Source organism: Rhodococcus sp. C26F, from assembly GCF_053345925.1.
The window spans coordinates 1-57,671 of record NZ_JBKFBA010000003.1; the positions used below are offsets into that span (position 1 = coordinate 1).

Consider the following 57,671-nt stretch of genomic DNA (forward strand, 5'->3'; position numbering starts at 1 on the left):
CCCGTGGTCGTCGTGGTGTGTTGTTGCCGCAGTTGTTGGTGTCGGCGGTGGAGTCGGCCGGTGATGCGGTGGCGGTGGTGGAGGGTTCTCGGTCGTTGTCGTATCGGGAGCTCGATGCGGTGTCGTCGCGGTGGGCGCGGTGGTTGATCGGTCGTGGGGTGGGGCCGGGGGATGCGGTGGTGGTGGCGGTGCCGCGGTCGCTCGAGTCGGTGGTGGTGTTGTGGGCGGTGGCGAAGTCGGGGGCGACTTTCGTGCCGGTGGATCCGGGTTATCCGGCCGAGCGGGTGCAGTTCATGGTGGCCGATTCGGGTGCGGTGTTGGCGTTGACGGTGGCGTCGGTGGCGCAGGTGGTGGCCGAGGCGGCGGGGTCGGTGCCGGTGGTGGCGGTCGACGAGGTGTCGGTGGCCGCGCAGGTGGGGCAGTTGTCGTCGCGTCCGGTCTCGTATGCGGATCGGGTGCGTTCGCTCGAGCCGTCGGATGCGGCGTGGATGATCTATACCTCGGGGTCGACGGGGCGGCCGAAGGGTGTGGTGGTCTCGCATGCCGGTGTCGGTGGGGTGATTTCGGCCGAGCGTGAGCATTTCGGGGTCGATGGCTCGTCGCGGGTGTTGCATGTGTGTTCGCCGAGTTTCGATGTGTCGTTGCTCGAGTTGGGGGTGGGGTTCTCGGCGGGTGCGACGGTGGTGGTGGCGCCGGCGGGGGTCGGTGGTGGTCCGGATCTGGCGGATGTGATTGCGTCGCAGTCGGTGTCGCATGTGTTCATGACGCCGGGTGCGTTGGGGTCGATGGATCCTGCCGGGTTGGACGATCTGCGTGTGGTGGTCGTGGCGGGCGAGTCGTTCACCCCGGATCTGGTGCGGCGGTGGTCGGTGCCGGGTCGGCGGCGGTTCTTCAATGCCTATGGTCCGACGGAGACGACGATTCTGGCGACCTCGTCGGCGGAGTTGGTGCCCGATGCGCCGGTGGTGATCGGGTCGGCGATCGCGGGGGTGGGGGCGTTCGTGCTCGATGAGCGGTTGCGTCCGGTGCCCGAGGGTGTGGTCGGTGAGTTGTATGTGGCCGGGGCGCAGGTGGCGCGGGGTTATCACGGTCGGTTCGGGTTGACCGCGGCGCGGTTCGTGGCCGATCCGTTCACCCCGGGTGGCCGGATGTACCGGACGGGGGATCTGGTGCGTCGCAGCGGCGATGGGGTGTTCGAGTATGTGGGACGCAGTGATTTCCAGGTCAAGATCCGGGGTTTCCGGATCGAGCTGGGGGAGATCGATGCGGTGTTGTCGTCGGTGCCGGGGGTCGGTTTCGCGGTGACGGTGGGGGCGGCGTTGGCGTCGGGGGAGTCGGCGTTGGTGTCGTATGTGGTGCCCGAGGTGGGGGTGGTGCTCGATCCGGCGCAGGTGCGCGCGTCGGTGGGGGAGGTGTTGCCCGGTTATATGGTGCCGTCGTCGGTGACGGTGCTCGACGAGGTGCCGCTGACGCCGGTGGGGAAGGTCGATCGGGCGGCGTTGCCGGCGCCGGTGTTCGAGGTGGCCGAGTATCGGGCGCCGCGGACACCGGTGGAGATCGCGGTGGCCGAGGAGGTCGCGCAGGTTCTGGGGGTCGAGCGGGTCGGGTTGGACGATTCGTTCGTCGATCTCGGTGGTAATTCGTTGGCGGCGACGCGGTTGGTGGCGCGGTTGTCGGCGCGGTTGGGGTATCGGGTGGCGGTGCCGGTGGTGTTCGAGGCGTCGTCGGTGCAGGAGTTGGCGGCCCGTGTCGATATCGACACCGTCGGTGCCGGGGCCGGGAGTGTGGTGTTGGCGGCGCGGCGGCGTCCGGAGCGGGTGCCGTTGTCGTTGGCGCAGCAACGCATGTGGTTCCTCGGACGATTCGACTCCTCTGCGGCATACAACATTCCGATCGTCGTCCGGCTGACCGGAGATCTCGATGCCGCGGCGATGCAGGCGGCGGTCCGCGATCTCGTCGTTCGGCACGAATCGCTCCGCACCGTCTATCCCGAGATCGACGGTGTCCCGGTGCAGGAGGTCCTCCCGGTCGAGGCGTTCCTGCCGGATCTCCTGCCGGTCGAAGTCGATCCCGACGCCGTGAGGTCCGAGGTCGACGCCGTCCTCTCGACCCGGTTCGACGTCACCCGTGAGGTTCCGGTCCTGGCCCGACTGTTGCGTTGCGGTAGCAGTATCGAAAATGGCCGGGATGCAACGGAACACGTGCTCGTCGTGGTCGTGCACCACATCGCCGCCGACGGAGCGTCGCTCGCGCCGCTGACCCGCGACCTCGCCGCTTTCTACGCCGCACGCGCGACCGGGACCACGGCGGAGTTGCCGCCGCTGGCCGTCCAGTATGCGGATTACGCACTGTGGCAACGGGATGCGCTCGGTGAGGCATCCGACCCGGAATCGGTCGCCGCGCGGCAACTCGACTACTGGCGGCGCGCCCTCGACGGGTTGCCCGACCAGCTCGATCTGCCCACCGACCGTCCCCGGCCGACCGTGCAGTCGCACCGCGGGGGCAGTGTCGACGTCGAGGTCGACGCCCACGTCCACGAGCAGTTGCGCGAACTCGCCGCGCGTCACGGTGCGACCCCGTTCATGGTCGCCCAGGCCGCCTTCGCGGTGATGCTCACCCGGTTGGCGGCGACGCGCGACATCGCGATCGGCACCCCCGTCGCCGGGCGCACCGATCCGCTGCTCGACGACCTCATCGGCATGTTCGTCAACACCCTCGTCTTCCGGACCGTCGTGGACCCCGCCGAATCCTTCGACGAACTCCTCGACCGCAGTCGCGCGACGGTGCTGGAGGCCTTCGACCACGCCGACCTGCCGTTCGAGCGGCTCGTCGAAGCGCTCGATCCGGCCCGATCCCTGGCACGGCACCCGCTTTTCCAGGTGGGCCTGTCGTTCCAGAACCTCGCACCGTCCCGGCTCGACCTTCCCGGTCTGTCCGTCGAGAGTCTGGTCCCCGACACCCGTATCTCGCAGTTCGACCTGCATCTGCTCGTCGGCGAGCGCGTCGACCAGGACGGGCGGTGCGGCGGGCTGGCGGGTCGGCTCACGTATGCGGCCGACCTGTTCGACGAGGAGACCGCCCGCTCGTTCTCGTCCATGTTCACGCGCGTGCTCGCCGCACTCGTGGACTGCCCGTCACGTCCCGTCGGCGATGCCGACATGATCGGAGAGGACGAGCGGGCCCGGCTGCTCGACATCGGCAGGGGAGAGTACCGCCGGTCGGACGCATCCGTCCTTCCCGATCCGTTCCGGGCGCACGCCGATCGTCGCCCGGATGCGATCGCCCTCGTTCACGAGGAAACGTCGGTGTCCTACAGGGAATTCGACGAGCGCGTGAACCGGTGTGCGCGTGCGCTGATCGCGGCCGGTGTCGGCCCCGAGACCCGGGTCGGCCTCATGATCGGACAATCCGTCGAGCTGGTCGTCGCGATGTACGCGGTGTCCGTCGCCGGCGGAGCCTACGTTCCGCTCGACCCCTCTCTGCCGCCCGGACGCATCGCGCAGATCGTCGCGGCCGCCGAACCCGCCGTCGTCGTACGTGCGGGTGGGGCGTCCGCGGCCGTCGATCTCGGCGGTGCCGCGGTGATCGACGTCGATGATCCCGCCCACGCGGGACTGTCCGCAGCGCCGGTGACCGATGCCGAGCGGCTCGCCCCGCTGCGACCGGAGAACATCGCGTACGTCCTGTTCACCTCCGGTTCGACGGGGGTCCCCAAGGGTGTTGCTGTCACCCATCGTGCGATCACCAATCAGATGCGTTGGCTGCGGGAGCGGTTCGACCTCGGACCCGACGACGTGTCGGTGCTGCACACCCCGGCGACCTTCGACCTGTCGGTCTGGGAGTTCTGGGGCTGGTCGACGTGCGGTGGCCGGCTGGTGATCGCCGACCGTGGACGCCACCCCGACCCCCGCGCCATGATCGCCCTGCTCGAACGCGAACGGGTCACCACCTTCCACGGGGTTCCGACGATGCTCGGCATGCTCCTGTCGGGCGTCGAGGATCGACTTCCGCCGACGTTGCGGCGTGTGCTGTCCATCGGCGAGTCCCTGCCCGCCGCGACCGCGCAGGAGTTCGCGGCCCGCAGCGACGCCGAACTGGTCAATCTCTACGGACCGACGGAAGCGGCCGTCTCGGTGACCGATCACCCGGTGACCGACGCCGACGTCCACGGCGTGCCGATCGGGACACCGGTGTGGAACACGGGCGTCCACGTGCTCGACGACCGCCTCGGTGCGGTCCCGCTCGGCGCGGTCGGGGAGTTGTACCTGTCCGGCGAGCAACTCGCGCGCGGCTACGTCGCGCGGGCAGGTGAGACCGCCGGCCGGTTCGTCGCCGACCCCACTGGCAGCGGAGGGCGTCTCTACCGGACCGGGGACCTGGTGCGCTGGGTGACGACCGCACGCGGACCCGAACTCGACTACGTCGGTCGCCGGGATCTCCAGGTGAAGATCCGCGGGTTCCGGATCGAGCTCGGTGAGATCGAGGACGCACTCCGGGCATGCCCCGGCGTCGCTGCCGCGGCGGCAACGGTGCAGCAGGACGCACATCGTGGCGACCGCGTGGTGGCCTTCGTGGTCACCTCGGACGGCACCGCACCGGACACCGCCGCCCTGCGGACCTCGCTCGGCGAACGGTTACCGAACTACATGGTCCCGGCCGACATCCGCGCGATCGACTGCCTGCCGAAGGGGAGCACCGGCAAACTCGACCGGAACGCCCTCCCACTCGTCCCGGCCGCGCCGGCCGAGCACCGTCCGCCCGCCACCACCGTCGAATCCGCCGTTGCGAAGGTGTTCGGGAAGGTCCTCGGCATCGAGTCGGTCGGACGGGACGACGACTTCTTCCGCTCGGGCGGTACCTCGCTGGTCGCGGTCCGGGCGGTCAGCGAACTCGCGGAGGCGCTGGAGCGTCCCGTGCCTCTCGAGTGGCTGTTCGCCCACCCCGTCGTCGCCGAGCTGGCGGAGCGGATCGAACGCAGCGAGCGCGACGGTGAGGAGTCGGCGTCCACGGCGTTCGACGTCGTGTTCCCCCTGCGCACGGGACCCGCCTCCGGTGAGCCGGTCTTCTTCGTCCACCCCGTCGTCGGCCTCGCCTGGGGATTCTCGCGGCTTGCGGAGTTCGTCGACGCCGGTCGTCCGGTCTACGGACTGCAGTCGCCCGCGCTGTCGGGCACCGAGGAGCTTCCCGGATCGATCCGGGAGTGGGCGGCCCTGTACGTGGACGAGATCCGGCGCGCACATCCCGACGGTCCCTACCACCTCGTCGGGTGGTCGATGGGCGGAGTGATCGCGCACGAGATGGCCGTGCAACTGCAACGACACGGGAGCTCCGTCGGCTCCCTCGTCCTGCTCGACGCGCACGTCCCGGCCCCGCTGCCGGAGTCCGTCGATCCGCAGTCGGTGGCCCTCGCGGCGCTGAGCGGTCTCGACAACGGCGACCGCGCGACGCCGCATGTCGGGGATATCACATCGATTCTCGAACGTGTCGAACACGGTGGCGACGTCTTCCCGTCCGTCGAGTCGTTGCTCGCCGGTATCGGCCACTCGTTCGACGTCCTCGAACGGCATCTGCCGGAACGCTTCGAGGGCGACCTGCTCTTCGTGGGGTCGCGGAGTTCGTCGTCGCCGGAAGACGATTCCCGGCGGGACTGGACCGAGTTCGTCACCGGACGGGTGCACCGCCACGACATCGACGTGTCCCACTGGGCGATGACGGGCGAGCACGCGTGTCGCACCGTCGGCCCACTCCTCGCCGCCTGGTGCAACCGCCGCGTATGTCCGAATTGTGAAGCCTACGAGCGCGACTCGACACTCCGTGTCGGCGAGTGAAGTGGCAGCGTCTGTACTACTGTGCAAAACTCGTGTAGTTCGGCGAACGTGATTCGGCAGTCGGGGGCCTGATCACGTCGATGCGCTAGGACGCGTGCCTGTTTCGGCGTGCGTTCATCAGCCGTACCGTCCCCCGGCGCGATCGGGGAGTGGTATGACGACGAATGCGATGGACTTCGACTCGGCCCACTCGGACGAGGGATCCGTTTCCGGGATCCGTACGTCGGGCAGGCCTCGGAGATTGCGCCGCAGCGCACCGACCGCATCGTTGCCCCATCTGCTCGCCGTTGCCGTCGAACGGAATCCGGACGGTATCGCCGTCGTCTCCGAATCCGGCGCTCTCACCTACCGCGAACTCGACGCGGCATCGTCACGCCTTGCACGTCTTCTGATCTCGCGCGGGATCGGTCCCGAGGACCGCGTGGCGCCGTTCCTCACGCGCTCCCTCGAATCCGTCCTCGCGACCTGGGCGGTGGCGAAGACCGGCGCGGCGTTCGTGCCCGTCGACCCCACCTATCCCGCCGATCGCATCGCCTACATGCTGGACGATTCGGCGGTCGGGCTCGTCCTGACCACCGAGGAACACGCCGGCGCTCTGCCCGGTGAGGTACCCGCACTCGTGCTCGATTCGGCCGAGGTGTGCGACGAATCGGCCGGGATGTCCTCGGAGCCCGTCTTCTTCGACGAGCGACGCGGTGTCGTCCGCGCGGAGAACGCGGCGTACGTCATCTACACCTCCGGCTCCACCGGTCGCCCGAAGGGCGTCGTGGTGACGCATTCGGGGCTCGCCAATTTCTGCGCCGAACAGGTGGAGCGCTACGGACTCTCGCCGCAGTCGCGCACATTGCATTTCGCGTCACCGAGTTTCGACGCCTCCGTGCTGGAACTCCTGCTGGCGGTGGGTGCGTCGTCGACGATGGTCGTCGCCCCGCTGACCGTCTTCGGCGGGTCGGAGTTCGCGGATGTCGTGCGGAAGCACGGGGTCACACACGCATTCGTCACACCCGCTGCGCTGGCCTCGGTGGACCCGGCCGGTCTCGAGGTACTCGGCACCGTCGCGGTGGGCGGCGAGGCGTGCCCGCCCGAACTCGTGACGCGATGGGCGCCGGGCCGCCGCTTCCACAACGTCTACGGACCCACCGAGACGACCATCGTCTCGAACATCTCCGAACCCCTCACCCCGGGCGACCGGGTGACGATCGGACCTCCCATCGGCAATGTCGCGGAGACCGTGCTCGATTCGCGACTCCACCCCGTCCCCGTCGGTGTCGCGGGCGAACTCTACACAGCAGGGCCGGGGGTGGCCCGCGGGTATCTCGGTCGCCCCGGGCTGACCGCCGCGCGATTCGTCGCAGCGCCGGGAGGTGCGCGGATGTACCGCACCGGCGACGTCGTGCGCGGACCCGAGACGCCCTCGTCGGGCATCGTCTACGTGGGCCGTAACGACTTCCAGGTCAAGGTCCGAGGATTCCGCATCGAACTCGGGGAGATCGACGCCGCACTCGCGTCGCACCCGGGGGTCGACTTCGCCTTCACCGTCGGCCGCGAGACCCCTGCCGGGGAGACACAACTCGTCTCCTACGTGCACGGCGCCGACGGCCCGCTCGATCCGGGCAGCCTCGTCGAACACGTCGCCGGCGTGCTTCCGACGTACATGGTCCCCGCCGCGGTCGTGCCCCTCGACCGCATCCCGCTGACCCCCTCCGGCAAGGTCGACCGCGCGGCGCTTCCCGGGGTGGGAGCGACCGTCGCCGAATTCCGCGCTCCCGTCACCGCTTCCGAGAAGGCCGTCGCGGACGTCTTCGCCGACGTCCTCGGTGTGGACCGGGTCGGACTCGACGACGACTTCTTCGATCTCGGCGGCAACTCGCTCCTCGCGACGTCCGTCGTCGGCCGCATCCGGGCGCGTCTCGGCGTCACCGTCCGCGCGGCCGCGTTGTTCGACGAGCCGACCGTCGCGGCACTCGCCCGGCACCTCGACGCGGCCGGCTCCGACCGCGCGGTACCGCTCGTCGCCGGCCCGCGACCCGCACACCTGCCGCTGTCCTACGCGCAGCAGCGCATGTGGTTCCTCAACCGCCTCGATCCCGAATCCGCCCTGTACAACATCCCTCTCGCGGTGCGTCTGACCGGTGGACTCGACGTCGACGCGATGCGCGCGGCGTTCGCCGACCTCGTCGAGCGTCACGAGACCCTCCGTACCGTCTACCCCGAGATCGACGGTGTGGGTGAGCAGCGCATCCTCGAACCGGGAGCACGTGTCGTCGACGTTCCGGTCGAGCAGGTGCCCGCCGGTGAGTTGCCGGAGCATCTCGGGCGCGTCGCGGGCCGCGGATTCGACGTCACGGCCGAGGTTCCGGTCCGTGCGCACCTGTTCGCGACCGCACCCGACGAGCACGTGCTCGTCCTCGTCCTGCACCACATCGCCGGCGACGGCACCTCGCTCGCGCCGCTCGTGCGCGACCTCGTCACCGCGTACACCGCACGTGTCGGTGGGCACGCGCCCGACTGGGCGCCCCTGCCGGTGCAGTACGCCGACTACACGCTGTGGCAACGGGAGGTCCTCGGCACCGACGACGACCCCGAATCGATCGCGGGCCGTCAGCTCGCGTACTGGACGGACGCGCTCGCCGGTGTCCCCGAGCATCTCGATCTCGCCACCGACCACGTGCGACCTGCGATCCTCGGCGCGGGCGGCGGTGCCGTGCGCGTCGAACTCGAGGACGACGTCCACGAGGCGATCACCGGCCTCGCCCGCCGAGCGGGAACCACCCCGTTCATGGTCGTGCACGCCGCACTCGCCGCACTCCTCGCGCGCCTGTCGAACACCCACGACGTCGTGATCGGGACCCCCGTCGCCGGACGCTCGGCGCCCGAACTCGACGATGTCGTGGGCATGTTCGTCAACATGCTCGCGCTGCGCACCGAGGTCGATCTCGGCGGCACCTTCGCCGATCTGCTCGAGCAGGCCCGCACCGTCGACATCGAGGCCTTCGACCACGCCGACATCCCGTTCGAGCGGCTCGTCGAGGTGCTCGACCCCGTTCGGTCGCCGTCCCGGCACCCCCTCTTCCAGGTCGGGCTGTCGTACCACAACTTCACCATCGACGCGCTCGAGCTGCCGGGCCTGCGTGTGGAGGCGCTCGACGCGTCGTCCTCGTCGGTCCGCTTCGACCTGCACGTGACGATCGTCGACAAGGGCATCGACGGCGGACCGGGGGGATTCGACATCGAATTCGGCTACGCCACCGACCTGTTCGAGGAAGCCTCGATCCGGCGCATGGTCGACCGCTACCTGCGTATCCTGCGCTCCGTCGCCGAGGACGCCGACGTCGTGGTCGGCGACATCGACCTGCACGAGCCCGACCAGCTCGCCGCGATGCTCGAAGCCTGGGAGGCCGAGCAGCTCGCGGTGGGTCCCGGCCGGACCCTCGCCGACCTGTTCGACGACCAGGCCCGCACGACGCCCACGGCGTGCGCGCTCGTCGACGCGAACGGCGAACTCACCTACGGGGACTTCGCCGACCGGGTCCGACGCCTCGCACGGATGCTGATCGAGCACGGCGTCGGTCCCGAGACGGTCGTCGCGCTCCCGATCCGACGTTCGATCGACCTCGTCGTCGCGATGTACGCGGTCGTCGAGGCCGGCGGCGCGTATCTGCCGCTCGACCCCGACCACCCGCGTGAACGCGTCGAGTACATCCTCGGATCCGCCGACCCCGCCTGCGTTCTCACGACGAGCCGCGACCGCCTCGACCTGCCCGGCGACCGGCCGACCATCGAGGTCGACACCGTCGACCTCGCCGCCTACAGCGGCAAGGAGATCCGCAACGCCGACCGCCTCGCTCCGCTGCGCGCGAGCAACGCCGCCTACGTGATCTACACGTCCGGGTCGACGGGGCGGCCGAAGGGCGTGGTCGTCCCGCACGAGGCGATCGTCAACCAGCTCGTCTGGAAGCGGAAGGAATACCGCCTCGGCGTGGGCGACGCCGTGCTGCTCAAGACCGCAGCGACCTTCGACCTGTCGGTGTGGGAGTTCTGGTCGTCGCTGACCTCCGGCGCGAAACTCGTCGTCGCCGCACCCGACGGCCACCGCGACCCGGCCTACCTCAACGACCTGATCCGTCGTGAGCACGTGACGACCCTGCACGTCGTGCCCTCGATGCTCGATGCGCTGCTCGACGACGCCGACGGGGAACTGCCCGACTCGCTGCGACGGGTGCTCGCGATCGGTGAGGTGCTTCCCGTCGACACGGCCGAACGCACCCTCGAGCGGTCGCACACCGATCTCGTCAACCTGTACGGGCCGACGGAAGCGGCGGTCTCGGTGACCGCGCACCGCGTCACCGAGACGGGGGAGAGCTCGGTTCCGATCGGCGGCCCGATCCCCAACACGCAGGTCTTCGTCCTCGACGAGCGGCTGCATCCGGTGCCCCCGGGAGTGGCCGGAGAGCTCTACCTCGCCGGAACCCAGCTCGCGCGCGGCTACTCCGGCCGTCCGGAGCTGACCGCCGAGCGGTTCGTCGCCAACCCGTTCGGCGACCCCGGCACACGCCTGTACCGCACCGGCGATCTCGTGCGTTGGCGGTTCGACGACGATCAGCTGTCGGGCACGCTCGAGTACCTCGATCGGGCCGACTTCCAGGTGAAGGTGCGTGGTTTCCGCATCGAGCTCGGGGAGATCGAGTCCGCGTTGCGGGCGCTGCCGCAGATCCGCGACGCGGTGGTGACGGTGCAGCACGGCGACCGGATCGTCGCGTTCGTCGTCCCCACCGGCGGAGTCCCCGACATCACGGCGATCCGCGGCGCGCTGGCGCGCACGCTGCCGTCCTACATGGTCCCGCAGGGCTTCGTGACCCTCGACGCGCTGCCGCTCAACGTCAACGGCAAGGTCGACCGCAAGGCACTCCCGGAGGCGGAGGTCGTCACGGCGCCCTACCGCGCACCGCGCACCGGCACGGAGGAGACGGTCGCGGCGGTCTACGCCGAAGTGCTCGGCAGCGACGACCCGGTCGGTCTCGACGACGATTTCTTCGGTATCGGCGGCAACTCGCTCAGCGCGGTCAAGGTCGCCGCGCGCCTGCGCGACCGGCTCGACGCCCACGTGGAGCTGCCGTGGCTGTTCCTGCACCCGGGTGTGGAGGAACTCGCCGCCCGGATCGACTCGCACAGCACGTCCGAGACGGACACGCTCGGCACTGCCGGGCTCGACCCGCTGCTGCCGCTGCGTTCCGGTGGGGACGGTGCACCGGTGTTCTGCATCCACCCCATCACCGGCCTCGCGTGGGGCTTCGCCGGCCTCGTGCCGTACCTCGGCGACCGTCCCGTCTACGGTCTGCAGTCGCCCGCGCTCGGCGAGGCGGGCGACCTGCCCGGCGACATCGACGCCTGGGCGGACGAGTACGTCCGGCTCATCCGGCAGGCGCACCCGCACGGCCCCTACCATCTCGTCGGATGGTCCATGGGCGGCATCCTGGCCCACGCCGTCGCGGTCCGGCTGCGACGGGCGGGGGAGCAGGTCCCGACCCTGGCGATCCTCGACGCCTACCCCGAGACCGGGGCCGCGCGGGCCGACGCGCAGCCCACCGCGGCCACCGCCCCGACGGTCGCGAACGTGCTCGGCATCCCGGCCGAGGGCCCGGCTGCGGAGATCCCCCTCACCGAGCTCACCGCCGAGAGCGCGCAGCAGGTGGTGCAGGCTCTGCCGGCTCCGTTCGACAGCCTGTCCCCGGAACGGATCACCCGGATCGTCGAGGGCGTCCGGCACTCGTACTCGGTCCTCGCGGCGCATCGTCCCGAGGTCTACGACGGTGACCTGACGGTCTTCGTCGCCGAGACCGATCGTCCGATGTCCTCCACCGAGGCCTGGTATCCCTACGTGAACGGGCTGGTGACCACACGTGAGGTGCCGGTCTCCCATTGGGACATGGCCACCAGGAAGGCGTGGGCGGTCATCGGACCCGCCATCGGTCGCCGTCTCGACGAGAGGCGCTGACCGGCCACAACTCGACATCCCGCCACGGTGGGGCGGCCCGCACCGGGTCGTCCCACCGTGGCGTGCGCGTCCACGGCCGTAACATGGCTCCCCGGCCGCCGATGCTCTAATGGGCACATGACTGCCCGGTAACAACCGGGTGGCCGCGGCCGGAACGGGACGTACGAGGGATCGGGACCAGTGGTGAGTGAAGCCTTGCGTAAGGTCGGCGAGCAGGGGGCCGAGGGGAACGGTGGAGCCTCCGGCGACCCCCGATCCGCGGCAGCCGAGCGGCGACGGCCACGCAGACGTCCCGAGCGTCGCGGAGCCAGGGGCGCGCTGCTTCCCCAGCTGATCACCGCGGCCGTCGAACGCGACCCCTCCGCGACCGCAGTGGTCGAGGACGACCGTTCGCTCACCTACGCCCAGCTCGACGAAGCATCGTCGCGACTCGCGCGGTATCTGATCGGCCTCGGTGTCGGTCCCGAGGACGTCGTCGCACTCGCGATCGCCCGGTCGATCGAATCGGTGCTCGCCACCTGGGCGGTCGCGAAGACCGGTGCCGCCTTCGTGCCCGTCGACCCGAACTATCCCGCCGACCGGGTCGAGCACATGACGGTCGACTCCGGCGCGGCACTCGGCCTCACCCTCGCCGAGAACGCACCCGCCCTGCCCTCCGCGACCCGATGGATCGCACTCGACGACCCCGCGATCGCGCAGCAGCTCGCGGATCTTCCGTCCGAGCCCGTCTCGTTCGACGAACGGGTACGGACGCTGCGGGTCGAGAACACGGCCTACATCATCTACACCTCGGGGTCGACGGGACGTCCGAAGGGCGTCGTCGTGACCCATTCGGGTCTGGGGAACTTCTGCACCGAGCAGGTGGAGCGGTACGCCCTGACCTCCGATTCGCGCACGCTGCACTTCGCGTCCCCGAGCTTCGATGCCTCGATCCTCGAACTGTTGCTGGCGATCGGCGTCTCGTCGACTATGGTGATCGCCCCGACCTCCGTGTACGGCGGCGTGGAGTTCGCCGAACTCGTTGTGCGACAGCAGGTCACGCACGCCTTCGTCACCCCGGCCGCGTTGGCCTCGGTCGACCCGACGGGTCTGGACGTGCTCGACTGCATCGTCGTCGGCGGTGAGGCGTGCCCTCCGGACCTGGTGGAGCGGTGGGCGCCGGGACGGCGGTTCTTCAACGGCTACGGTCCGACCGAGACGACCATCATGACCAACATCTCGGACCCGCTGGTTCCGGGTGAGCAGATCACGATCGGTGCGCCCATCCGGAACACCACCGCGCACGTGCTGGACACACGACTGCACGCCGTTCCGGCCGGGGTGACGGGCGAGCTCTACCTGTCGGGTCCGGGCGTGGCCCGCGGATACCACCGCCGGCCGGAGCTGACCGCCGCCCGGTTCGTTGCGGCCCCCGGCGGCACGCGGATGTACCGTTCCGGCGACCTCGTCCGCGGACCCCGGGATGCCGCATCGCCCATCGTCTACATCGGCCGGAACGACTTCCAGGTCAAGGTTCGCGGCTTCCGCATCGAGCTCGGCGAGATCGACGCCGTGCTGGCCTCCTCGCCGGCAGTGGACTTCGCGGCGACGCTCGCGCGGACGGGCCAGTCCGGGCAGGCACAGCTGGTCGCGTACGTGCACGCGGCCCCCGGCGCAACCGTCGACCCGCAGGAACTGTCGGCCCTGGCCGCCGAGCGGCTCCCTGCCCACATGGTGCCCTCGGCGATCGTGCCGATCGACGAGATCCCGCTCTCGCCCACCGGCAAGCTCGACCGCGACGCACTGCCCGATCCGGGGCCGATCGTCACCGAGTTCCGGACCCCGGAAACCGGCACCGAGATCGCCATCGCCGCGGTGTTCGCCGACGTGCTGGGACTCGACTCCACGCGGGTCGGCCTCGACGACGACTTCTTCGATCTCGGCGGCAACTCGCTGGTCGCCACGCGGGTGGCGGCACGGCTGAGCGAGCGCCTCGGCGTGCGGGTGCCCGCCCGTCTGCTCTTCGAGGGTTCGACGGTCGCGCAGCTCGCGGCGCTGGTCGAACCCCTCACCGGTGACGACCGGATCCCCCTCGTGGCCGGGCCGCGCCCCGAGACGATCCCCCTCTCCCTCGCGCAGCAGCGCATGTGGTTCCTGAGCCGGTTCGACACCGCCTCGGCCGCGAACAACATCCCCGTCGCGCTGCGGCTGCGCGGGACACTCGACACCGATGCGCTCGGCGCCGCGGTCGCCGACCTCGTCGAACGCCACGAGACGCTCCGGACCGTCTACCCGGACCACGACGGTGTGGGCAGCCAGCTGATCCTGCCCGCCTCGCAGGCGACACCGGCGCTGCGCGCCGAGGGCGTCACGGAGACCGAGGTGCACGACCGCGTGGTGCGCGCGGTGACGACCGGATTCGACGTCACCGCCGAGGTCCCGCTGCGCCTCGAACTGCTGCGCATCTCGCGCGACGGCGTCGAGGCCGCGTCCGTGGAGGACGAACACGTCCTGATCATCGTCGTCCACCACATCGCCGCCGACGGCACCTCCATCGGGCCGTTCGTGCGCGACCTGGTCACCGCCTACCTCGCACGCACGTCGGGCACAGCGCCCGGTTGGGAACCGCTGGCCGTGCAGTACGCGGACTACACGCTGTGGCAGCGGGCCGTCCTCGGCGACGAGGACGATCCGGAATCGACGGTCTCGAAGGAGATCGCCTACTGGACTTCCGTTCTCGCCGATCTGCCGGATCGTCTCGAACTGCCCACCGACCGGCCCCGCCCGGTCGAGGCGTCGGGTCGCGGTGCCACCGTCGAGTTCGAGATCGAGCCGGCTCTGCACGAGGCCGTCGTCGAACTCGGCCGGGCCGCGGGATGTTCGCCGTTCATGGTCGTCCACGCCGCTTTCGCCGTTCTGCTGTCCCGGATCTCGGGTGCGAGCGACATCGCGATCGGCACTCCCGTCGCGGGCCGCGGCGAGCAGGCGCTCGACGATCTGATCGGCATGTTCGTCAACACGCTCGTGCTGCGGACCACCGTCACTGCCGAGCGGACGTTCGCCGACGTCCTGCGCGAGGTCCGCGCCTCGGACATCGACGCGTTCGCCCACGCCGACCTGCCCTTCGAGCGGCTCGTGGAGGTCCTCGACCCCGTTCGTTCCGCCGGTCACCACCCGCTCTTCCAGGTTGCCCTGTTCTTCCAGAACATGGAGCAACCCGAACTCGCCCTGCCCGGACTGGACGTCGAGCCGGTGGATCTGGGCGGCAGCATCGCCAAGTTCGACCTGCAGCTCACCGTCGGACCGCGGGAGGTCGAGGGACGTCCCGTCGGTATGGGCGCCCAGTTCACCTACGCCACGGACCTTTTCGACGAAACGACGGTGCGGTCGCTCGCCGTCCGCCTCGTGACCGTCCTCGAAGCGCTCACCGGCGACGTCGACACGGTCGTCGGCGACGTCGACCTGCTGGCCGCGCCGGAGCAGCAGACGCTCACCGTCGAGGTGAACGCCACCGAGCGTCCGGTCGCCGCGCAGACCCTGCTCTCGCGCTACCGCACGCAGGTCGCCTCGACTCCGGACGCCACGGCGGTCGTCTTCGGCGACGACGCGCTCACCTATGCGGAGTTCGACGCGCGGGTCAACCGCCTCGCCCGTCACCTGATCTCGGTCGGCGTCGGACCCGAATCGCTCGTCGCGCTGGGCATCCGGCGCTCGATCGACCTGGTCGTCGCCATGTACGCGGTCGTCACGGCGGGTGGCGCCTACGTGCCGCTCGACCCCGATCACCCGGCCGACCGGATCGGCCACATCCTCGACACCGCAGGACCGGTGTGCGTGCTCAGCACCACCGCGGACGCAGAGGATCTCCCGGCCGGTGTCGACACGATCGTCGTCGACGACCCGGCTCTGCCCGATCATCCGGCCGAGCCCGTACGCGAGGACGAACTGCGGGGCACCGTCCAGGCCGCCTCGCCGGCCTACGTGATCTTCACGTCCGGATCCACCGGGCGCCCGAAGGGTGTGTCCGTCCCGCACGAGGCGATCGTCAACCAACTCGAGTGGATGGCCGCGGAGTACGACCTCTCGGCCGACGACGTGTACCTGCAGAAGACCGCCACGACCTTCGACGTGTCGCTGTGGGGCTACTTCCTGCCGCTGCGCACCGGCGGAACGCTCGTCGTCGCGACCCACGACGGTCACCGCGACCCGGCGTACGTGGCCGACGCGATCGTCCGCTACGGCGTCACGCTCACCGACTTCGTCCCGTCCATGCTCACCGTCTTCGCCGCCCACGCCCCGGCGGGCAGCTGCGCCGGCCTGCGCCACGTCTTCGTCATCGGCGAGGCCCTGCCGCCGGAGACCGTGACGGCCTTCCGGCGTCTCGGTGACGCGGCGGTCCACAACCTCTACGGCCCCACCGAGGCCGCGGTCTCGGCGACCTACTGGCCCGCCGAGGACGGCGACCATTCTGTGCCGATCGGCGTTCCCGAAGCGAACGTGCAGGTGTACGTGCTGGATTCGCGTCTGCGTCCCACCCCCGTGGGAACGCCGGGCGAACTGTATCTCGGCGGCGTGCAACTCGCGCGCGGCTACGAGAAGCGCCCCGACCTCACGTCCGACCGGTTCGTCGCGAGCCCCCTCGGGGCGCGGGGGAGCAGGATGTACCGCACCGGCGATCTCGTGCGGTGGCGCCGCACCGCCGACGGTGCCCTCGTCCTGGACTATCTCGGCCGCACCGACTTCCAGGTCAAGTTCCGCGGTCAGCGCATCGAACTCGGCGAGATCGAGACGGCGTTGCTCGGCCGGGCCGAGGTGAGCCAGGCCGTCGCGCTCGTCGTGCCGACACCGACCGGTGAGCAGCTGGTCGCCTACGTCGTGCCGGCACCCGGGCACACCGTCGACAAGGCGGTGCTGCTCGACGCCGTGCGCAGCGTCCTGCCGTCGTACATGGTGCCGTCGGCGGTCGTCGTGCTCGACGCGTTCCCGCTCAACACCAGCGGCAAGCTCGATCGCAAGGCCCTGCCGGAACCCGTCTTCGAGGTCCGCGAATTCCGCGCTCCCCGCACCCCGATCGAGGAGATCGTCGCGAACGTCTACGCCGACGTCCTCGGCGTCGAGCGGGTCGGACGCGACGACCACTTCTTCGACCTCGGCGGCAACTCGCTCGTCGCCACGCAGGTCGCCGCGCGGCTCGGTGCCGCCCTCGGCACGCGCGTCGCGGTTCGGTCGCTCTTCGAACATCCCGTGGTCGAATCCCTCGCGGCCCACATCGAGTCGTCGGCGGCCGGTACCGCAGCCGTCCCGCTCACGGCACGCCCCCGGCCCGACCACGTGCCGCTCTCGCTGGCACAGCAGCGGATGTGGTTCCTCAACCGGTTCGAACCGGACTCGGCGGTGAACAACCTGCCGCTCGTGATCCGGCTGCGCGGATCGCTGGATCTCGACGCCCTGCGCGGCGCGGTCGGCGACGTGGTGCTGCGGCACGAATCCCTGCGGACCGTCTACCCGGAGACCGACGGCATCGCCCACCAGGTCGTCCTCCCGGCGACGTCCGTCGTTTCCGACATCGAACCGTCCGAGGTCGATCCCGCCGACATCCTGGACGAGGTCGCCGCGATCCTCGACGCCGGTTTCGACGTCACCGCGGAGGTTCCGCTCCGGATCCGGCTGCTGCGGGTCGCCGCCGACGACCACGTGCTCGTCGTGGTGCTCCACCACATCAGCGGCGACGGCTTCTCGATGGGCCCCCTCGCCCGCGACGTCATGGTCGCCTATAGCGCCAGAACCGAAGGGCTGCAGCCGAACTGGTCGCCGCTTCCGGTCCAGTACGTCGACTACACCCTGTGGCAGCGGGAGGTGCTCGGCTCCGAGGACGATCCGGAGTCGCCCATCGCCCGCCAGCTCGCCTACTGGCGCGACGCCCTGAAGGGCATCCCGGAGCAGATCGACCTGCCCGCCGATCGTCCGCGGCCGGCGGTCGCCTCGGGCCGGGGTGCGAACACCGCAGTGGAGATCGACGCGCGGACGCACGCGGCACTCGACCGTCTCGCGCGGGAGCGCGGCGCGTCGCTGTTCATGGTCTTCCACAGCGCCCTGGCGGCCGTCCTCGCTCGGCTGTCGGGCACCGAGGACGTCGTGATCGGCGCCCCCATCGCCGGACGCGGTGAGCAACTGCTCGACGACATGATCGGCATGTTCGTCAACACGCTCGTACTGCGGAGCGAGGTGCGCCCCGCCGACACCTTCGCCGATCTCCTCGGACGGGTGCGCGAGAGCGACCTCGGCGCGTTCGGGCACGCCGACCTGCCGTTCGAACGGCTCGTAGAGGTCCTCGACCCGGAACGATCGCAGGCACGCCACCCGTTGTTCCAGGTCGCCCTGACCTTCCAGAATCTCGGGCAGTCCCGCTTCGAACTGCCGGGCCTGGCCGTCGAAGGCTTCGACGTCCCGGTCGCCCACGCCAAGTTCGACCTGCAGGTCACCGTCGTCGAGAGATTCGACGCGGACGGCACTCCCGGCGGCCTCGACGTCGTACTGACCTACGCCGTCGACCTGTTCGACGAGGCGACCATGCGCCTCTTCGGCGACCGTCTCGGCCGGATGCTCGCCGCGGTGGCGACGGATCCCGAGTCCGTGATCGGCGACGTCCCGCTGCTCGACCCGGCCGAGCGCACCGAGGTGCTCGAGGCGTGGAACGAGCCCGGCACCCGCGTCCCCGACGTCACGCTCGTGGACCGATTCCGCGAGGCCGCCGAGGCGCATCCGGATTCGGTCGCCGTGACCTTCGGCGACCGGCAGCTCACCTACGCCGAACTGTCCGCGCGGGTCAACCGCCTCGCGCGCGAACTCGTCGACCGCGGTGTCCGTCCCGACACACTCGTCGGAGTCGCGTTGCCGCGCACGGAGGAACTCGTCGTCGCGCTGCTCGCGGTGCAACAGGCCGGCGGTGGCTATCTGCCGATCGACCTCACCTACCCGGCCGAGCGTCTGACCTTCATGCTCGAGGACGCGGCGCCGGTGTGTGTGCTCGTGGCGGGGGAGCCGGACGCGCTGCCCGCCACCGATGTCCCGGTGATCGACCTCGAACGGCTCGACCTGTCGACGCGGTCGGCCGATCCGCTCTCCGACGACGAGCGCGCGGCACCGCTGCGCAGCGACAACCTCGCCTACGTCATCTACACCTCCGGCTCCACGGGCCGGCCCAAGGGTGTGCAGATCCCGCACCGCACGGTGCTCGAACTGTTCGAGAACACCGCGCCCGCATTCGGATTCGACGCCGACGACGTGTGGACCCTGTTCCACTCCTACGCCTTCGATTTCTCCGTGTGGGAACTGTGGGGCCCGTTGCTCCACGGTGGTCGCCTCGTGGTCGTCGACTACCACACCTCCCGCTCCCCGGAGGACTTCCACGCCCTCCTGCGGCGCGAGAAGGTCACGGTGCTCAACCAGACCCCGTCGGCCTTCTACCAGCTCGCCGAGGCGGACGCCGTCGCGGCCGAGCAGGATCCGGATGCGCAGCCGCTGTCCCTGCGGTACGTCGTGTTCGGTGGCGAGGCACTCGATCTGCGTCGCCTGGCCGGCTGGTATCGGCGGCACGGGGACTCAGGGCGAGCGCCGCGCCTGGTCAACATGTACGGCATCACCGAGACCACCGTGCACGTCTCGCATCTCGAACTGTCCTCCGCCGACGTCGACAACCCGGTGAGCACCGTCGGCCGCGCGATCCCCGGCCTCGGCATCTACGTGCTCGATGCCCGTCTGCAACCCGTCCCGGTGGGCGTGCCCGGCGAGATCTACGTCCGCGGTGGCCAGCTCGCACGCGGCTATCTCGGACGTGCCGAGCTGACCTCCGGGCGGTTCGTCGCCGATCCCTACGGTGCGCCTGGCTCGCGCATGTACCGCACCGGTGACGTCGCCCGATGGAACCCGCGCGGGCAACTCGAATACGCCGGTCGCAGCGACCTGCAGGTGCAGCTGCGTGGCTTCCGCATCGAACTCGGCGAGATCGAGGCGGCACTGACCGGTGTGGAGGGTGTCGCGCACGCCGTCGCGTCCGTGTGGGCGGACGAGCACACGGGGGAGAAGCTCGTCGGTTATGTCGTGCCGCGGGCCGGGCACACGGTCGCCCCGTCCGAGGTGCTCGAGCGGGTGGGTGAGTTCCTCACCGGCTACATGGTTCCCGACGCGGTGCTCGTGCTCGACGAGTTGCCGCTGACCCCGAACGGCAAGCTCGACCGCAGGTCGCTCCCCGCGCCGGTGTTCACCAGCGACCGCGAGTTCCGGGCGCCGCGGACACCCACCGAGGAGGCCATCGCCGAGGTCTTCGCCGACGTGCTCGGTCTCGAGCGGGTCGGCATCGACGACTCGTTCTTCGCCCTCGGCGGCGACAGCATCGTGTCGATCCAGCTGGTGTCCCGGGCGAAGGCGCGCGGCGTCGTGTTCACCCCGCGCGAGGTGTTCGAGCAGCGCACGGTGGCCGGTCTCGCCGAAGTGGCACGCGCCGGAACGGGATCCGAACCGGTGCTGCGCGAACTCGAGGGCGACGGCGTCGGCGAGATCCCGCTCACCCCGATCGTGCGGTACATGGTCGAGCGTGGCGGCGGTTTCGACCGCTACACGCAGACCATCGCACTCGAACTGCCCGCCGGTATCGGACGCAGCGACGTCGTGGCGACGATCGCCGCCGTGGTGGACCGGCACGACATGCTCCGGGCATGCTTGCGGGACAACGGTTCCGGTGATTGGGTGCTGTCGACCTCCGCGCCGGGAAGTGTCGACGTCGACGCGCTCGTGNCGTGACGCGCGTCGAGGTTCCCGCGGATGCCGGCGACGAGCAGTGGGTCGAGATCGCCGCGCGCGAACTCGACGCTGCCGAGGGGCGTCTCGCTCCGGCGCAGGGCATCGTCACGCAGTTCGTCTGGCTCGACCCCGCTGCCGGGGCGACACGGACCGGCCGGCTGATCGTGGTGGCGCACCACCTCGTCGTCGACGGGGTGTCGTGGCGCATCCTGGTGCCCGACTTCGTCACCGCGTGGGCCCAGATCGATCACGGGCAGCAGCCCGCCCTCCAGCCTGTCGGCACGTCGTTCCGCACCTGGGCCCACGCCCTCGTCGACGGCGCCGCCGGACGCGTGACGGAGCTGCCGCTGTGGACGTCCGTTCTCGACGGACCCGACCCGCTGCTCGGCGACCGCCCGTTCGACCCCTCGGTCGACCTGGCGTCGACGGTCGTGAAGGTGCCGGTCCGGGTCGACGCGGCGACCACCGAGACACTGCTGACCACCCTGCCCGAGCTCTACCACGGCTCGGTCAACGACGTGCTGCTCACGGGTCTCGCACTGGCCCTGGCCGAGTGGCGTCGGGCGCGGGGCACGGACGTGCGGTCGGCACTGATCCGTCTCGAGGGTCACGGCCGCGAGGAGGACGTCGTCCCGGGCTCGGACCTCTCGCGCACCGTCGGCTGGTTCACGACGATGTTCCCCGTGCGGCTCGACCTGTCCGACGTCGACCTCGACGACGCGGCGGCCGGTGGTGCGAGCGCGGGTGCGGCGCTCAAGGCGGTCAAGGAGGATCTCCGCCGCGTCCCCGACAAGGGCATCGGCTACGGCCTGCTCCGGTACTGCAACCCCGAGACGTCCGCTCGTCTCGCCACGACGCGCGCCGGGCAGATCAGCTTCAACTATCTCGGTCGGCTCGACGCCGGTGAGGTCTCGACCGACCGGGTGCCGGAACTCGGGTGGCTGCCCGCCGGCGACCTCGGGGACCTGTCCGGAACCGATGATCCCGACGCACCGGCCCTCGCCGCCGTCGACATCAACGCCGTCGTCCTCGGAGGCGAACTCGGAGCGAACTTCGGGTACGCGTCCGGTCTGCTCGACCGCGCCGACGTCGAGGACCTCGCACAGCGCTGGGTGCGTGCACTCGAAGCCCTCGCGGCGCACGCCACGCGCCCGGAGGCCGGGGGACGGACCCCGTCCGACCTGTCGCTGGTCGACGTCACCCAACGCGACATCGACCTGTGGGAGTCGCGGTACCGCGGGGCGGCGGACGCCTGGCCGCTTGCTCCGCTCCAGGCCGGCCTGCTCTACCACGCACTCCTGGCGGAGGGGCACTCCGACGCCTACAGCACGCAGGTGCTCGTGCACCTCGCGGGAGTGGTCGACGCGCAGCGGCTGCGCGCGGCGGCGGACGCGCTGCTGGGGCGCTACCCGAACCTCCGCACGGCATTCGTCGCGAGCGAATCGGGCATCCCCGTCCAGGTCGTCGTCGACGAGGTCACCCTGCCGTGGCGCGAGGTCGACATCCGGGGCGAGGACTCCGCAGTACTCGCCGACGTGCTGCGAGCGGAACAGGCCGTCGCGTTCGACATGGCCGAGCCGCCGCTGATCCGCTTCGTCCTCGTCCGCACGGGTGACGACAGCTGGACCCTCGCCGTCACGAGTCACCACATCCTGCTCGACGGCTGGTCGATGCCGCTGTTGATGAAGGACCTGCTGGTGCTCTACGCGACCCGCGGCGACGCGGGCGTCCTCGGCCGGGCACCGTCCTACCGGGCGTATCTCGAGTGGCTCGCACGCCGCGACCACGAGGCCTCCGTCGAAGCGTGGATGCGCTCGCTCGACGGGATCGAGGAGCCCACCCTGCTGGCCGGGGGCAACACCGACGGCACGGGCGGCACCCCGGAGGAACACCGGATCGACCTCGGTCGTGAACGGTCCGACCTCCTCACGGACACGGCCACGCGGCTCGGCGTCACGGTCAACACCGTGCTGCAGGGCGCCTGGGCCGTCCTGTTGGCCCGCACGACCGACCGCGACGACATCGTGTTCGGCACCACCGTGTCGGGCCGACCCGCGGACCTTCCCGGCGTCGAGGCGATGGTGGGACTGTTCATCAACACCCTTCCGGTGCGGGTGCGCCTCGGCGCCGGTGAGACCGGGTACGATCTGCTCCGCCGCATCCAGGGCGAGCAGGCCGAACTGCTCGATCACCATCACGTCGGGCTTGCCGAGATCCAGCAGCGTGCCGGTACGGGAGCGCTGTTCGACACGCTGCTCGTGTACGAGTCCTATCCGGTCGACCGCAGCGGGATCGAGGCCGCGGGATCGATCGACGGCCTCGTCGTCGCGGGCGTCAACGCCCGGGACGCGACGCACTATCCGCTCACGGCCGTCGTCACCTCCGAGGAAGCGTTGACGCTCGCGTTCAAGTACCGCAGCGACATCCTGGCCGCGGAGGACGTGGCGACGCTGGCCGGCAGGTACGTCCGCATCCTCGATGCGCTCGTCGCCGATCCCGGCTCCTCGGTGGGCTCGCTGCCGTATCTCGACGTGGCCGAGATCGAGGACCTCGCCGACCGGTGGGGCGGACCCGCGCTGCCCGCGGTGCCGCTCGGTGATCTGCTCGCGGAGACCGCTGCCCGCAACCCCGACGGCGTCGCGGTCGTCCACGACGGACGCTCGCTGACCTACGCCGAACTCGACGCCCGGTCGTCGCGACTGGCGAGGCTGCTCGTCGGCCGAGGCGTCGGGACGGAGGACGTGGTCGCGCTCGGACTGACGCGGTCGTTCGACTCGATCATCGCCGTGTGGGCGGTCGCCCGCGCCGGTGCCGCCTACGTGCCGGTCGACCCGAACTACCCGGCCGACCGTGTCGCCCACATGCTCTCCGACTCGGGAGCCGTCCTCGGCCTCACCGTCTCGGCCGAGCGGGACCGGCTGCCCGGCGACGTGCAGTGGGTCGACGTGACCGATCCCGCGACGCTCACCGAGCTGGAGGCCCTGTCCGACGAACCGTTCGCCGCGCACGAGAGGGTCCGTCCGGTCCGAGCGGACAACACCGCCTACGTCATCTACACCTCGGGGTCCACGGGCCTTCCGAAGGGTGTCGTGGTGTCGAACTCCGGACTGGCGAATTTCACTGCGGCGCAACGTGAGCACTACGGTCTGGACGCCGACACCCGGGCGCTGCACTTCGCGTCGCCGAGTTTCGACGCCTCCATGCTCGAACTGCTCCTCGCCGTGGGCGGGGGCGGCACCCTCGTCGTCGCGTCCCCGGGTATCTACGGAGGCAGCGAGCTCGCAGAGCTGATCAGGGTTGAGCGCGTGACGCACGCGTTCATCACCTCCGCGGCGGTCGCCACCCTCGATCCGGAGGGGCTCGACGGGCTCCGGGTACTCGCCGCCGGCGGCGAGGCCGTGCCGCCGGAACTGGTCGCGCGCTGGGCGCCCGGACGAGCGTTCCACAACGTCTACGGTCCGACGGAGACCACGATCGTGACCACGATCAGCGAACCGTTGGCGCCGGGGGATCCGATCACGATCGGAGGACCGATCCGGGGCGTCCGCGCGCTCGTGCTCGACAGGCGTCTGCGGCCGGTGCCGGTCGGCGTGCCCGGCGAGCTGTACATGTCGGGAGTGCAGATCGCACGCGGATATCACCGCAGGCCCGGTCTCACGGCGGAGCGCTTCGTCGCCGATCCGTTCGGATCCGGTGGACGTCTCTACCGCACCGGCGACGTGGTCCGCTGGACCGACGACGGGAAGATCGCCTATGTGGGACGGTCGGACTTCCAAGTGAAGGTACGCGGCTTCCGCATCGAACTCGACGAGATCGACGCCGTGCTGCGACGCGAGCCGAGCGTGGACTTCGCCGTCACCGTCGCCCGCCGGTACGACACCGGCAGTGTCCGCCTCGTCTCGTACGTGACCGCGACGGCCGGTCACGTCGTCGACACGAACGAGCTGCTCCGCGCGGCTGCCCGAGCGTTGCCGCAGCACATGGTTCCCGACGACATCGTCGTGCTCGACGCCGTGCCGCTGACGCACGTCGGGAAGCTCGACCGCGCGGCGTTGCCGGAACCGGAGACACGGACCCGCCCGTACCGCGCTCCGCGTACCCACCTCGAGGAGATCGTCGCGCGGGTGTACGCCGACGCCCTCGACGCCGAGCAGGTCGGTCTCGACGACGACTTCTTCGACCTCGGCGGCAACTCCCTCGTGGCCACCCAGGTGGTCGCGAGGCTGCGCGACGAGACCGGACTGCAGGTCCGCGTCCCGTGGCTGCTGGAGACGCCGGCTGTCGAGGCTCTCGCGTCGCGGCTCACCGCGGCCGTGGACGGAGCGGACGTCGATTCCGCAGGGACCGGGAACGCGGCGTCGGACGTGCTCGTCACGCTGCGTCCGGGCGATGCGACGACACCGGTCTTCTGCTTCCACCCGATGATCGGACTGGCCTGGCCGTATGCGCCTCTGGCAGCGCGACTCGCGACGAGCAGCGCGGTGTACGGCGTACAGACGCCGGCCCTGAGCGAACCCGGCTTCGTCGCGTCCTCGCTCGCCGATCTGGCGCGGAGGTACACGGACGAGATCGTCGCCGCCGCACCCGGCGGCCGATACCGCCTCATCGGGTGGTCGCTCGGCGGTGTGCTCGCGCACGCCGTCGCGGTCGAGTTGCAGGCACGCGGACTGCAGGTCGAGGGCCTCGCCCTCATCGACAGCATCCCGCGGATCGACACCGACCGGTTCGCGACCGAACTCGCGGAGAACCTGCGTGCCTTCGGCGTCTCCGTGGACACCACCGCACTCGACGGCGGTCTTCCGCACGAAGCTGCGGAAGCACTGGTCCGGGCCGTGCCGGACGGGTTGATCGACCTCGACGTGGAGCGGGTGCAGGGCCTGTTCTCCGCGGCCGTGACCTCGCCCGAACTGATCAACGGTCACGACCCTGAGGTGTTCGCCGGCGACATGGAGTTCTTCAGTGCGACGGAGGAGCACCCGACGGAGGCGGACGCCGCAGATCTGTGGCGACCGTTCGTGTCGGGCCGTATCCGGACCCGGTTCGTGCCGGGTGCGCACGGCGAGATGATGGAGCCGTCCGCCATCGAGATCATCGCGCCGGCGCTCGACGCCGCCACACGGGTGGTCGCCGAAAGTGGAGGAGACCGTCGGTCGCGGTAATGTGCACGAACGATTCGTCGATACACGTTGTGCTGCGCCGGACGGCGCGCCTCGGCCCCGCCCGAGGTCTGTAGCCCACGCCCGGAAGCGGGTCTGAGGAGGTTGTCGGAATGAAGGTTGTCCAGTCGAGGACGCGAGCTCGGAAGGTGAGGTTCGCTGCGGTCTCCGCGGCGGTCGTCGCCCTGCCGTTGTTCTTCGGCGGCGTGACCGCCGGGGCGGACCCGGTCGCGGACACGCTTCAGCCGATCGAATCGGTGACCAGCGAGAACGGCTCGAAGATCACCCGTATCGAGAACTACGGCGAGCAGCAGCTGCTGGTCTACGTGTACTCCGCTTCGATGGACAAGGAGATCCTGCTCGACGTCTGGCGTCCGGCCGACACGAGCGAACCGCGCCCGACGCTGTACCTCCTCAACGGCGCCGGCGGCGGCGAGGACAGCGCGACCTGGCGCTTCCGTACCGACGCGATCGAGTTCTTCAAGGACAAGAACGTCAACGTCGTCTCGCCGGTCGGCGGCAAGTGGAGCTACTACACCGACTGGAAGAACGAGGACCCGGAGCTCGGCGTCAACAAGTGGGAGACCTTCCTGACGAAGGAGATCCCGCCGCTCATCGACGCCGCGCTCGGCACCAACGGCGTCAACGCGATCGCCGGTCTGTCGTCCTCGGGTACGTCCGTTTTGCAGCTGCCCATCGCTGCTCCCGGCCTGTACCAGGGCGTGGCGGCCTACAGCGGATGCGCGCAGACCTCCGACCCGATCGGTCAGCAGTTCGTCAAGCTCGTCGTCGAGACCTGGGGTGGCGGCGACACCCGCAACATGTGGGGCGAGCTCAATGATCCGGCCTGGGTCGAGAACGACCCCTACGTGCACGCCGAGGAGCTGCGCGGGCTCGATCTGTACATCTCCAACGGCACCGGACTGCCGGGTGTCCACGACACCCTGAACGGCCCGCAGATCGACGGTGAGGTCGACGTGCTCGCCAACCAGATCGTCGTCGGCGGTGTCATCGAGGCTGCGACCAACTACTGCACGCACAACCTCCGTGGCCGCCTCGACCAGCTGGGCATCCCCGCCACCTACAACTTCCGCGACTCCGGCACCCACTCGTGGGGTTACTGGCAGGACGACCTGAAGGATTCGTGGCCCGTCCTCGAAAAGGCCCTCGGTCTCTCGGACTGACAGGCTCGGCCACAGAGCACAGCAGAAAGCCCCTACCGCTCGTAGCGAAAGCCCCTACCGCTCGTAGNGCGGTAGGGGCCTTCTGCGTTCGGTGTTCGACGTTCGGTGTTCGACGGTCGGTGTTCGACGGTCGACCGAGGTGCGACGGCGCTATTCGGCCTCGGGCGCCGGGCACGGCACGGAGTTGCCGGCCGCGTAGTCGGGGTCGAGGGCGGCCTTGACCAGGTGGAGCGATTCGGGTCGCATGAGAATCGTGGAGTGGTCGGCGGGGGAACTCGGGCAGCCGTCCTGGACCCACACGTTGCGGACCTCGGCGCCCGGTCCGGGCCGCAGGAACGAGCTCTCCGGTGGCGTGACGATCTGGTCGTAGCGCGTGGCGATCGACGTGTACGTCACGCCGGGACGGGTATCGCCGTCCTTGTTGAGATTGCTGAGCATGCGCGAGCCGATCAACTGCTGCTGGCCGGCGGCACCGAGATCGGTGCCGCGGAACAACAGCTCGGCCACCGCATCGCTGCCGTTCGTCAGGCCGAGTACGGCGAGCACCGTGTAGAGCTGCTGGAGACCGTTGAAGGTGGTGCCGTGGTTGGTCGCACCCAGCATCACGAGATTCCGGACGCGGTTGAGGGCAGGATCGGCCGGGTTCGCGCCGCCCTCGAACTTGAGGTACTGGCGGGAGACGACCCCACCCTGGGAGTGACCGACGAGATCGACCTGCCCGGCGCCGGTGTGCTCGAGGACCGCGTCGACGAACGTTCCGAGTTCCTCGGCGGACCTCTCTATGTTCGACACGCCCCACACCGTGCGATCGGGATCGAGATATCCCTGCGCGGCGCCGTAGTTCAACGCGTAGACGCAGTACCCGAGCCGTTCGAGTTCGGGCGCGACATAGGTCCATGTCGGGTACATGCCCGCCCCGGTGCCGTGCACGAGGACGACCGGACGTGGATGCTCCGGCGACGGCACACACCCGAGGTCGTTCGCACCGTCGACGCCCTGGCCCATCGTGCTCAGCAGGGCAGCGAGGCGACTGTCCGGCGCATCCGCCGAGGTGGGGAGCGGTACGGGAGCGGGGGCGGTGGCCGCCGGATCGGCATCCCGCCGGTCGGCCGGGATCGGATCGGCTGCCGAGATCGCCGGCGCGACGAGTGCCGATGCGGAGACGGCGAGGACGGCGACGCCGGACACGAGTGTGCTGCGACGAAAACGGAACATACGAAACTCCTCGGCGAACGCTCTGGGTACGGCGTTCACACGGGTCGGGATCGCGGGACAGCGTAACAGCAGGTCGCGGTGTGGTCCGGAGAGTGGAAGATCAATTCTGCTCGGCCGAGCGCCGGTATCCGACGACGGCGGGGACCACGAAGATCGCCACCATCCCGGCCGACCACAGGACGGTCTTCAGGAACGGTTCCGCGATCGGACCACCCATCGCGAGCGAGCGCATGGTGTCGATCGCGCAGGACATCGGCTGGTTCGCCACCACGGGTTGCAGCCAGCTCGGATAGGCCATGACCGGCACGAACCCCGAGTTGAAGAACATGAGCAGGGTGCACAGGATCGAGACGGTCTCGACCAGGGGAGTGCGTCCCGGCAGGGTCGCCAGAGCCGTCACCATCATCGCGAATCCCAGACCGAAGATCAGCGGGACCACGAGGCTGAGCAGGGTGGGGCCGATGCCCTGCGTGAACCGGAAACCCAACGCCATGCCGGCGGCGAAGATCACGAGAGAGGTGACGAACACGCGCACCATCTCCGCCATCAATCGTCCCACCAGACCGGACGAGCGGTGGACGGGCAGCGTGTGGAACCGGCTCAGCAGGCCGGAATCGCGTTCGGTGCGCAGTCCCACCGCACTGACGACCGAGCCGAACATCGCGCCGACGAGCACGATCATGGGCACGGTGCCGAAGATCGACGAATAGCCGGTCGCGGCGGTGATGCTGTCGCCGAGCACGATGCGGAACATCACCAGGGTGAGCGCCGGATAGATGAGCGCCTGGATCATCGTGGCGGGATCACGGGCCCACCTGAGCAGCAGCCGACCGCACTGCAGGCGGCTGTGCTCCCACAGCGCACCGAGGGAACTCTCGCTGCGGACGCGATCCGGTTCGGGATAGGCGAAGGCGCGGCCCGGCGTCCCTGCCCGCTCTCGCGATCGGGCCCGCGCCTGCTGCGTCTCGACGGTCTCGCTCATCGACTCACTCCCGCCTCGTCGCGGCCCACACGGCGCCCGGGATGCAGATCACGGCCAGCCCGATCATCCAGAACAGGCTCGGCCGGAAGACCTCCCAGGTCACGCCGTCCTGGGCCATGTCGCGCATCGCGAAGGAGAACTGTGAGATCGGCTGATTGCGGACGAACGGTCTGATCCACTCGGGAAATCCCTCCTCGGGCACGAAACCGCACGAGAGCATCCCGAGGATCAGCTGCGGCAGGGTCAGCGCCTGCGCTGTCGCCTCGGGGCTCCGGGACAGACATCCGATCGCGTCGGCGCCCAGGCACAACAACAGGCTGATGATCAGGGCGGTCGCGCAGAACAACGCTGCCTGCCCGGGCCCGGCGGAGAAACGGAAACCGATGAGATAACCGAATCCGATCGCGGCGGCCAAGGAGATGACCGACCGCACCATGCTTGCCGTCATCCGTGACGCCAGGGGCGCCACCGGGGCGACGGGCATCGTCTGCAGACGCGAGGTCACACCGGTCGTGCCCTCCTGCGCTGCCAGCTGCGCCGCGGAGATGGCGGTGAATGCCATCGACTGCAACACGATGATGGGCATCAGGAACTGCGCGTAGTCGATGCCCTGCAACTGCATCACGAACTTGAGCGGCAGATAGAAGCCGAGACCGAAGACGAACGGTGCCAGGACCGCGAGGACCAGCTCGCCGTACCGCGCCATCGTGCGCAACGACCGGAGCGTCAGCACCCACCACTGCTCGACCCCCGACGGCGTGATCCGGCGGTGGACACCTCCCCGACGTGCGGGAAGGGTGGACGAGGAGTCGGTGAACGAGACCGTGGGGGCTTCCGTCCCGCGGACCGTCTCGTCGGTGCGGGCCGTCACGGCCGCTCACCTGCCGGCGCAGGCTCCGCTCGTTCCGCGTCGGGCAGCGCTGTCGGGCCGCCGTCCGTGGGGCCACCGTCTGTGGGTCCGCTGCCGTCGGAAGCGGATGCGGAGTGCCCGGTGAGGCGGAGGAAGACGTCGTCGAGCGAGGGACGTCGCAGACCGATGTCGGCGAGTTCGATGCCCAGGGGTTCGATGCGCCGCAGCACCTCGGTGAGGGTCGCGGCGCCGTCCGGCGCCGGGACGGACACCCGATCCGTGTCGGGGACCGTACCCACCAGGACGTCCTGGGGGAGAAGGCCGTCCAGGGCGTTCAGGATCTCGGGTATCGCCCGCGGGTCGGCCGGAACGATCTCGCAGTGGGTGCCACCCGCGGAGGACTTCAGCTGGTTCGCGGTGCCCTCCGCGATCACGGTGCCCTTGTCGATGACGATGATGTTGTCGCTCAGCACGTCGGCCTCTTCGAGGTACTGCGTCGTCAGCAGCACCGTGATGCCCTGGTCCTTGAGCGCCGCCACCAGCGACCACACGCCCTGCCGGCTGCGCGGGTCGAGACCGGTGGTCGGCTCGTCGAGGAAGACCACCTTGGGACGGACCACGAGGCCGCACGCGATGTCGACCCGTCGGCGCATACCGCCGGAATAACCCTTCACGGGGCGGCGACCGGCGTCGACGAGATCGAACTCCCGGAGCAGATCGTCGGCGCGCCGGGTGGCCGACTTCTTGTCCAGACCCATCAGGCGGCCGAACAGGATCAGGTTCTCCCGGCCGGTGAGGGTGTCGTCGAGCGCGGCGAACTGGCCGGTCATCATGATCGACCGCCGGACCGCTGCGGCGTCGGCGACCACGTCGTGCCCGGCGACCACGGCGCGACCCGAGGTGGGACGCAACAGTGTCGACAGCACCTTGACCACCGTGGTCTTGCCGGCGCCGTTGGGGCCGAGGATGCCGAGGACACGGCCCGGCGGTGCAGAGAAGCTGATCCCGTCGAGTGCGTGGACGTCGCCGAACGACTTGTGGACGTCCTCCACGAGAACTGCCTGGTCGTGATCGCTCACATCACACCCCGCCGTAGATCTCGGTCCCCGTCGGGGACGGGTCGGTCCGTCACCGTCGGAATCGTACCGGTGCGCACGGTCCCGGGAGGGGTGGACGGACATGCGCGTCGGCGCCGACGTCCGTTCCCCTCGGGGTGTCACGCCGGTCGGTCAGGACCAGACGCCGAGATCTTCGAGGTGTTCGACGAGTCGGTGGCCCCCGTCGGTGAAGTGTTCGCGCGTCTCGCGTCCGGCGGTCTCGACGTCACCGGTGCGCAAGGCCTGCAGCAACCGCTCGTGCGAGGCGATCGCCGCCGTCCCCCAGCTGCGATCGTCGGAGTAGAAGTGCACGGGGGTGTACCGGGTCGCGTTGTGGAGGAACCACGCGAGCTTGCGCGAACCGGCCACCCGATTCAAAGTCCGGTGGAACTCGAATTCGAGGTCCTCGATGCGCGCGCCGTCACCGGCCCGCACGGCCTCGGCGAAACGCGCGGCCAGGTCGTCGAGCTCCGCGAGGGTCTCGGCCGTCATCAGGGTCGCGGCGCGCTCCACGAGCCGCTCGGCGAGTCTGCCCTGGAGCCAGAAGATGTCGTCGATGTCCGATCTGTCGAGCGGGGAAACCACGTACCCGCGATGGGGGACCAGTTCGACGAGCCCCTCACCACGGAGGGTCAGCAGAGCCTCGCGCACCGGGGTCACGCTCACCCCGAGTTCGGCAGCGGTCTCGTCCAGACGGACGAAATCGCCGGGTCGCGCACCGCCGGACATGATGAGGTTTCTCACGTGCGCCGCCACGTCGTCCGAGAGCTGCGGTCGCCGACGAATCTTCGGAGACCGTGACGATCCGGACGAAGCGGACGAGTTCATGGCATGCGCCTTCCTCTGGTGGACGGCTCGCATTATCACCGCACGGTCTCGGCGGCGTCACGGCCGGGGGTGACATGTGGCACACATTCCCCGCCTCGCCCGGATCGTGACGCAGTTCGTGGTTTGGTTGGCGGGGTGAGCACCGGAGTATCACGCCGACGGTTACTGGGAGGGGCCGCCGGCGGATTGTTCGCGTGGGGTGCGACCGCGGGGAGCGGTCGTGCGGCCCCGCCACGCAGGCTTCCTCCACCCGATACCGTCACCGTCACCGATCCCGCGAGGATGAGTGCGGTCGAGGCGGCAGCGCTGCTGCACGCCGGCGAACTGCACCCCCGGGAACTGCTCGACGCCTGTCTGGACCGCACCCGCTCGTACGACGGAGCGATCGGTGCGTGGATCCGGCTCTACCCCGAAGTCGCCTACGCGGCGGCCGACGCGGCGGGGGAGCGGCTCGCCCGCGCGCGCCGCGACCAGGCCCCGGCACCACTCGTGTGCGGGCTTCCGATTGCTCTCAAGGACATCTTCGCGGTCTCCGGGCTTCCGCTCACCGCGTCGAGTCGCGTCCTCGAGGGCAACATCGCGGCCGGGCACTCGGGTGTGTGGCGCCGACTCGAGGACGCCGGCGCGGTGCTCATGGGGCACGCGCACACCGACGAATTCGCAATCGGTGTCGCCACCCCGCAGGTGGGCAACCCGTGGAACACCGAGATGTCGCCCGGCGGATCGTCCGGCGGCAGCGCGGCCGTGCTCGCCGCGCGGTTCGCGCCCCTCGCGCTCGGCAGCGACACCGGCGGTTCGGTCCGGTTCCCGGCGAGCGCCTGCGGTGTCTCCTCGATCAAGCCGACCTACGGGCGCATCACCTCGCACGGCATGATCCCGCTGACCTGGACCCGCGACCACGTGGGTCCGATGGGCCGCAGCGTCGCAGACGCGTCCCTGATGATGACCGTGCTCGCGGGCGCCGATCCGGCCGACCCGATCACGGCACTCGGACCCGACGTTCCCGAGGGCGGTTATCCGGTGACGGCGGCCGGGGGAGCGAGTCCCCTCGCCGGCGTGCGCATCGGGCTGCCCGTGAACACGAATCCCGCACCTCCCGAGGCCGTGCAGCGCGTCGTCGACGACGCGGCGCGGGTGGCGGAGTCGCTCGGCGCGGTCACCGTCCCGGTGACGATGCCGCCGCTGCCCGAATCCCTCGCGACCGGCGACCAGGTCGAGATGGGTGCCTACCACCAGCAGTTCACCGACCGGCTCGGCCTGTACCGCCCCGAGAACGCGGTGGCTGCGGGCACGGCGGTGGCCTCGCTGGCCGTGCCGGTGGGCGACTACCTCACCTTCGAACGCGACCGTCTCCGGTACCAGAGCGACTACAACCGGATGTTCGTCGACCAGGATCTCGACGCGATCATGCTGCCCGGCGCCTCCGTCGACGGCGCACGACGCCAGGAGTTCCTCGGCATCAGTGTCACGGCCGGAGTGACGGGCCCCGTGCGATGGGCGAACTACTCCGGTGCCCCCGTGGTGACCCTGCCCGCCGGGTACTCCGCCGCGACGGGGATGCCGGTCGGTGTCCAGCTCGGTGCGCGGCCGTGGCAGGACGAACGTCTCATCGACATCGGGCTCGAACTGCAGGAGGCACTGCCGATCTGGCGCGACGAGCCGCAGCTCGTCGCCGCCGGCGCACGGGTCCCCGAGGTCGCGCAGGTGCAGCCGGGCCCCGGTCCCGACCCGACGAATACGATCNCCGCTCCGGTTCGGACCCTGCCGATGAACCCCATCGGCTAGGCTCGACCACGCGGATCCGACCGCACGGCGTATCGCCGAGGTGTACATCACGCACCGTCGTGAGTTGAACTCTCGGCCGTGCTCCTGCATACTGGTCGGGTTGCCTTGACCGGGCCATGGATGTTTCGCGGCTCGGAACGGGAAAGACGTGACAGTCGCGGATCGAGCCTCACGGCCTGGTCGCGGCCACATGCAGGACGGAAGCAGTACCCCTGTGTGCTCCTGCGAGCACAGCCGGTTCCGTTCCTTGCGGTGTCGAAGCCTTCGAGCATCGACGCCGGGGAATGAGCGGCGGGCCGACACGCCCGACCGCGTGGACCGGAGAACAATGACAGATGAACAGCGGCAAGCGGATCGGATACGTCCGGCTCGCACTGTGTTTCGAGTGCTGTTCTCGGTCGCCGTTCCCTGGGGAACTGTGCAGACGAGGTGGTTTCCGGCTCCGCCGGGGATCACGAAACGCGGCAAGAAAAGGACACTAAGCGTGGCGGGACAGAAGATCCGCATCAGGCTCAAGGCCTATGACCACGAGGCGATCGACGCATCTGCGCGCAAGATCGTCGAGACGGTGACCCGTACGGGTGCCCGCGTGGTCGGCCCGGTGCCGTTGCCCACTGAAAAGAACGTGTACTGCGTCATCCGCTCGCCGCACAAGTACAAGGACTCGCGCGAGCACTTCGAGATGCGGACGCACAAGCGGCTCATCGACATCCTCGACCCGACGCCGAAGACCGTCGACGCGCTCATGCGCATCGATCTCCCGGCGAGTGTCGACGTCAACATTCAGTGACATTCGATTACAGCGAGCTTGTGAAAGACGCAGCGGAGACAACACATGACTAACCAGATCAAGGGAATCCTGGGCACCAAGCTCGGCATGACCCAGGTCTTCGACGAGAACAACCGGGTCGTCCCGGTCACCGTCGTCAAGGCCGGACCGAACGTGGTCACGCAGATCCGCACCGAGGAGCGCGACGGCTACAACGCCGTGCAGCTCGCCTACGGTGCCATCGCGCCGCGCAAGGTCAACAAGCCGGTTCGCGGCCAGTTCGAGAAGGCCGGCGTCACGCCGCGCCGTCACCTGGTCGAGCTCCGGGTCGAGGACGCCTCCGAGTACGAGGTCGGCCAGGAACTCACCGCCGAGGTGTTCGAGGACGGCGCCTACGTCGACGTCACCGGCACCTCGAAGGGCAAGGGCTTCGCCGGCACCATGAAGCGTCACGGCTTCGCCGGCCAGGGTGCGTCGCACGGTACGCAGGCCGTGCACCGTCGTCCGGGTTCCATCGGTGGTTGCGCCACCCCGGGCCGTGTGTTCAAGGGCACGCGCATGTCCGGCCGTATGGGCTCCGACCGCATCACGACGCAGAACCTCTCGGTCCACAAGGTGGACGCCGAGAACGGTCTGCTGCTGATCAAGGGCGCGATCCCGGGTCGCAAGGGCGGCCTCGTGATCGTCAAGACCGCAGTGAAGGGTGGTGCACGGGCATGACCAGCACCGAGACCGCAACCAAGCTGACCCTGGACGTCAAGGCCCCCGGTGGCCAGACCTCCGGCTCCGTCGATCTCCCCGCCGAGATCTTCGACGCTCCCGCGAACATCGCGCTGCTGCACCAGGTCGTCACCGCGCAGCTCGCCGCGGCGCGCCAGGGAACGCACGCCACCAAGACCCGCGGCGAGGTCCGCGGCGGTGGCAAGAAGCCGTACCGCCAGAAGGGCACCGGCCGCGCACGTCAGGGCTCGACCCGTGCGCCGCAGTTCGCCGGCGGTGGCACCGTCCACGGCCCGCAGCCGCGCGACTACAGCCAGCGCACCCCCAAGAAGATGAAGGCCGCCGCCCTGCGCGGAGCCCTCTCCGACCGGGCGCGCAACGAGCGCATCCACGTGATCACCGAACTCGTCGCGGGCCAGACCCCGTCGACGAAGAGTGCTCGCACGTTCCTGGGCGAGATCAGCGACCGCAAGAAGGTCCTGCTCGTCGTCGGCCGTGAAGACGTGGCGGCGTGGAAGTCGGTTCAGAACCTTCCCAACGTCCACGCGCTCGCGCCGGATCAGCTGAACACCTACGACGTGCTCTACAGCGATGACGTCGTGTTCAGCGTCGAGGCGCTCAACACGTTCATCCACGGGCCGGCCGAGTCCGGCCAGGAAGTGAAGGAGGAGAGCAAGTGAGCACGATCGCCGATCCTCGCGACATCCTGCTGGCTCCCGTCGTCTCCGAGAAGTCCTACGGGCTGATGGAAGAGGGCACCTACACCTTCCTGGTCCACCCGGACTCGAACAAGACGCAGATCAAGATTGCCGTCGAGAAGGTCTTCGGCGTCAAGGTGAGCAGCGTCAACACCGCCAACCGTCAGGGCAAGCGCAAGCGGACCCGGTTCGGTTACGGCAAGCGCAAGAACACCAAGCGCGCGCTCGTGACCCTCACGGCCGACAGCAAGCCCATCGAGATCTTCGGAGGCCCGGTCGCCTAGCGATCGGAACTCTCGAGAGATAGAGGACGAGAAGACTCATGGCAATCCGTAAGTACAAGCCGACTACGCCGGGCCGTCGTGGCGCCAGCGTGGCGGACTTCGCCGAGATCACTCGGTCGACGCCCGAGAAGTCGCTGGTGCGCCCGCTGCACGGTCGCGGTGGACGTAACGCGCACGGCCGCATCACCACCCGTCACAAGGGTGGCGGACACAAGCGCGCCTACCGCCTGATCGATTTCCGTCGCAACGACAAGGACGGCGTGCCGGCCAAGGTCGCTCACATCGAGTACGACCCCAACCGCACCGCGCGCATCGCGCTGCTCCACTACGTGGACGGCGAGAAGCGCTACATCATCGCCCCCAAGGGCCTCGTGCAGGGTGCCCCGGTCGAGTCGGGCCCCAACGCCGACATCAAGCCCGGCAACAACCTGCCGCTGCGCAACATCCCGACGGGTACGACCATCCACGCGGTCGAGCTGCGTCCGGGTGGCGGCGCCAAGATGGCCCGCTCCGCCGGTGCGAGCATCCAGCTCCTCGGTAAGGAAGGCACCTACGCCACGCTGCGTATGCCCTCCGGCGAGATCCGTCGCGTCGACGTGCGCTGCCGCGCCACCGTCGGTGAGGTCGGCAACGCCGAGCAGTCGAACATCAACTGGGGCAAGGCCGGCCGTATGCGCTGGAAGGGCAAGCGCCCGACCGTCCGTGGTGTCGTGATGAACCCGGTCGACCACCCGCACGGTGGTGGCGAGGGCAAGACCTCGGGTGGTCGCCACCCGGTCAGCCCGTGGGGCAAGCCCGAGGGCCGCACCCGCAAGAACAAGGCGTCCGACAAGCTCATCGTCCGTCGTCGCCGTACCGGCAAGAAGCGCTAGTCAAGGAGGGAGTTAGAGAATGCCACGCAGCCTCAAGAAGGGCCCGTTCGTCGACGACCACCTCCTGGCGAAGGTGGACACGCAGAACGAGAAGGGCACCAAGCAGGTCATCAAGACCTGGTCGCGCCGTTCCACGATTCTGCCCGACTTCATCGGTCATACGTTCGCTGTCCACGATGGACGCAAGCACGTGCCGGTGTTCGTCTCGGAGTCCATGGTCGGTCACAAGCTCGGTGAGTTCGCGCCGACCCGTACGTTCAAGGGCCACATCAAGGACGACCGGAAGAGCAAGCGTCGATGAGCACTGAAACCACCACCAACAGCGCTCGGGCTGTTGCGCGCCACGTGCGCGTGACCCCGATGAAGGCGCGCCGCGTCGTCGACATCGTTCGCGGTAAGTCCGTCGAGGAGGCCCTGGCCATCCTCAAGTTCGCGCCGCAGGCCGCGGCCGAGCCGGTCGCCAAGGTGATCGCGTCGGCCGCTGCGAACGCGCAGAACAACTACAACCTCGACCCCAGCACGCTCGTCGTCGCGACTGCGTACGTGGACGAGGGTGCGACCCTGAAGCGGTTCCAGCCGCGTGCCCAGGGCCGTGCGTTCCGCATCCGCAAGCGGTCGAGCCACATCACCGTGATCGTGGAAAGCGTCGGGTCGGCCTCGACTCGTAACCGCCGGAAGGGAGCTCAGTAGTGGGCCAGAAGATCAACCCGCACGGCTTCCGTCTGGGCGTCACCACCGACTGGAAGTCTCGTTGGTACGCGGACAAGCAGTACGCGGACTACGTCAAGGAAGATGTCGCGATCCGCAAGTTCCTGGCCTCCGGCCTCGAGCGCGCCGGCATCGCGAAGGTCGAGATCGAGCGCACCCGCGACCGTGTGCGTGTGGACATCCACACCGCTCGTCCCGGCATCGTCATCGGACGCCGCGGCGCCGAGGCCGATCGCATCCGCGCCGAGCTCGAGAAGCTGACCGGTAAGCAGGTCCAGCTGAACATCCTCGAGGTCAAGAACTCGGAGTCCGAGGCTCAGCTCGTGGCGCAGGGCGTCGCCGAGCAGCTCTCGAACCGTGTCGCCTTCCGTCGTGCGATGCGCAAGGCCATCCAGTCGGCCATGCGTCAGCCGAACGTCAAGGGCATCCGCGTGCAGTGCTCGGGCCGCCTCGGTGGCGCCGAGATGTCGCGTTCGGAGTTCTACCGCGAAGGTCGCGTCCCGCTGCACACGCTGCGCGCGGACATCGACTACGGCCTCTACGAGGCACGGACCACCTTCGGCCGCATCGGCGTGAAGGTCTGGATCTACAAGGGCGACATCGTCGGTGGCCGTCGTGAGCTCGCTGCTGCTGCAGCTGCTCCCGCCGACCGGCCGCGTCGTGAGCGTCCGAGCCGCCCGCGTCGTTCCGGCGCGTCGGGCACCACCGCGACGAGCACCGAGGCCGGCCGCGCCGCATCGAGCGACGCCCCTGCCTCGACCGAGAACAAGGAGGGCTGACGCAATGTTGATCCCCCGGCGGGTCAAACACCGCAAGCAGCACCATCCGAGCCGTACGGGTGCCGCCAAGGGCGGAACCCAGGTGGCCTTCGGTGACTACGGCATCCAGGCTCTCGAGCCGGCCTACATCACCAACCGGCAGATCGAGTCCGCTCGTATCGCCATGACCCGGCACATCAAGCGTGGCGGCAAGATCTGGATCAACATCTTCCCGGATCGCCCCCTCACCAAGAAGCCTGCCGAGACCCGCATGGGTTCCGGTAAGGGTTCGCCGGAGTGGTGGGTCGCGAACGTCAAGCCCGGTCGCGTGCTGTTCGAGATGAGCTACCCCAACGAGGAGATTGCGCGCGAGGCCCTGCGTCGCGCGATGCACAAGCTCCCCTGCAAGTGCCGCATCGTGACGAGGGAGGAGCAGTTCTGATGGCTACCGGTACCCCCGCCGCGGAACTCCGCGAGCTGAGCGACGAAGAGCTGACCGACAAGCTCCGCGAAGCCAAGGAAGAGCTGTTCAACCTCCGCTTCCAGATGGCCACCGGCCAGCTGGACAACAACCGTCGGCTCCGCGTCGTGCGCAACGAGATCGCCCGTATCTACACGGTGCTGCGCGAGCGCGAGCTCGGACTGGCCACCGGCCCGAATGCGGGTGACGTGGCATGAGTGAGGAAAAGGCAGTGAGCAACCAGGAACAGCGCGCGAGCCGCAAGGTCCGCATCGGTTACGTCGTCTCGGACAAGATGGAGAAGACCATCGTCGTCGAGCTCGAGGACCGGGTGAAGCACCCGCTGTACGGCAAGATCATCCGCCGTACGACCAAGGTGAAGGCGCACGACGAGAACGGTCTGGCCGGCATCGGCGACCGCGTGCAGCTGATGGAGACCCGTCCGCTGTCCGCGTCGAAGCGCTGGCGTCTGGTCGAGGTGCTCGAGAAGGCCAAGTAAGGCCTCCTCGTCCTCGACAGGACCGAGAACATGCAGCACCCCACCACCCGCGCCGCGGGCGGTGGGGTGTTGTGCGTCCGGTAGTAGGTGCAGCCCTCGAGTGGGGGAGCAGTGGACGTCGCTGCGACACGCCCGGTTCCGGGGTGGGGAGTGACATCACAATTCGCGAATTTGCCCTGCGTACGGTATATGGCCTACTCTGGACGGGTTGCTTACGGGACCCGTGTGTGATTCGCACGTGCGCCGCAGGCAACCGACGACCGCGTACGTCCAGGTCGGAAATCTGACGTACACACCAATCCAGGTCAAGGAGAAGTAAGTGATCCAGCAGGAGTCGCGACTGCGCGTCGCCGACAACACGGGTGCCAAGGAGATCCTCTGCATCCGCGTTCTCGGTGGCTCGTCCCGTCGCTACGCCGGAATCGGTGACGTCATCGTCGCCACCGTCAAGGACGCGATCCCCGGCGGCAACGTCAAGCGTGGCGATGTCGTCAAGGCCGTGATCGTGCGCACCGCCAAGGAGCGCCGCCGTCCGGACGGTTCCTACATCAAGTTCGACGAGAACGCTGCCGTCATCATCAAGGGCGACAACGATCCTCGCGGCACCCGCATCTTCGGACCCGTCGGTCGCGAGCTCCGCGACAAGCGGTTCATGAAGATCGTCTCGCTCGCTCCGGAGGTGCTGTGATGAAGGTGCACAAGGGTGACACCGTGCTCGTCATCTCGGGCAAGGACAAGGGCGCCAAGGGCAAGGTCATCGCGGCCTACCCGGCGACCGACAAGGTCCTCGTCGAGGGCGTGAACCGTATCAAGAAGCACACCGCCGTCTCTGCGAACGAGCGTGGCGCCTCCTCCGGCGGCATCGTGACGCAGGAGGCCCCGATCCACGTTTCCAACGTTGCGGTCGTCGACTCGGACGGAAACCCCACCCGCGTGGGTTACCGCACCGATGAGGAAACCGGCAAGCGCGTTCGGATTTCCCGGAAGAACGGGAAGGACCTCTGACATGACTTCCACCGAGAACAAGACCCAGCCGCGCCTGAAGGCCCGCTACCGCGCCGAGATCAAGGACGCGCTGAACGCGGAGTTCGACTACGCGAACGTCATGCAGATCCCCGGCGTCGTGAAGGTCGTCGTCAACATGGGTGTCGGCGACGCCGCCCGCGACGCGAAGCTCATCAACGGAGCCGTCAACGACCTCGCGCTCATCACCGGTCAGAAGCCGGAGATCCGTAAGGCCCGCAAGTCCATCGCACAGTTCAAGCTGCGCGAGGGCATGCCGATCGGTGCGCGCGTCACGCTGCGCGGCGACCGCATGTGGGAGTTCCTGGACCGTCTCGTGTCCATCGCGCTTCCCCGTATCCGGGACTTCCGCGGCCTCAACGGCAACCAGTTCGACGGCAACGGCAACTACACGTTCGGCCTGAACGAGCAGTCGATGTTCCACGAGATCGACGTGGACAAGATCGATCGCCCGCGCGGCATGGACATCACTGTCGTGACCACCGCTACCAACAACGAAGAAGGCCGTGCCCTGCTCAAGCACCTCGGCTTCCCGTTCAAGGAGAACTGAGCCCATGGCTAAGAAGGCACTGGTCAACAAGGCCAACAAGAAGCCGAAGTTCGCGGTGCGCGCCTACACCCGCTGCCAGCGCTGCGGGCGCCCGCACTCGGTCTTCCGCAAGTTCGGACTCTGCCGCATCTGCCTTCGCGAGATGGCACACCGCGGAGAACTTCCGGGAGTTCACAAGAGCTCCTGGTGACGTGAGCGGTGGGCGGAGGACCGAGAAGTTCTCCGCCCACTGTCACGCTGTCATGGGTTCGTCGCCGATCCGGCCGACGAACCCGCTATCGAACCGAGTTTCGATGTAGGCCCACGGCCGGCACGTTCCGGCGTTGCATGGGAACCGCATCGAGAAAGGTGAACAGGTCAGCCATGACCATGACCGACCCCATCGCAGACTTCTTGACGCGTCTGCGTAACGCCAACACGGCGTACCACGACGAGGTCAAGCTCCCGTCCTCGAAGATCAAGGTGAACATCGCCGAGATCCTCAAGCGCGAGGGCTACATCTCCGACTACCGCACCGAGGACGCCGAGGTGGGCAAGACCCTCATCGTCGACCTCAAGTACGGACCTTCCCGTGAGCGCAGCCTCGCCGGCGTGCGTCGCGTGTCGAAGCCCGGCCTGCGCGTGTACGCGAAATCCACCAACCTGCCCAAGGTCCTGGGCGGCCTCGGCGTGGCGATCATCTCCACGTCCTCCGGTCTGCTCACCGATCGCCAGGCGGCCAAGCAGGGAGTGGGCGGGGAAGTCCTCGCCTACGTCTGGTAAAGGGAGGCCACCACAATGTCGCGAATCGGAAAACTCCCCGTTGCAGTTCCTTCGGGCGTCGAGGTCACCATCGACGGCCAGGATGTTGCAGTCAAGGGCCCCAAGGGCAACCTGTCCCTGACGATCGCCGAGCCGATCGTCATCGCCAAGGGCGAGGACGGGGCAATCAACGTCACGCGCCCGAACGACGAGCGTCGCAGCCGTGCGCTGCACGGCCTGTCGCGGACGCTCGTGCAGAACCTCATCGTCGGCGTGACCGAGGGTTACACCACGAAGATGGAGATCCACGGCGTCGGCTACCGCGTGGCTCTCAAGGGCAAGGACCTCGAGTTCTCGCTCGGCTACAGCCACCCCGTGCTGATCGAGGCTCCCGAGGGCATCACGTTCGCCGTCGAGAACCCCACGCGCTTCTCGATCTCGGGCATCGACAAGCAGAAGGTCGGCCAGATCGCGGCCAACATCCGCCGGCTGCGCAAGTCCGACCCGTACAAGGGCAAGGGCATCCGCTACGAGGGTGAACAGGTCCGTCGCAAGGTCGGAAAGACGGGTAAGTGATCATGAGCCAGACCGAGAACCAGAAGGCCAAGCGCATCCCGCGCGGCAAGGACGCCTCCACCACGCGTCGCCTTTCGAAGACGCGTCGTCACTTCCGCCTCCGCAAGAAGATCGCCGGCACCGCCGAGCGTCCCCGCCTCGTCGTCAACCGGTCCTCGCGCCACCTGCACGTGCAGCTGGTCGACGACCTGACGGGCACCACCCTCGCCGCAGCGTCGTCCATCGAACCCGATGTGCGCGCTCTCGAGGGCGACAAGAAGGCTCGCGGCGCGAAGGTCGGTCAGCTGATCGCCGAGCGCGCGAAGGCTGCCGGCGTGGAAGCCGTGGTCTTCGACCGCGGTGGCCACACCTACAGCGGACGCATCGCGGCCCTCGCGGACGCGGCTCGCGAAAGCGGGTTGAAGTTCTGATGACCATTTTCTCGAACGGAAGGAACGCCTGATGCCGGGACGTCAGCGGCGTGACGGCGGCAACGGCCCCGCCGGACAGAACCCCAACAGCGGTGACAACCGTGGCGGTCGCGACCGCCGCGACCGCGACTCGCGCGGCGGCAACGCTGCCGAGAAGTCGAACTACATCGAGCGTGTCGTCTCGATCAACCGTGTGTCGAAGGTCGTCAAGGGCGGTCGTCGCTTCAGCTTCACCGCTCTGGTGATCGTGGGCGACGGCAACGGCCTGGTCGGTGTCGGCTACGGCAAGGCCAAGGAAGTTCCCGCGGCCATCCAGAAGGGTGTCGAGGAAGCTCGCAAGAACTTCTTCCGCGTCCCGCTCATCGGCGGAACCATCACCCACCCCGTCCAGGGAGAGGCTGCAGCCGGTGTCGTCCTGCTGCGTCCGGCTTCCCCCGGTACCGGTGTCATCGCCGGTGGCGCTGTGCGCGCGGTGCTGGAGTGCGCGGGTGTCCACGACATCCTGTCGAAGTCGCTCGGCTCCGACAACGCCATCAATGTGGTGCACGCGACGGTTGCGGCCCTCAAGGGTCTGCAGCGTCCCGAGGAAGTCGCGGCTCGCCGTGGCCTCACCCTCGAGGAAGTTGCCCCCGCCGGCATGCTGCGCGCACGTGCACAGGCTGCTGGGAGCGTGAAGTAATGGCAGAGCTGAAGATCACCCAGATCAAGAGCACCATCGGGGCCAAGTCGAATCAGCGCGACAGCCTCCGGACCCTCGGTCTGCGGAAGATCCGCCAGTCCGTCGTCCGCGAGGACAACGCGCAGAACCGTGGCCTCATCAACGTGGTGCGTCACCTCGTCACTGTTGAGGAGGTCTGAGAATGACCATCAAGCTGCATCACCTGCGCCCGGCTCCGGGTGCGAAGACGGACAAGACCCGCGTCGGACGCGGTGAGGGTTCGAAGGGCAAGACCGCCGGCCGCGGTACGAAGGGCACGAAGGCACGCAAGAACGTGTCGCCGGCCTTCGAGGGTGGCCAGATGCCCATCCACATGCGTCTGCCGAAGCTCAAGGGCTTCAAGAACGCATTCCGTACCGAGTACCAGATCGTCAACGTCGGGGACATCGCTCGCGTGTTCCCCGAGGGTGGACAGATCGGTGTCGCGGACCTCGTGGCGAAGGGTCTGGTTCGCAAGAACCAGCTCGTCAAGGTCCTCGGCGAGGGCGAGCTGACGGTGGCCGTGCAGGTCACCGCCGACAAGTTCTCGGCCTCCGCTCAGGAGAAGATCGCTGCAGCCGGTGGCAGCGCGACCGTCCAGGCCTGACCTGTACTTTCGCGTGTGAGTCACGGCTGTCGAACGGNGGCCGTTCGCGCGTTCACAACGGTGTCCCAGGCTGCGTTCGCAGCGGTGACATAGGCTACCGGGCTACCCCTCTCATCGGGGCCCACTGTTAGAGTTTCAGAGTTGTCCACCGTCCGACGGATCCCTCTCGATCCGTCGTCCCCGATCGGCCCGCCAGGAGGATCTTTGCTTTCCGCCTTCGTCTCGGCCCTCAGGACACCGGACCTGAGGCGGAAGATTCTCATCGCCCTCGGGCTCGTGGCGCTGTACCGCCTCGGCGCTACCGTGCCGTCCCCGGGCGTCGACTACGGCAACGTCCAGGCCTGTGTCGATCAGCTCGCCGGCAGCGAGCAGGCCGGCATCTACTCGCTGATCAATCTGTTCTCCGGCGGCGCGCTACTGCAGTTGTCGGTCTTCGCGATCGGCATCATGCCGTTCATCACCGCGAGCATCATCGTCCAGCTGCTCACCGTGGTCATTCCACGATTCGAGGAACTACGCAAGGAAGGCCAGTCCGGCCAGGCCAAGATGACGCAGTACACGCGTTATCTCGCCGTCGCGCTCGCCGTCCTGCAGGCCACCGGCATCGTCGCCCTCGCCGCCCGAGGGCAGCTGCTGCAGGGCTGTTCGGAGCCGATCCTCGCCGACGACAGCATCTTCGGGATGGTCGTCATCGTGCTGGTGATGACCGCCGGTGCCGCCGTCGTCATGTGGTTCGGTGAGCTCATCACCGAACGCGGTGTCGGCAACGGCATGTCGCTGCTGATCTTCTCCGGTATCGCGGCCGCGCTGCCGAGCGAGGGTCGCATGATCCTCGAATCCCGCGGCGGCCTCGTCTTCGCGATCGTCTGCGTCGTGGCCCTGGCCCTCATCACGGGCGTCGTGTTCATCGAGCAGGGTCAGCGCCGGATCCCGGTGCAGTACGCCAAGCGCATGGTCGGCCGTCGTATGTACGGCGGGTCGTCGACCTACCTGCCGCTGAAGGTCAACCAGGCGGGCATCATCCCCGTCATCTTCGCGTCGTCGCTGCTGTACCTGCCCAACCTCGTCGCGCAGCTCACCGGTGCCACGACGAACCCGGATCCGAGTTGGTGGCAGCGGATCATCAACGAGTACCTGGTCAATCCGAACAACCCGGTCTACATCGCGATCTACTTCGCCCTGATCGTGTTCTTCGTCTTCTTCTACGTCGCCATCACCTTCAATCCGGAGGAGCGGGCCGACGAGATGAAGAAGTACGGCGGCTTCATCCCGGGCATCCGCCCCGGTCGCCCGACCGCCGAATATCTCAGTTTCGTGCTCAACCGCATCACGGTTCCGGGCTCGATCTACCTCGGTCTCATCGCGACACTGCCGAACTTCTTCCTGTCCGGCAGCCAGACGGCCTCGAGCATCTTCGGTGGCGCCGCGGTTCTCATTCTCGTCAGTGTCGCGCTGGACACTGTCAAGCAGATCGAAAGTCAACTGATGCAGCGCAACTACGAAGGGTTCCTCAAGTGAGACTTGTACTGCTCGGTCCTCCCGGTGCCGGCAAGGGCACGCAGGCCGCGATTCTGTCCGAGAAGCTCGGCGTCCCCGCCATCTCGACGGGCGATCTTTTCCGCGCGAACATCGGGCAGGGCACCCCGCTCGGCGTCGAGGCCAAGAAGTACATCGACGCGGGGGAGCTCGTTCCCGCCGAGATCACCAACAACATGGTGCGTGAGCGTCTGGCCGAGCCCGACGCCGCCAACGGCTTCCTCCTCGACGGCTTCCCGCGCAGCGTGGAGCAGGCCAAGGAACTCGAGAACATCCTGAAGGATCTCGGTGTCGAGCTCGACGGCGTGCTGTCCTTCGTCATCGACGAGGACGTCGTGGTCGAGCGCATGCTCGCCCGCGGTCGCGCCGACGACACCGAAGACGTGATCCGCAACCGTCTCCGGGTCTACCGTGAGGAGACGGCCCCGCTGCTCGACTACTACGCCGACTCGATCATCACGGTCGACGCGATCGGTGAGGTCGAGGAGATCAATTCGCGGGCTCTGTCCGCACTCGGAAAGTAGACGGGTAGTTCGACATGGGTTTCGGGCGCAAGCGCTCAGTGGTTCCGTTCCGCACCTCGGGTGAACTCGACGCGATGGCGGCGGCGGGAGCCGTGGTCGGTGCCGCACTCGTCGCAGTGCGCGAGGCCGCCAAACCGGGCGTGAGCACCCTGGAACTCGACCAGGTGGCGGAATCGGTCATCCGCGATGCGGGGGCCGTTCCGTCCTTCCTGGGCTACCACGGCTTCACCGGTTCGATCTGTTCGTCGGTCAACGAGGTCGTCGTCCACGGCATCCCGTCGGCGTCGGTGGTGCTCGCCGAGGGCGACCTCGTGTCGATCGACTGCGGTGCGATCCTCGACGGCTGGCACGGCGACTCGGCGTGGACCTTCGGGATCGGGGAGCTGTCGCAGGCCGACATCGATCTGAGCGAGGCCACCCGCCTGTCGCTCGAGGCCGGTATCGCGGCGATGCTCCCGGGCAACCGCCTGACCGACGTCTCGCACGCGATCGAGCAGGGCACGCACGCCGCCGAGAAGTTGCACGGCCGCTCGTACGGCATCGTCGACGGCTACGGCGGTCACGGCATCGGGCGCGAGATGCACATGGATCCGTTCCTCCCCAACGAAGGCAAGCCGGGCAAGGGCCCGAAGCTCGTCGTCGGATCGGTGCTCGCCGTCGAGCCGATGCTCACCCTCGGTACCTACGAGACCGAGGTTCTCGACGACGAGTGGACGGTGGTGACCGTCGACGGCAGCCGGGCCGCGCACTGGGAGCACACGGTCGCGGTCACCGAGGACGGCCCCCGCATCCTCACCGTCCGGCCGGAGTGACGCGAGCGGTCGTACTCCGCGGCGTCACACGTCGACGAGGAGCGTGACCGGTCCGTCGTTGACGAGGCTCACCTCCATGTGGGTCCCGAACTTCCCGGTCGCCACCGTCGCGCCGAGATCTCGTAGAGCGTTCGCGAACGCATCGACGAGAGGTTCGGCGATCGGGCGGGGAGCGGCGGCCGACCACGACGGACGCCGGCTCTTCCTCGTGTCGGCCATGAGCGTGAACTGACTGACCACCAGGATCGGGGCGTCGACGTCGGAGGCGGATCGCTCGTCCTCGAGGATGCGCATCGTCCACACCTTGCGGGCGAGCGTCGCGGCCTTGGCCTCGTCGTCGTCGTGCGTGACGCCGACCAGCACGAGCAGACCGTGACCACCTTCGGCCGGCGTGATGCGAGCCACCTCGGCTCCGTCGACCGCCACCGCCGCCGTGGTCACCCGCTGGATCAACGCCCGCACGTGCGGTCCTCCTCCTGGTCGTGGGCACGAGTGTGCCCGAGCTCATTTGTCCTGGACGGTCAACTTCCCGTACCATTGATCGGTGGTGCGCGCTGCGCTCCGATCGGTCCCGTGTCGAATTCCTTCGAATCTCGGTTCGTGTCCGGTCCCGGAGTTGCCGAGCGTCACGGTAACGGATGCCGATGCAACCACAACGCCGAACAACGGATCGCGGAGGATATGGCTAAGAAAGACGGGGCAATCGAGGTCGAGGGCCGGGTAATCGAACCGCTGCCCAATGCGATGTTCCGCATCGAGCTGGAGAACGGGCACAAGGTTCTCGCCCACATCAGCGGAAAGATGCGTCAGCACTACATTCGTATCCTTCCCGAGGACCGCGTTGTCGTGGAGCTTTCTCCCTACGACCTCACGCGTGGACGCATCGTCTACCGCTACAAGTAACGAAGCTTCCCCGGCCACACGGTCGGGGAGAATCATGTCGCCGGGCCGGCTCTGCCGTGTCCGGCGGCGCACATACAGGAGATCGGACTTACGTGAAGGTTCAGCCTAGCGTCAAGAAGATCTGCGAGAAGTGCAAGGTGATCCGCCGTAACGGTCGGGTCATGGTGATCTGCGAGAACCTGCGTCACAAGCAGCGTCAGGGCTAGATCCACCTTCGTCTCGAAGATCTGCTTGGCAACAAGCACGAAGACCTTCCAGCACCAGTCGCGTGGTTACGATCCTCGATCCGTCGAGGAGCTGCGCGATCAACCCCCGGTACGGAGGCCGGGGCCCCACTGTGTTTTTGAATCACACAGTTCTTCGACGCAGGGGACGGGCTGGGAGCAGACCTCCGCACACCGAATAGGAATGCCACATGGCACGTCTCGCAGGTGTCGATCTTCCCCGCGAAAAGCGGATGGAGATCGCACTCACGTACATCTACGGCATCGGCCGTACCCGCTCCCAGGAGATCCTCGAGGCCACGGGTGTCAACCCGGACCTGCGCAGCAAGGATCTGACGGACGAGGACCTCGCCAAGCTCCGCGAGTACATCGAGGAGAGCTACAAGGTCGAGGGTGACCTCCGTCGCGAGGTTCAGGCGGACATCCGCCGCAAGATCGAGATCGGCTGCTACCAGGGCCTGCGACACCGTCGTGGTCTGCCCGTGCGTGGACAGCGCACCAAGACCAACGCCCGCACCCGCAAGGGTCCGAAGCGCACCGTCGCAGGAAAGAAGAAGTAATGCCTCCCAAGTCACGCAGCACCGGTCCGAAGAAGACCCAGAAGGCACGGCGCAGGGACAAGAAGAACGTTCCGCACGGTGCCGCTCACATCAAGAGCACGTTCAACAACACCATCGTGTCCATCACGGACCCGCAGGGCAACGTGATCTCCTGGGCGTCCTCCGGCCACGTCGGCTTCAAGGGTTCGCGCAAGTCGACCCCGTTCGCCGCGCAGCTCGCCGCCGAGAACGCCGCCCGCAAGGCGCAGGAACACGGTGTCAAGAAGGTCGACGTCTTCGTCAAGGGCCCGGGCTCGGGCCGCGAGACGGCGATCCGTTCCCTCCAGGCCGCAGGCCTCGAGGTCGGCACCATCTCCGATGTCACCCCGCAGCCCCACAACGGTTGCCGTCCGCCCAAGCGGCGTCGCGTCTAACGGGAAAGGAAGGTAAAGAATAATGGCTCGTTATACCGGTCCCGTTACCCGTAAGTCGCGTCGTCTCCGTGTCGACCTGGTCGGAGGCGATCAGGCCTTCGAGCGTCGCCCCTACCCGCCCGGCCAGCACGGCCGCGCGCGGATCAAGGAGAGCGAGTACCTGCTCCAGCTGCAGGAGAAGCAGAAGGCCCGCTTCTCGTACGGCGTCATGGAGAAGCAGTTCCGTCGCTACTACGAAGAGGCCGCAAGCCGCCCCGGCAAGACCGGTGAGGTTCTGCTGGTCATCCTCGAGTCGCGCCTGGACAACGTCGTCTACCGTGCCGGCCTCGCCCGCACGCGTCGTCAGGCCCGCCAGCTGGTGAGCCACGGCCACTTCCTGGTCAACGGCAAGAAGGTCGACATCCCCAGCTACCGCGTCTCGCAGTACGACATCATCGATGTCCGCGAGAAGTCGCTGAGCACGCTTCCCTTCCAGGTCGCCCGCGAGACCCAGGGCGAGCGCCCGGTTCCGGGTTGGCTGCAGGTCGTCGGCCCGCGTCTGCGGGTGCTGGTCCACCAGCTCCCCGAGCGCGCGCAGATCGACATCCCGCTGCAGGAACAGCTGATCGTCGAGTACTACTCGAAGTAAGACACCTCGGTGTCGTGGTGTCCTCCGGTCCGTCCGGGCGGGAGGACACCGCTCCATTCCACTAGGGCGTCATATGGCGGACGCCCACAAGGAGGCAACAGATGCTCATCTCTCAGCGACCCACACTGACCGAAGAGGTCATCGCTGAAAACCGCTCGAAGTTCGTCATCGAGCCGCTCGAGCCTGGCTTCGGGTACACCCTCGGCAACTCGCTTCGTCGCACCCTGCTCTCGTCGATCCCGGGCGCCGCTGTCACCAGCATCCGCATCGACGGCGTTCTCCACGAGTTCACCACCGTTCCCGGCGTGAAGGAGGATGTCACCGACATCATCCTGAACCTCAAGGGTCTCGTGGTGAGCTCCGAAGAGGACGAGCCGGTCACCATGTACGTCCGCAAGCAGGGGCCGGGCACCGTCACGGCCGGCGACATCGTGCCCCCGGCCGGTGTCACCATCCACAACCCGGATCTGCACATCGCCACGCTGAACGACAAGGGCAAGCTGGAGATCGAGCTCGTCGTCGAGCGCGGTCGCGGCTATGTTCCTGCCGTGCAGAACAAGGCGTCCGGCGCCGAGATCGGCCGTATCCCGGTCGACTCGATCTACTCGCCGGTGCTCAAGGTGACGTACAAGGTGGAAGCGACCCGCGTCGAGCAGCGCACCGACTTCGATCGGCTCATTCTCGACGTGGAGACCAAGAACTCGATCAGCGCGCGGGACGCGCTCGCCTCGGCGGGCAAGACCCTCGTGGAGCTCTTCGGTCTGGCTCGTGAGCTGAACGTCGAAGCAGAAGGCATCGAGATCGGTCCCTCGCCCGCCGAGGCCGACCACATCGCCTCCTTCGGACTTCCGATCGAGGACCTCGACCTCACGGTCCGGTCCTACAACTGCCTCAAGCGCGAAGGTGTCCACACCGTCGGCGAGCTCGTGGCACGGACGGAGTCCGACCTGCTCGACATCCGCAACTTCGGCCAGAAGTCCATCGACGAGGTCAAGGTCAAGCTGCACTCGCTCGGCCTGTCCCTCAAGGACAGCCCGGCATCGTTCGACCCCAGCACCGTCGCCGGCTACGACGCCGCGACCGGTACCTGGAGCGATACCGAGGCCGGCTCCTTCGGTGACAACGACGGCAACGAGGACTACGCCGAGACCGAGCAGCTGTAGTAGCTCACGGTCCGTTACTAGGAGAAAATCATGCCCAAGCCCAAGAAGGGCGCCCGCTTCGGCGGATCGGCCTCGCATCAGAAGGCGCTCATGGCCAACCTGGCCACCGCGCTCTTCGAGCACGGCCGCATCACCACCACCGAGGCCAAGGCCAAGGCCCTGCGCCCGTACGCCGAGAAGCTCGTCACGCACGCCAAGGCCGGCACGCTGGCCTCGCGTCGTGAGGTGCTGAAGGTCATCCGCAACAAGGACGTCGTCCACTCGCTGTTCGCGGAGATCGGTCCCTCCTTCGAGGACCGCAACGGCGGTTACACCCGCATCATCAAGACGATGCCGCGCAAGGGCGACAACGCCCCCATGGCCATCATCGAGCTGGTGCGCGAGAAGACCGTCACCTCCGAGGCCGACCGCGCTCGTCGCGTCTCCGCCTCGCAGGCACCCGCCGAGGACAACGCGGTCCAGGCCGTCGAGGCCGAGGCCACCGACGCCGAGGTCGCGAACGCCGACGCCGTCGTCGAGGGTGTCGAGGACACCAACGCCACGGCTGCCGACGCACCCGAGGCGGACGAGGCCAAGAAGGACTAGTCCACTTGGTTTCGGCATCTGCTGAAGCTCACGAGACAACCCGTCTGCGACTCGACATCTCGTACGACGGCACCGACTTCTCCGGCTGGGCACGGCAACCCGGACGTCGCACGGTGTGCGGGGAGATCGAGGAGAAGCTCTCCGCGATCGTCCGTACCCCCGTGCTGCTCACCGTCGCCGGTCGCACCGACGCCGGCGTGCACGCGTCCGGGCAGGTCGTTCACGTCGACGTCCCCACCGCGGCGCTGCCCGACGATCCGTCGCGCTGGGTCCGTCGTCTCGCGCGGTTCCTGCCCCGCGACGTGCGGGTCACCGGGATCTCCGTCGCCCCCGAACATTTCGACGCGCGGTTCTCGGCGATCCGGCGTCACTACGAATACCGCCTCACCACAGCGGTGTACGGTGCCGAGCCGCTGCGTGCCCGCGACACCGTCGCGTGGCCGAAGGCCGTCGATCTCGATGCGATGCAACGCGCGTCGCAGTCGCTGCTCGGCCTGCACGACTTCGCCGCCTTCTGCAAGCGGCGGGAGGGTGCGACGACCGTACGCGAACTGCAGCGATACGACTGGACCCGCGAGGGCGACATCCTCACCGCCTATGTCAGCGCCGACGCCTTCTGCTGGTCGATGGTGCGCAGCCTCGTCGGCGCGGCCCTGGCCGTGGGGGAGGGGCGTCGCAGCGTCGAGTGGATGACGGCCCTGCTCGACGAACGCGAACGTGCGGCGTCCGTCGCGGTGGCACCGGCCCACGGCCTGTCACTGGTCCGCGTCGACTACCCTGCTGACGAGGAACTGGCCGCGCGCAACGCTGCGACGCGGGAGATGCGCGGGCCCGTCACGCCCGGCTGTTGCGGATGAAGGGAACGAATGTGCGCGCACGACGGTTTGCGTTGATGGGGACGATCGGGGCGCTCGCCGTCTCGTCGCTGGTCCTGCCCGGTGCCGCGGTCGCCCACGCCGAGGACCTCCCGGCCGCCGCGACCGGCGAGACTCGGTCGCAGAGCGCGACTGTCGAACGCATCGAGAAGCACACCGACCGCGATTGGTCGCTGTTCGTGTACTCGCCGTCGATGGAACGCACCATCGAGCTGCAGGTGCTGCGACCGGCCGACACGAGCGCGCCGCGACCGGTCTTCTACCTGCTCAACGGTGCCGGCGGGGGACTGGACCGGGCGACCTGGCGCGAGCAGACCGACATCGTGGAGTTCTTCGGCGACAAGAACGTCAACGTCGTCACCCCGGTCGGTGGCGCGTTCAGCTACTACACCGACTGGCTCGAGGACGATCCCGTTCTCGGACGCAACAAGTGGACGACCTTCCTCACCGAGGAGATCCCCTCCGTGGTCGACGAGACACTCGGTGCGAGCGGCCGCAACGCGATCGCCGGTGTGTCGATGTCGGCGACGTCGGCGCTGGCGCTGGCCCAGCAGGCGCCCGATCTCTACCAGGCGGTGGGTTCGTACAGCGGATGCGCCGAGACCGCGTCGGAGATCGGTTCGCGCTATGCGGAGATCGTCGTCGCGTTCGGCGGGGGCGAGGTCGAGAACATGTGGGGACCGGTCGCCAGTGAGCACTGGACGGAACAGGACGTCGTGCTCAACGCCGAGAAGCTGCGCGGCAAGGCCGTGTACGTCTCCACCAGCAGCGGTGTCCCGGGTCCGTACGAATTGAAGGCATGGGAGCAGGACGGTGTCACCGTCCTTCCCGATGTGGCTCTGCTCGGGCTCATCGAGGCCGGCGTGAACGACTGCACCACGCGACTGCGCGGTGCGCTGGACGCAGCCGGGGTCGAGGCGACCTACTCGGTCCGGCCCGACGGCACCCACACCTGGGGCTACTGGCAGGAGGCCCTGCACGAATCGTGGCCCGTGCTCGGCGAGGCCATCGGCGCCTGAGCCGAGAGCGCTGCGCTCGAAAGACGCCGAGGGGGTGAGGTCCGCGACCTCACCCCCTCGGGCGTTCTCACATGCTCGTCAGATCAGCCAGTCCAGGAAATTGAGGACGTTGCTGATGAGCGCATCGAGCGAACCGAGAAGCATGTGGTGACCTCCATGTCGGAAACGAATTGGACGTATGTCCAGAGCTGATTCAATCGAAACCGTCGGTAACGGGCAACCTCGGCGAATGTGACAAATATCCGTCGAGAAGTTGTTAACGCGCGCCTGTCGACGCACGAGCAAGCACCTCGGCGATCATGCGGTGACCCTCGGCCTCGTAACAGTCGTCGCCCACATGGAAAGCCCACACCGCGACCGCGACCGCCGCGCGGACACGTTGGCGGAACCACGCGTCCTCCTCGCGCGGATCCTCGCCGTAGCCACACAGGAAGGCCTGCTCGGCGCCGGGGACCCGGAGGAACTCGCGCACCGCGAGCCTCTCGAAGTCCTCACCCGCCGGGCGCATCGCGGCACGCCCGAAGTCGATCACCTTCACCACGCCGGTGTCGTCGGCGAGCCAGTTGCGGCTCTGCCAGTCGCCGTGGGTGGGCACCAGGGTGGCGGTCGGTGTCGGCCACCCCTCGACCATCGAGCGCAAGCGGCCGGTGACGTCGGGACCGATGCGGTGCGGCGCCGCGAGCCACCGCAGTGTCTTCGTGTTCGCCGATCGCTCGTACCCCTCGTCCACCACACGCTCCTGGCGGTGGAACTGCGCGAGCAGCGCGCCGGCCTGTTCGTAGACGTCGAGACAGGACGACGCGGCCGTGCCCAGGACGAGCCGCCCCGGAAGGTATTCCGTCACGACGAGTTTCGTCGCCCGGTCGGCGAACACCATCCGGGCGGCCCGACCGCACCGTACCCACGGAGCGGTCCACCGCTCGTGGGCGCTGATCTCGCGGCCGATGTGCCGATCCGGAGTTCCGCCCGCCTTCACGACCAGCCGGCCGTCGTCGGTGTCGACCGCGAGGACGGTGGTCGACACCAGGCCCCAACTCATGTCGGCGACCACGACGATGCGGCCGAACCGCTGCGTCAGCAGGTGGCGTTGCTGTGGAGTGAGCCGCTCCAGGGCGTCCGGCATGAAGGCACTCTAGCGATCTTTCGCCGCGAAAACCCCTGTCGCTTCCGGCTCGTGATCGTTCACCCCGCGAGGGACCGCGCGATCACGAGTCGCTGAATCTGATTGGTGCCCTCGAAGATCTGGGTGATCTTCGCGTCGCGCATGAAGCGCTCGACCGGGAAGTCGCGGGTGTAGCCGTATCCACCGAGGACCTGCACAGCGTCGGTCGTGACCTTCATGGCGGCATCCGTCGCGACGAGCTTGGCCACCGATGCCTGCCGCGAGTAGGGCAGGCCGGCGTCCTTGCGCCGCGCGGCGTCGAGATAGGTGGCGCGGGCCGAGTCGACGGCGGCGGCCATGTCGGCGAGAACGAAGCCGAGGCCCTGGTGGTCGATGATGCGCTTGCCGAAGGCTTGTCGTTCCTTGGCGTAGGCCGTCGCCTCGTCGAGGGCGGCCTGGGCGAGACCCGTCGCGACGGCGGCGATCCCCAGGCGTCCGGAATCCAGTGCGCTGAACGCGATCGGCAGTCCCTGTCCCTCGGCGCCGATCCGGCGCTCGGCCGGGACGAAGGCGTCGTCGTAGTGGGCGGAGGTGGTGGGGATGGCGTGCAGACCCATCTTCTCCTCGGGCTTGCCGAAGGACAGGCCCTCGGTGCCGGCGGGCACGAGGAAGCACGAGATGCCCTTGCTGCCGGTGTCGGCCGTGCGGGCGAACAGGGTGTAGAAGTCGGCCTTGCCGCCGTTGGTGATCCACGCCTTCGAGCCGGTGATGCGGTAGCCGCCGTCGACGGGCTTCGCACGGCACGCGAGGGCCGCGGCGTCGGATCCGGCCTGCGGCTCGGAGAGGCTGTACGCGCCGATGGTGTTGCCGCCCAGCATCTCCGGGAGCCACTTGTTCTTCTGCTCGTCGGTGCCGTGCGTGGCGAGTGCGAAGCACGACAGTCCGTGCACGCTCACCGCGACCGCCACGGCCGCCCAGCGGGCGCCGAGTTCCTCGAGGACCTGCAGGTAGACCTCGTAGGGTTGGTCGCCGCCGCCGAACTCCTCGGGGTACGGCAGGCTCAGCAGTCCTGCGGCGCCGAGTGCGGGGAAGACGCCCTCGGGGAAGGTCTCCTTGCGCTCGTGCTCGTCGACGCGCGGGGCGAGCACCTTGTCGGCGACGTCGCGGGTGAGGTCGATCAGGTCATAGGCCTCGCGGGTGGGAAGCAGACGCTCGACGGGCACGGTGGGTTCCTCCTGGAATGCTGGGGACCGAAATAGTACTGAGAACGATACTCCAGTACTGTTCTGGGTATGGCAAGAGTCGGTAGCCGGCGACCCACCGCCCGGCAGGCGCAACTGTTCGACGATCTGGTCGCGTTGTTCCTGGCAGAAGGCTTCGCGCACCTGACCCTCGACGACATCGCCGCGCGTCTGCGCTGCTCGAAATCGACGCTCTACGCACTCGCGGAGAACAAGGACCGGCTCGTCTACGCGGCGACCGTCCACTTCTTCAAGGGTGCCGCCGAACGGGTGGAGGCCGACGTCGCGCGGGCCGCGGACGCCCAGGCTCGCATCGGTGCCTATCTCGAGGCCGTGGGGCGCGAACTCGAACCCGCCTCCACGCGGTTCATGGAGGACATCGCCCACACGCCGGTCGCGCGCGAGGTCTACGAACGCAACACCCGGTTCGCCGCCGACCGCGTCCGCCAGCTCATCTCCGAGGGAGTTGCGGCCGGCGAACTGCGCGACGTCCACGCGGCCTTCGTCGCCGACGTCGTCGCCTCGGTCATGGTCCGCATCCAGCAACGACAGGTGGCCGAGGCGACCGGTCTCGAGGACGCACGTGCCTACCGGGAACTCGCCGCGCTGCTCGCGCATGGGCTCTCGGCCGCACCGCACCTACGATCGACCCTATGACCACGGCTGCACCGAACGATCCGACCCGCCTCGAGGTCGTCGTCGCGAGTGTCCGCGCCGGTCGCATCGCCCCGGTCGTCGCAGACTGGTTCGCGGCCACCGCGCGGCGTCGGCCCGAGTTCGACGTCGGCGTCCTCGATCTCGCCGAGACTCCGCTCCCGCAGGACCTCTCGGGCGGGCCCGACGCCGACGCCTTCACGCGTCGCATCGGTGCTGCGGATGCCTTCGTGGTGGTGACCTCCGAGTACAACCACGGTTATCCCGCCGCGCTGAAGACGGCCATCGACACCGTCAAGCACGAATGGCGCACCAAGCCGGTCGGATTCGTCTCCTACGGTGGCCTGTCCGGCGGATTGCGCGCGGTCGAGCAGTTGCGGCAGGTCGTCGTCGAGGTCCACATGGTGCCGGTGCGGCAGTCGGTGAGCTTCCACCGCGTCAAGCACGCCTTCGCTGCCGACGGCACCACCACGGACGAGGCCGCGATCGACGGCGCGGAACGCATGCTCGACCAGATCGCCTGGTGGGCACGCACCGTCCGCGCCGGAACCGCTCTCGACCGCTATCCCGGCTGAGGCGCCGGATCCGGCATGCGCGACCTGCCGAGATGGGTGCTCTCCGCCGCGATCGTCACGAGGGTGAGAGGCGTGCGTTCGTCGCCCGCCGTGAGCACGACACGGTCCCCGGCCGCTCCGGGTTGGAGCAACGACACCGTGGGGCGCTCGCGCGGCCATCCGTCCGGGTGGATGTGCACGTGGATCGCGGTCGCGTGCGGCATGGACGAGGTGGGCGGGACGCCGTCGTAGACGACCGTGTCGAAATCGCGGTCGCCCGCGTACTCGCCCGCCAGACGCAACCGGTCGGGTCCGGCCGCGGATCCGACCAGGCCGCGCCACGCGCCGGGCCGGTCGGTGTGGACGACGACCCGCGCCCCCACCGCGACGGCGCGGAAGACCACCTGCTGGGCGAGATACAACTCACCCGCGATGTGGACCGAGCGGACTCCGGGACCGGTGAGACGCGCGGTGACGGCGCGACCGGCGTCGTCCGATCCGACGAGCTGCCCACACCCACCGGCCGGAAGAGCGAGGGCGTCGAGTTCCCCGGTGCGCGATTCGCGCAACGGAAGCCGGTCCTCCAGCTGCGGAACCCCGAGGGGCAGTGCCGCTGTGAGGAGTTCGGCGTGACGTCCGTACGCCGGGAGCAGTCCGGCCACCGAGGGGACGTCCGCCTCGCGCGTGGTGAACCGTGCCAGCGCCCCGACCCGAACCGACCCGTCATCACCCGGTCGCAACCGGAGGACCAGTGTCGACGCCAGGGTCGGATGCGACCAGATCGCCGCCGTGTGGTGGCGGTCGATCC

The 57,671-nt window shown here is 68.6% G+C and carries 49 protein-coding genes and 1 pseudogene (1 of these 50 running past the window's edge); 41 read left to right on the top strand and 9 right to left on the bottom strand.

What is annotated here, in order from left to right:
- Positions 1-23: 23 nt before the first annotated feature.
- From ACLBYD_RS05240 to ACLBYD_RS05260, 5 genes and pseudogenes are all read left to right on the top strand, one after another.
- Positions 24-5,828, top strand: coding sequence for an amino acid adenylation domain-containing protein (locus tag ACLBYD_RS05240; RefSeq protein ID WP_447815674.1), 5,805 nt, complete (start codon positions 24-26; stop codon positions 5,826-5,828).
- Between the two features lie 169 nt (positions 5,829-5,997).
- On the top strand, positions 5,998-11,823 hold the full coding sequence (locus ACLBYD_RS05245; protein ID WP_447815859.1) for an amino acid adenylation domain-containing protein: 5,826 nt from the start codon (positions 5,998-6,000) through the stop codon (positions 11,821-11,823).
- Between the two features lie 333 nt (positions 11,824-12,156).
- Positions 12,157-20,298: pseudogene (locus ACLBYD_RS05250) on the top strand (amino acid adenylation domain-containing protein); the annotation flags it as partial.
- Between the two features lie 299 nt (positions 20,299-20,597).
- Entirely contained in the window at positions 20,598-25,760 is a 5,163-nt protein-coding gene (locus tag ACLBYD_RS05255; RefSeq protein WP_447815675.1) for an amino acid adenylation domain-containing protein, read from the top strand.
- Positions 25,761-25,870: 110 nt separating this feature from the next.
- Positions 25,871-26,941 (top strand): alpha/beta hydrolase, encoded by a 1,071-nt coding sequence (locus ACLBYD_RS05260; protein ID WP_174247007.1) that lies wholly within the window; start codon positions 25,871-25,873, stop codon positions 26,939-26,941.
- Between the two features lie 150 nt (positions 26,942-27,091).
- Here the strand turns inward: ACLBYD_RS05260 and ACLBYD_RS05265 are convergent, their stop codons facing one another.
- The 5 genes from ACLBYD_RS05265 to ACLBYD_RS05285 form a co-directional block, all read right to left on the bottom strand.
- On the bottom strand, positions 27,092-28,156 hold the full coding sequence (locus ACLBYD_RS05265) for an esterase/lipase family protein (RefSeq protein ID WP_447815676.1): 1,065 nt from the start codon (positions 28,154-28,156) through the stop codon (positions 27,092-27,094).
- Between the two features lie 100 nt (positions 28,157-28,256).
- Positions 28,257-29,138 (bottom strand): ABC transporter permease, encoded by an 882-nt coding sequence (locus ACLBYD_RS05270; protein ID WP_447815677.1) that lies wholly within the window; start codon positions 29,136-29,138, stop codon positions 28,257-28,259.
- Between the two features lie 4 nt (positions 29,139-29,142).
- Positions 29,143-30,009, bottom strand: coding sequence for an ABC transporter permease (locus tag ACLBYD_RS05275; protein ID WP_447815678.1), 867 nt, complete (start codon positions 30,007-30,009; stop codon positions 29,143-29,145).
- Positions 30,006-31,067 (bottom strand): ATP-binding cassette domain-containing protein, encoded by a 1,062-nt coding sequence (locus tag ACLBYD_RS05280; RefSeq protein ID WP_447815679.1) that lies wholly within the window; start codon positions 31,065-31,067, stop codon positions 30,006-30,008. The genes ACLBYD_RS05275 and ACLBYD_RS05280 overlap by 4 nt, the downstream gene beginning before the upstream one ends.
- 150 nt (positions 31,068-31,217) lie before the next feature.
- Positions 31,218-31,913: a GntR family transcriptional regulator gene (locus ACLBYD_RS05285; RefSeq protein WP_447815680.1), complete on the bottom strand. Its 696-nt coding sequence runs from the start codon at positions 31,911-31,913 to the stop codon at positions 31,218-31,220.
- Between the two features lie 282 nt (positions 31,914-32,195).
- On the opposite strand from ACLBYD_RS05285, the gene ACLBYD_RS05290 reads away from it, so the two are divergent.
- The 25 genes from ACLBYD_RS05290 (at position 32,196) to map (ending at position 46,942) form a co-directional block, all read left to right on the top strand.
- Entirely contained in the window at positions 32,196-33,698 is a 1,503-nt protein-coding gene (locus ACLBYD_RS05290; protein ID WP_447815681.1) for an amidase, read from the top strand.
- A 484-nt stretch (positions 33,699-34,182) separates the two neighbouring features.
- The gene (rpsJ, locus tag ACLBYD_RS05295) at positions 34,183-34,488 is read left to right on the top strand and encodes a 30S ribosomal protein S10 (RefSeq protein WP_003938093.1); all 306 of its coding nucleotides are present in this window, start codon (positions 34,183-34,185) and stop codon (positions 34,486-34,488) included.
- A 45-nt stretch (positions 34,489-34,533) separates the two neighbouring features.
- The gene (gene rplC, locus ACLBYD_RS05300) at positions 34,534-35,187 is read left to right on the top strand and encodes a 50S ribosomal protein L3 (protein WP_060654856.1); all 654 of its coding nucleotides are present in this window, start codon (positions 34,534-34,536) and stop codon (positions 35,185-35,187) included.
- A complete protein-coding gene (gene rplD, locus ACLBYD_RS05305; protein WP_006554609.1) occupies positions 35,184-35,867 on the top strand; it encodes a 50S ribosomal protein L4 in 684 nt (227 codons plus the stop codon). Before rplC ends, rplD begins: the two co-directional genes overlap by 4 nt.
- On the top strand, positions 35,864-36,169 hold the full coding sequence (rplW, locus tag ACLBYD_RS05310) for a 50S ribosomal protein L23 (protein ID WP_006554608.1): 306 nt from the start codon (positions 35,864-35,866) through the stop codon (positions 36,167-36,169). The genes rplD and rplW overlap by 4 nt, the downstream gene beginning before the upstream one ends.
- A 38-nt stretch (positions 36,170-36,207) precedes the next feature.
- The gene (rplB, locus tag ACLBYD_RS05315) at positions 36,208-37,041 is read left to right on the top strand and encodes a 50S ribosomal protein L2 (RefSeq protein WP_024101620.1); all 834 of its coding nucleotides are present in this window, start codon (positions 36,208-36,210) and stop codon (positions 37,039-37,041) included.
- 19 nt (positions 37,042-37,060) lie between these two features.
- On the top strand, positions 37,061-37,342 hold the full coding sequence (gene rpsS / locus ACLBYD_RS05320; RefSeq protein WP_003938088.1) for a 30S ribosomal protein S19: 282 nt from the start codon (positions 37,061-37,063) through the stop codon (positions 37,340-37,342).
- On the top strand, positions 37,339-37,731 hold the full coding sequence (gene rplV / locus ACLBYD_RS05325) for a 50S ribosomal protein L22 (protein WP_006554606.1): 393 nt from the start codon (positions 37,339-37,341) through the stop codon (positions 37,729-37,731). The genes rpsS and rplV overlap by 4 nt, the downstream gene beginning before the upstream one ends.
- A complete protein-coding gene (gene rpsC, locus ACLBYD_RS05330) occupies positions 37,731-38,528 on the top strand; it encodes a 30S ribosomal protein S3 (protein ID WP_006554605.1) in 798 nt (265 codons plus the stop codon). Before rplV ends, rpsC begins: the two co-directional genes overlap by 1 nt.
- Before the next feature lie 4 nt (positions 38,529-38,532).
- Positions 38,533-38,949: a 50S ribosomal protein L16 gene (gene rplP, locus ACLBYD_RS05335; protein ID WP_006554604.1), complete on the top strand. Its 417-nt coding sequence runs from the start codon at positions 38,533-38,535 to the stop codon at positions 38,947-38,949.
- The gene (rpmC, locus tag ACLBYD_RS05340; RefSeq protein WP_006554603.1) at positions 38,949-39,185 is read left to right on the top strand and encodes a 50S ribosomal protein L29; all 237 of its coding nucleotides are present in this window, start codon (positions 38,949-38,951) and stop codon (positions 39,183-39,185) included. The genes rplP and rpmC overlap by 1 nt, the downstream gene beginning before the upstream one ends.
- Positions 39,182-39,466 (top strand): 30S ribosomal protein S17, encoded by a 285-nt coding sequence (gene rpsQ / locus ACLBYD_RS05345; protein WP_024101619.1) that lies wholly within the window; start codon positions 39,182-39,184, stop codon positions 39,464-39,466. Before rpmC ends, rpsQ begins: the two co-directional genes overlap by 4 nt.
- Before the next feature lie 319 nt (positions 39,467-39,785).
- The gene (rplN, locus tag ACLBYD_RS05350) at positions 39,786-40,154 is read left to right on the top strand and encodes a 50S ribosomal protein L14 (RefSeq protein WP_006554601.1); all 369 of its coding nucleotides are present in this window, start codon (positions 39,786-39,788) and stop codon (positions 40,152-40,154) included.
- The gene (rplX, locus tag ACLBYD_RS05355; protein ID WP_060654858.1) at positions 40,154-40,471 is read left to right on the top strand and encodes a 50S ribosomal protein L24; all 318 of its coding nucleotides are present in this window, start codon (positions 40,154-40,156) and stop codon (positions 40,469-40,471) included. The genes rplN and rplX overlap by 1 nt, the downstream gene beginning before the upstream one ends.
- 1 nt (position 40,472) lies before the next feature.
- The gene (gene rplE, locus ACLBYD_RS05360; protein WP_006554599.1) at positions 40,473-41,039 is read left to right on the top strand and encodes a 50S ribosomal protein L5; all 567 of its coding nucleotides are present in this window, start codon (positions 40,473-40,475) and stop codon (positions 41,037-41,039) included.
- Between the two features lie 4 nt (positions 41,040-41,043).
- A complete protein-coding gene (locus tag ACLBYD_RS05365; protein ID WP_006554598.1) occupies positions 41,044-41,229 on the top strand; it encodes a type Z 30S ribosomal protein S14 in 186 nt (61 codons plus the stop codon).
- 173 nt (positions 41,230-41,402) lie between these two features.
- Positions 41,403-41,801, top strand: coding sequence for a 30S ribosomal protein S8 (rpsH, locus tag ACLBYD_RS05370; protein ID WP_006554597.1), 399 nt, complete (start codon positions 41,403-41,405; stop codon positions 41,799-41,801).
- Positions 41,802-41,816: 15 nt separating this feature from the next.
- Positions 41,817-42,356 carry a 50S ribosomal protein L6 gene (gene rplF, locus ACLBYD_RS05375; RefSeq protein WP_447815682.1) on the top strand — a complete coding sequence of 180 codons (540 nt, stop codon included), beginning with the start codon at positions 41,817-41,819 and terminating at the stop codon, positions 42,354-42,356.
- 2 nt (positions 42,357-42,358) lie between these two features.
- The gene (gene rplR / locus ACLBYD_RS05380) at positions 42,359-42,766 is read left to right on the top strand and encodes a 50S ribosomal protein L18 (protein WP_447815683.1); all 408 of its coding nucleotides are present in this window, start codon (positions 42,359-42,361) and stop codon (positions 42,764-42,766) included.
- 31 nt (positions 42,767-42,797) lie between these two features.
- Positions 42,798-43,445, top strand: a complete 648-nt coding sequence (gene rpsE / locus ACLBYD_RS05385) for a 30S ribosomal protein S5 (RefSeq protein WP_006554594.1) — start codon at positions 42,798-42,800, stop codon at positions 43,443-43,445.
- Positions 43,445-43,624 (top strand): 50S ribosomal protein L30, encoded by a 180-nt coding sequence (gene rpmD, locus ACLBYD_RS05390; protein WP_006554593.1) that lies wholly within the window; start codon positions 43,445-43,447, stop codon positions 43,622-43,624. Before rpsE ends, rpmD begins: the two co-directional genes overlap by 1 nt.
- Positions 43,625-43,626: 2 nt before the next feature.
- Positions 43,627-44,070 (top strand): 50S ribosomal protein L15, encoded by a 444-nt coding sequence (rplO, locus tag ACLBYD_RS05395; protein WP_006554592.1) that lies wholly within the window; start codon positions 43,627-43,629, stop codon positions 44,068-44,070.
- 204 nt (positions 44,071-44,274) lie between these two features.
- Positions 44,275-45,588 carry a preprotein translocase subunit SecY gene (secY, locus tag ACLBYD_RS05400; protein ID WP_059382411.1) on the top strand — a complete coding sequence of 438 codons (1,314 nt, stop codon included), beginning with the start codon at positions 44,275-44,277 and terminating at the stop codon, positions 45,586-45,588.
- Positions 45,585-46,130, top strand: a complete 546-nt coding sequence (locus tag ACLBYD_RS05405; RefSeq protein WP_006554590.1) for an adenylate kinase — start codon at positions 45,585-45,587, stop codon at positions 46,128-46,130. Before secY ends, ACLBYD_RS05405 begins: the two co-directional genes overlap by 4 nt.
- 14 nt (positions 46,131-46,144) lie before the next feature.
- Positions 46,145-46,942: a type I methionyl aminopeptidase gene (map, locus tag ACLBYD_RS05410; RefSeq protein WP_026061662.1), complete on the top strand. Its 798-nt coding sequence runs from the start codon at positions 46,145-46,147 to the stop codon at positions 46,940-46,942.
- A 24-nt stretch (positions 46,943-46,966) separates the two neighbouring features.
- Here the strand turns inward: map and dtd are convergent, their stop codons facing one another.
- Positions 46,967-47,404, bottom strand: coding sequence for a D-aminoacyl-tRNA deacylase (gene dtd, locus ACLBYD_RS05415; RefSeq protein WP_447815684.1), 438 nt, complete (start codon positions 47,402-47,404; stop codon positions 46,967-46,969).
- Positions 47,405-47,623: 219 nt separating this feature from the next.
- On the opposite strand from dtd, the gene infA reads away from it, so the two are divergent.
- The 9 genes from infA (at position 47,624) to ACLBYD_RS05460 (ending at position 53,312) form a co-directional block, all read left to right on the top strand.
- On the top strand, positions 47,624-47,845 hold the full coding sequence (infA, locus tag ACLBYD_RS05420; RefSeq protein ID WP_006554587.1) for a translation initiation factor IF-1: 222 nt from the start codon (positions 47,624-47,626) through the stop codon (positions 47,843-47,845).
- Between the two features lie 92 nt (positions 47,846-47,937).
- Entirely contained in the window at positions 47,938-48,051 is a 114-nt protein-coding gene (rpmJ, locus tag ACLBYD_RS05425) for a 50S ribosomal protein L36 (protein ID WP_003938068.1), read from the top strand.
- Positions 48,052-48,260: 209 nt separating this feature from the next.
- The gene (gene rpsM, locus ACLBYD_RS05430; RefSeq protein ID WP_006554586.1) at positions 48,261-48,629 is read left to right on the top strand and encodes a 30S ribosomal protein S13; all 369 of its coding nucleotides are present in this window, start codon (positions 48,261-48,263) and stop codon (positions 48,627-48,629) included.
- On the top strand, positions 48,629-49,042 hold the full coding sequence (gene rpsK, locus ACLBYD_RS05435) for a 30S ribosomal protein S11 (RefSeq protein WP_006554585.1): 414 nt from the start codon (positions 48,629-48,631) through the stop codon (positions 49,040-49,042). Before rpsM ends, rpsK begins: the two co-directional genes overlap by 1 nt.
- Before the next feature lie 22 nt (positions 49,043-49,064).
- Positions 49,065-49,670 carry a 30S ribosomal protein S4 gene (gene rpsD, locus ACLBYD_RS05440; RefSeq protein WP_006554584.1) on the top strand — a complete coding sequence of 202 codons (606 nt, stop codon included), beginning with the start codon at positions 49,065-49,067 and terminating at the stop codon, positions 49,668-49,670.
- A 101-nt stretch (positions 49,671-49,771) separates the two neighbouring features.
- Entirely contained in the window at positions 49,772-50,833 is a 1,062-nt protein-coding gene (locus ACLBYD_RS05445) for a DNA-directed RNA polymerase subunit alpha (protein WP_016694607.1), read from the top strand.
- Between the two features lie 30 nt (positions 50,834-50,863).
- The gene (rplQ, locus tag ACLBYD_RS05450) at positions 50,864-51,418 is read left to right on the top strand and encodes a 50S ribosomal protein L17 (protein WP_447815685.1); all 555 of its coding nucleotides are present in this window, start codon (positions 50,864-50,866) and stop codon (positions 51,416-51,418) included.
- A 44-nt stretch (positions 51,419-51,462) separates the two neighbouring features.
- Positions 51,463-52,275, top strand: a complete 813-nt coding sequence (gene truA, locus ACLBYD_RS05455; protein ID WP_447815860.1) for a tRNA pseudouridine(38-40) synthase TruA — start codon at positions 51,463-51,465, stop codon at positions 52,273-52,275.
- A 35-nt stretch (positions 52,276-52,310) separates the two neighbouring features.
- Positions 52,311-53,312: an alpha/beta hydrolase gene (locus tag ACLBYD_RS05460; protein WP_447815686.1), complete on the top strand. Its 1,002-nt coding sequence runs from the start codon at positions 52,311-52,313 to the stop codon at positions 53,310-53,312.
- Positions 53,313-53,568: 256 nt separating this feature from the next.
- Here the strand turns inward: ACLBYD_RS05460 and ACLBYD_RS05465 are convergent, their stop codons facing one another.
- Together ACLBYD_RS05465 and ACLBYD_RS05470 are read right to left on the bottom strand one after the other, a co-directional pair.
- A complete protein-coding gene (locus ACLBYD_RS05465; protein ID WP_447815687.1) occupies positions 53,569-54,435 on the bottom strand; it encodes a phosphotransferase family protein in 867 nt (288 codons plus the stop codon).
- 59 nt (positions 54,436-54,494) lie between these two features.
- Entirely contained in the window at positions 54,495-55,637 is a 1,143-nt protein-coding gene (locus tag ACLBYD_RS05470) for an acyl-CoA dehydrogenase family protein (RefSeq protein ID WP_033096996.1), read from the bottom strand.
- A gap of 69 nt (positions 55,638-55,706) precedes the next feature.
- Here ACLBYD_RS05470 and ACLBYD_RS05475 point away from each other — a divergent pair, with 69 nt between their 5' ends.
- Both ACLBYD_RS05475 and ACLBYD_RS05480 read left to right on the top strand, forming a co-directional pair.
- On the top strand, positions 55,707-56,312 hold the full coding sequence (locus ACLBYD_RS05475) for a TetR/AcrR family transcriptional regulator (protein WP_060654749.1): 606 nt from the start codon (positions 55,707-55,709) through the stop codon (positions 56,310-56,312).
- Positions 56,309-56,884, top strand: a complete 576-nt coding sequence (locus ACLBYD_RS05480) for an NADPH-dependent FMN reductase (protein ID WP_447815688.1) — start codon at positions 56,309-56,311, stop codon at positions 56,882-56,884. Before ACLBYD_RS05475 ends, ACLBYD_RS05480 begins: the two co-directional genes overlap by 4 nt.
- Here the strand turns inward: ACLBYD_RS05480 and eccE are convergent.
- Positions 56,872-57,671, bottom strand: the 3' portion of a protein-coding gene (gene eccE, locus ACLBYD_RS05485; protein ID WP_447815689.1) for a type VII secretion protein EccE. It continues 874 nt past the right edge of the window; the window shows 800 of its 1,674 coding nt (coding positions 875-1,674); its start codon lies off the right edge, out of view; the stop codon is at positions 56,872-56,874. The two genes, ACLBYD_RS05480 and eccE, sit on opposite strands and share 13 nt — an antisense overlap.

Excerpts from the sequence above, each read along its gene's own strand:
- ACLBYD_RS05245 (WP_447815859.1), top strand. The coding sequence starts at position 5,998 with ATGGACTTCGACTCGGCCCACTCGGACGAGGGATCCGTTTCCGGGATC.
- ACLBYD_RS05260 (WP_174247007.1), top strand. The coding sequence starts at position 25,871 with ATGAAGGTTGTCCAGTCGAGGACGCGAGCTCGGAAGGTGAGGTTCGCT.
- ACLBYD_RS05265 (WP_447815676.1), bottom strand. The coding sequence starts at position 28,156 with ATGTTCCGTTTTCGTCGCAGCACACTCGTGTCCGGCGTCGCCGTCCTC.
- ACLBYD_RS05270 (WP_447815677.1), bottom strand. The coding sequence starts at position 29,138 with ATGAGCGAGACCGTCGAGACGCAGCAGGCGCGGGCCCGATCGCGAGAG.
- ACLBYD_RS05285 (WP_447815680.1), bottom strand. The coding sequence starts at position 31,913 with ATGAACTCGTCCGCTTCGTCCGGATCGTCACGGTCTCCGAAGATTCGT.
- rplC (WP_060654856.1), top strand. The coding sequence starts at position 34,534 with ATGACTAACCAGATCAAGGGAATCCTGGGCACCAAGCTCGGCATGACC.
- rplD (WP_006554609.1), top strand. The coding sequence starts at position 35,184 with ATGACCAGCACCGAGACCGCAACCAAGCTGACCCTGGACGTCAAGGCC.
- rplB (WP_024101620.1), top strand. The coding sequence starts at position 36,208 with ATGGCAATCCGTAAGTACAAGCCGACTACGCCGGGCCGTCGTGGCGCC.
- rpsS (WP_003938088.1), top strand. The coding sequence starts at position 37,061 with ATGCCACGCAGCCTCAAGAAGGGCCCGTTCGTCGACGACCACCTCCTG.
- rplV (WP_006554606.1), top strand. The coding sequence starts at position 37,339 with ATGAGCACTGAAACCACCACCAACAGCGCTCGGGCTGTTGCGCGCCAC.
- rplP (WP_006554604.1), top strand. The coding sequence starts at position 38,533 with ATGTTGATCCCCCGGCGGGTCAAACACCGCAAGCAGCACCATCCGAGC.
- rpmC (WP_006554603.1), top strand. The coding sequence starts at position 38,949 with ATGGCTACCGGTACCCCCGCCGCGGAACTCCGCGAGCTGAGCGACGAA.
- rpsQ (WP_024101619.1), top strand. The coding sequence starts at position 39,182 with ATGAGTGAGGAAAAGGCAGTGAGCAACCAGGAACAGCGCGCGAGCCGC.
- rplX (WP_060654858.1), top strand. The coding sequence starts at position 40,154 with ATGAAGGTGCACAAGGGTGACACCGTGCTCGTCATCTCGGGCAAGGAC.
- rplE (WP_006554599.1), top strand. The coding sequence starts at position 40,473 with ATGACTTCCACCGAGAACAAGACCCAGCCGCGCCTGAAGGCCCGCTAC.
- ACLBYD_RS05365 (WP_006554598.1), top strand. The coding sequence starts at position 41,044 with ATGGCTAAGAAGGCACTGGTCAACAAGGCCAACAAGAAGCCGAAGTTC.
- rpsH (WP_006554597.1), top strand. The coding sequence starts at position 41,403 with ATGACCATGACCGACCCCATCGCAGACTTCTTGACGCGTCTGCGTAAC.
- rplF (WP_447815682.1), top strand. The coding sequence starts at position 41,817 with ATGTCGCGAATCGGAAAACTCCCCGTTGCAGTTCCTTCGGGCGTCGAG.
- rplR (WP_447815683.1), top strand. The coding sequence starts at position 42,359 with ATGAGCCAGACCGAGAACCAGAAGGCCAAGCGCATCCCGCGCGGCAAG.
- rpsE (WP_006554594.1), top strand. The coding sequence starts at position 42,798 with ATGCCGGGACGTCAGCGGCGTGACGGCGGCAACGGCCCCGCCGGACAG.
- rpmD (WP_006554593.1), top strand. The coding sequence starts at position 43,445 with ATGGCAGAGCTGAAGATCACCCAGATCAAGAGCACCATCGGGGCCAAG.
- rplO (WP_006554592.1), top strand. The coding sequence starts at position 43,627 with ATGACCATCAAGCTGCATCACCTGCGCCCGGCTCCGGGTGCGAAGACG.
- map (WP_026061662.1), top strand. The coding sequence starts at position 46,145 with ATGGGTTTCGGGCGCAAGCGCTCAGTGGTTCCGTTCCGCACCTCGGGT.
- infA (WP_006554587.1), top strand. The coding sequence starts at position 47,624 with ATGGCTAAGAAAGACGGGGCAATCGAGGTCGAGGGCCGGGTAATCGAA.
- rpsM (WP_006554586.1), top strand. The coding sequence starts at position 48,261 with ATGGCACGTCTCGCAGGTGTCGATCTTCCCCGCGAAAAGCGGATGGAG.
- rpsK (WP_006554585.1), top strand. The coding sequence starts at position 48,629 with ATGCCTCCCAAGTCACGCAGCACCGGTCCGAAGAAGACCCAGAAGGCA.
- rpsD (WP_006554584.1), top strand. The coding sequence starts at position 49,065 with ATGGCTCGTTATACCGGTCCCGTTACCCGTAAGTCGCGTCGTCTCCGT.
- ACLBYD_RS05445 (WP_016694607.1), top strand. The coding sequence starts at position 49,772 with ATGCTCATCTCTCAGCGACCCACACTGACCGAAGAGGTCATCGCTGAA.
- rplQ (WP_447815685.1), top strand. The coding sequence starts at position 50,864 with ATGCCCAAGCCCAAGAAGGGCGCCCGCTTCGGCGGATCGGCCTCGCAT.
- ACLBYD_RS05460 (WP_447815686.1), top strand. The coding sequence starts at position 52,311 with ATGGGGACGATCGGGGCGCTCGCCGTCTCGTCGCTGGTCCTGCCCGGT.
- ACLBYD_RS05465 (WP_447815687.1), bottom strand. The coding sequence starts at position 54,435 with ATGCCGGACGCCCTGGAGCGGCTCACTCCACAGCAACGCCACCTGCTG.
- ACLBYD_RS05475 (WP_060654749.1), top strand. The coding sequence starts at position 55,707 with ATGGCAAGAGTCGGTAGCCGGCGACCCACCGCCCGGCAGGCGCAACTG.
- ACLBYD_RS05480 (WP_447815688.1), top strand. The coding sequence starts at position 56,309 with ATGACCACGGCTGCACCGAACGATCCGACCCGCCTCGAGGTCGTCGTC.